The 57671-nt window shown below is 65.6% G+C and carries 51 protein-coding genes and 2 pseudogenes (1 of these 53 running past the window's edge); 35 read left to right on the top strand and 18 right to left on the bottom strand.

What is annotated here, in order from left to right:
* Positions 1–388, top strand: partial view of a glutamate 5-kinase gene (gene proB / locus V8683_RS22155; RefSeq protein WP_411188457.1) — the final stretch only. Its footprint begins 731 nt before the window's first position; the window shows 388 of its 1119 coding nt (coding positions 732–1119); its start codon lies beyond the left edge, outside the window; its stop codon occupies positions 386–388.
* 96 nt (positions 389–484) lie between these two features.
* Here the strand turns inward: proB and V8683_RS22150 are convergent, their stop codons facing one another.
* The gene (locus V8683_RS22150; protein ID WP_411188458.1) at positions 485–1048 is read right to left on the bottom strand and encodes a CNP1-like family protein; all 564 of its coding nucleotides are present in this window, start codon (positions 1046–1048) and stop codon (positions 485–487) included.
* A gap of 134 nt (positions 1049–1182) precedes the next feature.
* On the bottom strand, positions 1183–1821 hold the full coding sequence (locus V8683_RS22145) for an RNA pyrophosphohydrolase (protein WP_411188459.1): 639 nt from the start codon (positions 1819–1821) through the stop codon (positions 1183–1185).
* Positions 1822–2060: 239 nt separating this feature from the next.
* Between V8683_RS22145 and V8683_RS22140 the strand changes: the two genes are divergently transcribed.
* Positions 2061–3797 (top strand): proline--tRNA ligase, encoded by a 1737-nt coding sequence (locus V8683_RS22140; protein WP_411188460.1) that lies wholly within the window; start codon positions 2061–2063, stop codon positions 3795–3797.
* A 14-nt stretch (positions 3798–3811) separates the two neighbouring features.
* Positions 3812–4411 (top strand): MarC family protein, encoded by a 600-nt coding sequence (locus V8683_RS22135; protein WP_411188461.1) that lies wholly within the window; start codon positions 3812–3814, stop codon positions 4409–4411.
* A gap of 93 nt (positions 4412–4504) precedes the next feature.
* On the opposite strand, the gene V8683_RS22130 is transcribed toward V8683_RS22135, so the two are convergent.
* A complete protein-coding gene (locus V8683_RS22130) occupies positions 4505–5056 on the bottom strand; it encodes a hypoxanthine-guanine phosphoribosyltransferase (protein WP_411188462.1) in 552 nt (183 codons plus the stop codon).
* A 160-nt stretch (positions 5057–5216) separates the two neighbouring features.
* Positions 5217–6584 (bottom strand): signal recognition particle protein, encoded by a 1368-nt coding sequence (ffh, locus tag V8683_RS22125; RefSeq protein ID WP_411188463.1) that lies wholly within the window; start codon positions 6582–6584, stop codon positions 5217–5219.
* An 85-nt stretch (positions 6585–6669) separates the two neighbouring features.
* On the opposite strand from ffh, the gene V8683_RS22120 reads away from it, so the two are divergent.
* The 7 genes from V8683_RS22120 (at position 6670) to V8683_RS22090 (ending at position 14796) form a co-directional block, all read left to right on the top strand.
* Entirely contained in the window at positions 6670–7605 is a 936-nt protein-coding gene (locus V8683_RS22120; RefSeq protein ID WP_411188464.1) for a cytochrome C assembly family protein, read from the top strand.
* Positions 7606–7658: 53 nt separating this feature from the next.
* Positions 7659–7976 (top strand): PP0621 family protein, encoded by a 318-nt coding sequence (locus V8683_RS22115; RefSeq protein WP_411188465.1) that lies wholly within the window; start codon positions 7659–7661, stop codon positions 7974–7976.
* A complete protein-coding gene (gene ampD / locus V8683_RS22110; RefSeq protein ID WP_411188466.1) occupies positions 7973–8602 on the top strand; it encodes a 1,6-anhydro-N-acetylmuramyl-L-alanine amidase AmpD in 630 nt (209 codons plus the stop codon). The genes V8683_RS22115 and ampD overlap by 4 nt, the downstream gene beginning before the upstream one ends.
* Before the next feature lie 549 nt (positions 8603–9151).
* On the top strand, positions 9152–12166 hold the full coding sequence (locus tag V8683_RS22105) for a ribonucleoside-diphosphate reductase subunit alpha (RefSeq protein ID WP_411188467.1): 3015 nt from the start codon (positions 9152–9154) through the stop codon (positions 12164–12166).
* Between the two features lie 415 nt (positions 12167–12581).
* Entirely contained in the window at positions 12582–13805 is a 1224-nt protein-coding gene (locus V8683_RS22100; protein ID WP_411188468.1) for a ribonucleotide-diphosphate reductase subunit beta, read from the top strand.
* Positions 13806–13898: 93 nt separating this feature from the next.
* Positions 13899–14225, top strand: a complete 327-nt coding sequence (locus tag V8683_RS22095; RefSeq protein WP_411188469.1) for a hypothetical protein — start codon at positions 13899–13901, stop codon at positions 14223–14225.
* 28 nt (positions 14226–14253) lie between these two features.
* Positions 14254–14796: a histone H1-like DNA-binding protein gene (locus tag V8683_RS22090; RefSeq protein WP_411188470.1), complete on the top strand. Its 543-nt coding sequence runs from the start codon at positions 14254–14256 to the stop codon at positions 14794–14796.
* A 263-nt stretch (positions 14797–15059) separates the two neighbouring features.
* Here the strand turns inward: V8683_RS22090 and V8683_RS22085 are convergent, their stop codons facing one another.
* From V8683_RS22085 to V8683_RS22040, 10 genes are all read right to left on the bottom strand, one after another.
* A complete protein-coding gene (locus tag V8683_RS22085; protein ID WP_411188471.1) occupies positions 15060–15536 on the bottom strand; it encodes an outer membrane lipoprotein in 477 nt (158 codons plus the stop codon).
* Between the two features lie 37 nt (positions 15537–15573).
* The gene (locus tag V8683_RS22080) at positions 15574–16515 is read right to left on the bottom strand and encodes a carbohydrate kinase family protein (protein WP_411188472.1); all 942 of its coding nucleotides are present in this window, start codon (positions 16513–16515) and stop codon (positions 15574–15576) included.
* A gap of 95 nt (positions 16516–16610) precedes the next feature.
* Entirely contained in the window at positions 16611–17111 is a 501-nt protein-coding gene (gene tpx, locus V8683_RS22075; protein ID WP_027794365.1) for a thiol peroxidase, read from the bottom strand.
* Between the two features lie 105 nt (positions 17112–17216).
* A complete protein-coding gene (locus V8683_RS22070; RefSeq protein ID WP_411188473.1) occupies positions 17217–18362 on the bottom strand; it encodes a zinc-ribbon and DUF3426 domain-containing protein in 1146 nt (381 codons plus the stop codon).
* Positions 18363–18416: 54 nt separating this feature from the next.
* Entirely contained in the window at positions 18417–19313 is an 897-nt protein-coding gene (prmA, locus tag V8683_RS22065; protein ID WP_411188474.1) for a 50S ribosomal protein L11 methyltransferase, read from the bottom strand.
* Between the two features lie 3 nt (positions 19314–19316).
* Positions 19317–20684, bottom strand: coding sequence for an acetyl-CoA carboxylase biotin carboxylase subunit (accC, locus tag V8683_RS22060; RefSeq protein WP_411188475.1), 1368 nt, complete (start codon positions 20682–20684; stop codon positions 19317–19319).
* A gap of 21 nt (positions 20685–20705) precedes the next feature.
* The gene (gene accB / locus V8683_RS22055) at positions 20706–21170 is read right to left on the bottom strand and encodes an acetyl-CoA carboxylase biotin carboxyl carrier protein (protein WP_411188476.1); all 465 of its coding nucleotides are present in this window, start codon (positions 21168–21170) and stop codon (positions 20706–20708) included.
* A 113-nt stretch (positions 21171–21283) separates the two neighbouring features.
* On the bottom strand, positions 21284–21736 hold the full coding sequence (gene aroQ, locus V8683_RS22050; RefSeq protein WP_411188477.1) for a type II 3-dehydroquinate dehydratase: 453 nt from the start codon (positions 21734–21736) through the stop codon (positions 21284–21286).
* A 193-nt stretch (positions 21737–21929) separates the two neighbouring features.
* Positions 21930–22481: a TlpA family protein disulfide reductase gene (locus V8683_RS22045; RefSeq protein ID WP_411190491.1), complete on the bottom strand. Its 552-nt coding sequence runs from the start codon at positions 22479–22481 to the stop codon at positions 21930–21932.
* 51 nt (positions 22482–22532) lie between these two features.
* Complete coding sequence (locus V8683_RS22040; protein WP_411188478.1) at positions 22533–23180, bottom strand: UDP-N-acetylmuramate--alanine ligase; 648 nt, start codon at positions 23178–23180, stop codon at positions 22533–22535.
* 210 nt (positions 23181–23390) lie between these two features.
* Between V8683_RS22040 and mpl the strand changes: the two genes are divergently transcribed.
* The 5 genes from mpl (at position 23391) to mtgA (ending at position 29209) form a co-directional block, all read left to right on the top strand.
* Complete coding sequence (gene mpl / locus V8683_RS22035) at positions 23391–24782, top strand: UDP-N-acetylmuramate:L-alanyl-gamma-D-glutamyl-meso-diaminopimelate ligase (protein ID WP_411188479.1); 1392 nt, start codon at positions 23391–23393, stop codon at positions 24780–24782.
* Positions 24779–25363, top strand: a complete 585-nt coding sequence (locus V8683_RS22030; RefSeq protein WP_411188480.1) for a YqiA/YcfP family alpha/beta fold hydrolase — start codon at positions 24779–24781, stop codon at positions 25361–25363. Before mpl ends, V8683_RS22030 begins: the two co-directional genes overlap by 4 nt.
* A gap of 131 nt (positions 25364–25494) precedes the next feature.
* On the top strand, positions 25495–27603 hold the full coding sequence (locus V8683_RS22025) for a ribonuclease catalytic domain-containing protein (RefSeq protein ID WP_411188481.1): 2109 nt from the start codon (positions 25495–25497) through the stop codon (positions 27601–27603).
* Positions 27600–28460 carry a shikimate dehydrogenase gene (gene aroE, locus V8683_RS22020; protein ID WP_411188482.1) on the top strand — a complete coding sequence of 287 codons (861 nt, stop codon included), beginning with the start codon at positions 27600–27602 and terminating at the stop codon, positions 28458–28460. Before V8683_RS22025 ends, aroE begins: the two co-directional genes overlap by 4 nt.
* A gap of 35 nt (positions 28461–28495) precedes the next feature.
* Complete coding sequence (gene mtgA / locus V8683_RS22015; protein WP_411188483.1) at positions 28496–29209, top strand: monofunctional biosynthetic peptidoglycan transglycosylase; 714 nt, start codon at positions 28496–28498, stop codon at positions 29207–29209.
* 81 nt (positions 29210–29290) lie between these two features.
* On the opposite strand, the gene queF is transcribed toward mtgA, so the two are convergent.
* Genes queF through ilvA form a run of 3 tightly spaced genes read right to left on the bottom strand, consistent with a single transcriptional unit; the run spans position 29291 to position 32679 of the window.
* Positions 29291–30121 carry an NADPH-dependent 7-cyano-7-deazaguanine reductase QueF gene (gene queF, locus V8683_RS22010; RefSeq protein WP_411188484.1) on the bottom strand — a complete coding sequence of 277 codons (831 nt, stop codon included), beginning with the start codon at positions 30119–30121 and terminating at the stop codon, positions 29291–29293.
* Entirely contained in the window at positions 30118–31068 is a 951-nt protein-coding gene (locus tag V8683_RS22005) for a 5'-nucleotidase (protein WP_411188485.1), read from the bottom strand. The genes queF and V8683_RS22005 overlap by 4 nt, the downstream gene beginning before the upstream one ends.
* A 30-nt stretch (positions 31069–31098) precedes the next feature.
* A complete protein-coding gene (gene ilvA, locus V8683_RS22000) occupies positions 31099–32679 on the bottom strand; it encodes a threonine ammonia-lyase, biosynthetic (RefSeq protein ID WP_411190492.1) in 1581 nt (526 codons plus the stop codon).
* A 464-nt stretch (positions 32680–33143) separates the two neighbouring features.
* On the opposite strand from ilvA, the gene V8683_RS21995 reads away from it, so the two are divergent.
* The 18 genes and pseudogenes from V8683_RS21995 to V8683_RS21910 all read left to right on the top strand — a co-directional run bounded on the left by V8683_RS21995 (position 33144) and on the right by V8683_RS21910 (position 55527).
* Entirely contained in the window at positions 33144–37187 is a 4044-nt protein-coding gene (locus V8683_RS21995) for a DUF3683 domain-containing protein (protein ID WP_411188486.1), read from the top strand.
* Positions 37188–37241: 54 nt separating this feature from the next.
* Complete coding sequence (locus V8683_RS21990) at positions 37242–37673, top strand: HIT family protein (RefSeq protein WP_411190493.1); 432 nt, start codon at positions 37242–37244, stop codon at positions 37671–37673.
* Positions 37674–37721: 48 nt separating this feature from the next.
* A complete protein-coding gene (locus V8683_RS21985) occupies positions 37722–38135 on the top strand; it encodes a gamma-butyrobetaine hydroxylase family protein (protein ID WP_411188487.1) in 414 nt (137 codons plus the stop codon).
* A gap of 91 nt (positions 38136–38226) precedes the next feature.
* The gene (ubiE, locus tag V8683_RS21980) at positions 38227–38958 is read left to right on the top strand and encodes a bifunctional demethylmenaquinone methyltransferase/2-methoxy-6-polyprenyl-1,4-benzoquinol methylase UbiE (RefSeq protein WP_411188488.1); all 732 of its coding nucleotides are present in this window, start codon (positions 38227–38229) and stop codon (positions 38956–38958) included.
* Between the two features lie 36 nt (positions 38959–38994).
* A complete protein-coding gene (locus tag V8683_RS21975; RefSeq protein ID WP_411188489.1) occupies positions 38995–40023 on the top strand; it encodes a Tim44 domain-containing protein in 1029 nt (342 codons plus the stop codon).
* 105 nt (positions 40024–40128) lie between these two features.
* Positions 40129–40770 carry a ubiquinone biosynthesis accessory factor UbiJ gene (locus tag V8683_RS21970; protein WP_411188490.1) on the top strand — a complete coding sequence of 214 codons (642 nt, stop codon included), beginning with the start codon at positions 40129–40131 and terminating at the stop codon, positions 40768–40770.
* A gap of 3 nt (positions 40771–40773) precedes the next feature.
* Complete coding sequence (ubiB, locus tag V8683_RS21965; RefSeq protein ID WP_411188491.1) at positions 40774–42351, top strand: ubiquinone biosynthesis regulatory protein kinase UbiB; 1578 nt, start codon at positions 40774–40776, stop codon at positions 42349–42351.
* A 57-nt stretch (positions 42352–42408) separates the two neighbouring features.
* Positions 42409–43056, top strand: a complete 648-nt coding sequence (locus V8683_RS21960) for a class I SAM-dependent methyltransferase (RefSeq protein ID WP_411188492.1) — start codon at positions 42409–42411, stop codon at positions 43054–43056.
* A gap of 151 nt (positions 43057–43207) precedes the next feature.
* Positions 43208–43570 (top strand): FmdB family zinc ribbon protein, encoded by a 363-nt coding sequence (locus tag V8683_RS21955; RefSeq protein ID WP_411188493.1) that lies wholly within the window; start codon positions 43208–43210, stop codon positions 43568–43570.
* 76 nt (positions 43571–43646) lie between these two features.
* Complete coding sequence (locus V8683_RS21950) at positions 43647–44276, top strand: DUF502 domain-containing protein (protein WP_027794341.1); 630 nt, start codon at positions 43647–43649, stop codon at positions 44274–44276.
* A gap of 78 nt (positions 44277–44354) precedes the next feature.
* Positions 44355–46160 (top strand): aspartate--tRNA ligase, encoded by a 1806-nt coding sequence (aspS, locus tag V8683_RS21945; RefSeq protein ID WP_411188494.1) that lies wholly within the window; start codon positions 44355–44357, stop codon positions 46158–46160.
* A gap of 101 nt (positions 46161–46261) precedes the next feature.
* On the top strand, positions 46262–46738 hold the full coding sequence (nudB, locus tag V8683_RS21940) for a dihydroneopterin triphosphate diphosphatase (protein WP_411188495.1): 477 nt from the start codon (positions 46262–46264) through the stop codon (positions 46736–46738).
* Positions 46739–46800: 62 nt separating this feature from the next.
* Positions 46801–48117: pseudogene (locus V8683_RS21935) on the top strand (phospholipase D-like domain-containing protein); the annotation flags it as partial.
* Between the two features lie 218 nt (positions 48118–48335).
* Positions 48336–48935 (top strand): TetR/AcrR family transcriptional regulator, encoded by a 600-nt coding sequence (locus V8683_RS21930; RefSeq protein WP_411188496.1) that lies wholly within the window; start codon positions 48336–48338, stop codon positions 48933–48935.
* Positions 48936–49002: 67 nt separating this feature from the next.
* The gene (locus V8683_RS21925) at positions 49003–50790 is read left to right on the top strand and encodes an acyl-CoA dehydrogenase C-terminal domain-containing protein (protein WP_411188497.1); all 1788 of its coding nucleotides are present in this window, start codon (positions 49003–49005) and stop codon (positions 50788–50790) included.
* Positions 50791–50937: 147 nt separating this feature from the next.
* Complete coding sequence (locus tag V8683_RS21920; protein WP_411188498.1) at positions 50938–53379, top strand: 3-hydroxyacyl-CoA dehydrogenase/enoyl-CoA hydratase family protein; 2442 nt, start codon at positions 50938–50940, stop codon at positions 53377–53379.
* Positions 53380–53441: 62 nt separating this feature from the next.
* Entirely contained in the window at positions 53442–54641 is a 1200-nt protein-coding gene (locus V8683_RS21915) for an acetyl-CoA C-acyltransferase (RefSeq protein WP_411188499.1), read from the top strand.
* A gap of 115 nt (positions 54642–54756) precedes the next feature.
* A complete protein-coding gene (locus tag V8683_RS21910; RefSeq protein ID WP_411188500.1) occupies positions 54757–55527 on the top strand; it encodes an enoyl-CoA hydratase in 771 nt (256 codons plus the stop codon).
* A 45-nt stretch (positions 55528–55572) separates the two neighbouring features.
* On the opposite strand, the gene fdhD is transcribed toward V8683_RS21910, so the two are convergent.
* The gene (gene fdhD / locus V8683_RS21905) at positions 55573–56397 is read right to left on the bottom strand and encodes a formate dehydrogenase accessory sulfurtransferase FdhD (protein WP_411188501.1); all 825 of its coding nucleotides are present in this window, start codon (positions 56395–56397) and stop codon (positions 55573–55575) included.
* 111 nt (positions 56398–56508) lie between these two features.
* On the opposite strand from fdhD, the gene V8683_RS21900 reads away from it, so the two are divergent.
* Both V8683_RS21900 and V8683_RS21895 read left to right on the top strand, forming a co-directional pair.
* On the top strand, positions 56509–56991 hold the full coding sequence (locus V8683_RS21900) for a nitrate reductase associated protein (RefSeq protein ID WP_411188502.1): 483 nt from the start codon (positions 56509–56511) through the stop codon (positions 56989–56991).
* Between the two features lie 189 nt (positions 56992–57180).
* Positions 57181–57671 (top strand): annotated as a pseudogene (locus V8683_RS21895) (hypothetical protein); the annotation flags it as partial.

Here is a 57671-nt window from a genome sequence, read left to right as displayed (position 1 = left end):
CGTGCTCGTGCGCCTTGCCGCGGGCGAGGCGATCGGCACGCAGCTCATCGCCCGCACGGCCCGCATGGCGGCCCGCAAGCAATGGATGGCCGATCACCTGCAGGTGCGCGGCCATGTGCTGATCGACGACGGCGCCGTGCAAAAACTCACCGCGGACGGCAAGAGTCTGCTGCCGATCGGCGTGATCGGCGTGCAGGGTGCGTTCGCGCGCGGCGAAGTCATTGCGTGCCTGAACAGTGCGGGCGTGGAGGTGGCGCGCGGGCTCACGAACTACAGCAGCGCCGAAACGAAGCTGATCCAGCGTCATCCGAGCGGCGAGATCGAGGGCGTGCTCGGCTACATGCTGGAACCGGAGCTGATTCACCGCGACAATCTCGTGCTGGTTTGAACTGCGCCTCAAATCCCCAGGGGAAATACGGGCGACAAAAAAGCTGCGCCGGCATCGAGCCGGGGCAGCTTTTTTTATGCCGTTCCGGGCAGGGCGTCAGTGGATCAGCGACGCCTGCGTGCGGCCGTAGCGCAGGTTGTCGACGATGACCTGAGCCTTCGCCACCGGCATCTTGTTCGCGCAGAAATAGTCCTGATAGAGCGAGGCGTGATACGCGTTCAGCGAGCCGTTCTCGATACGCGACCAGTCGTTGGCGACGGTCTGGTCCCAGGCGTTGTGGTCGGCATCGAGGCTTGCGTAGAGGCGCCACTCGTACGTGTCGCAACGTATGCCCTCGTAGTTCACGTTGCGCGCACCGCTCGGGCTCGTGATGACGACCGTGTAGCGCACGACGCCGTCGGAGCCGACCGTCAGCGAGGCCGGATCGATCGCGAACTTGAGCGACGTGTCGTTCGAGACGTCGAACGGCAGCAGCTTCGCGCCGGCCTGCGGCATGGGCGGCAGCCCTTCGAGCGCGTTTTCCTTCCAGCTGCCCTGGCGGTCGAACAGGTAGACGAACGTGCTATCGTCCTTGTTGGTGGGGCCGGAACTGCTGCAGGCGGCCAGCAGGACACTACTTGCGGCCGCGGCGCATGCCACGGCGAGAGCCAATCGTTTCAAATTGATTTTCCTTCGAAGCAACGGCCCGGCCAAAAGCACAGCGCCGCAAATACGAACGGCGGCGCGAACCGTGGGGTCGCGTCGCCGGTTCTTGCCGCGGGTTCTCCCCCGGCGCGCCGTCCGTCGTGACAGGCTTAGTCGTGCTCGTCCGGCGCAGGCACGATCATACTCCCGCCGTCGTCCCCACAGTCGCTTTCCAGCGCCGGGGCGGCCTGCACGGCATCGGCATGTGCCGACGTGACGATGCGCGGATAGCGGACCTCGTGAGCGTGCATGCCGCGCTCCTGGCGCGGCGCGGTGGCGCGCCGCAGGAAGCGCGACAACTCGGTCAACGCGAGCTGATAGACGTCGCGCTTGAACTCGATGACCGCTTCGAGCGGTACCCAGTAATCGTTCCAGCGCCACGCATCGAACTCGGGATGCTCCGTTGCCCGCAGGCAGATATCGCAATCGCGCCCGACCATGCGCAGCAGAAACCAGATCTGTTTCTGACCGCGATAATGGCCGCGCACTTCGCGCTTGATGAACTTGTCCGGCACCTCATAACGCAACCAGTCGCGCGTGCGACCGACAATCTTGACGTGCTCAGGATGCAGCCCGGTTTCTTCGTGCAACTCCCGATACATTGCCTGCAAGGGGGTCTCACCATACTTGATGCCCCCTTGCGGAAACTGCCAGGAATGTTCGCGAACCCGCTTGCCCCAAAACACCTCGTTGTGCGCGTTCAAGAGGATGATGCCGACGTTCGGGCGAAAGCCTTCACGATCCAGCATACAACCACCTTCGAATCCTTTAAAATTGCTTTGATTATAAACAGATAACGGTCCTCACGCACCCGGCGGCCGGAAGATTGGCGCGATTTGCGGCGAGCGCGCAAGCAGCGTTCGCCGCAAGGCCGGCTGGCGTCATCGGTGCGGCGCATGGGGCGTTGTCATAATGTCGGGTCTGTGAACTCCATCGTTGGACTCTTTCGGGCGGTCTCTCACCGGGCCGCCGCCTTTGGATAATCTGAATGAAAGCCTCCCGTTTCTTTATCGGCACCCTGAAGGAAGCGCCGGCTGACGCCGAAATCGTCAGCCACAAGTTGATGGTCCGCGCGGGCATGATCCGCCGCGTCGCGGGCGGCATCTACAACTATCTGCCAATCGGCCTGCGCTCGATCCGCAAGGTCGAGCAGATCGTGCGCGAGGAAATGAACCGCGCGGGCGCGATCGAGCTCCTGATGCCGGCCGTGCAGCCGGCCGAGCTTTGGCAGGAATCGGGGCGCTGGGAAAAATACGGGCCGGAACTGCTGCGTTTCAAGGATCGCAAGCAGAGCGATTTCGTGATGGGCCCGACGCACGAGGAAGTCGTGACCGACATCGCGCGCAACCAGATCAAGAGCTACCGTCAACTGCCGGTGAACTTCTATCAGGTGCAGACGAAGTTCCGCGACGAAATCCGTCCCCGTTTCGGCGTGATGCGTGGCCGCGAGTTCATCATGAAGGACGCGTACTCGTTCGATAAGGACATCGAAGGCCTCAAGGGCTCGTACCAGAAGATGTACGACGCCTACGTGCGCATCTTCACGCGTCTCGGTCTGCAGTTCCGCGCGGTCGCGGCCGACAATGGCTCGATCGGCGGCAGCGGCTCGCACGAGTTTCACGTGATCGCCGAAACGGGCGAGGACGATATCGCCTACTGCCCGACCTCGGATTTCGCGGCGAACGTCGAAGCCGCCGATGCGCTGCCGCTCGTCGCCGCGCGCGGTCCGGCCACCGAGGCCCTCACGAAGACGTCGACGCCGGGTGCGGCGAAGTGCGAGGCCGTGGCGACGTTGCTCGGCATTCCGCTCGAGCGCACCATCAAGTCGATCATTCTGGCGACCGACAACGAAGGCGCCGAGCCCACGATCTGGCTGCTGATGCTGCGCGGCGACCACGACCTGAACGAGATCAAGGCGGCGAAGCTCGAAGGCCTCGCCAACTTTCGCTTCGCGACCGAGGCCGAGATCGTCGAATGGTTCGGCACGCCGCCGGGCTACCTCGGGCCGCTCAACACGAAGAAGCCCGTCAAGGTGATCGCGGACCGTACGGTCGCGAACATGAGCGACTTCGTGGTGGGCTCCAACGTTGCGGACTTCCACACGACGGGCGTGAACTGGGGCCGCGACCTGTCGGAGCCGGTCGTTGCCGACATCCGCAACGTGAAAAAGGGCGATCCCTCGCCGGACGGCAAGGGCGTGCTCGACATCTGCCGCGGCATCGAAGTGGGCCATGTGTTCCAGCTCGGCACCAAGTATTCCGATGCAATGGGCGCGACCTTCCTCGCCGAGAACGGCAAACCCGCGCCGATGCAGATGGGCTGCTACGGCATCGGCATCACGCGTATCCTGGGCGCGGCGATCGAGCAGAACTTCGACGAGAAGGGCATCATCTGGCCGGAATCGATCGCGCCGTTCGAGGTGGTGCTCTGCCCGATGGGCATGGACCGCAGCGAACTCGTGCGCGAGCACGCCGAACGCATCTACGACGAGCTCGTGAAGGCCGGCGTGGATGTGATCCTCGACGACCGCGGCGAGCGTCCGGGCGTGATGTTCGCCGACTGGGAGCTGATCGGCGTACCGCATCGTCTCGTGATCGGCGAGCGGGGCCTGAAGGAAGGCAAGATCGAGTATCAGGGCCGCCGCGACGCCGAGCCGACCCTGCTGCCGGCCGAAGAGGCCGCGCAGGCGGTGGCGCAGAAGGTCCGCGCGGCGCTCGCGCGCTAAGCGGCCAGGAAGCGATGGAATACAGCTTCCTTTCCGCGACTGTCCTGCTCCTCCTCATCACCGATCCGCTCGGCAACATTCCGCTCTTCATCGGGTGCCTGCACCATGTGGAGCGGTCGCGTCGGGCGATCGTGATCCTGCGGGAAGTGGCGATCGCGTTCGCGATCCTGCTCATCTTCATGGTGGCCGGCAACGGCTTTCTGCGGATGATGGGGCTCACGGACACGTCGCTGCGCATCGGCGGCGGCATCGTGCTGTTCCTGATCGCGCTGCGCATGATCTTCCCGCATCCGGGCGGCCCGTTCGGCGGCGGCGACAAGGGCGGCGAGCCGCTCATCGTGCCGCTCGCCATTCCGGCGCTGGCGGGGCCTTCCGCGCTTGCCACGGTCATGCTGCTCACCTCGCAGGCGCCCGGTAAGCTCTACGAATGGATCGGCGCGCTCACCGTGACGATGGTGGTCTGCGCGGGCGTGCTGGTGCTGTCCGAGCGCATCCAGCAATGGCTTGGCGAGCGCGTGGTGACGGCGTTCGAGCGGCTGATGGGGCTCGTGCTCGTGGCGATTTCGGTGGAGATGATCCTCGCGGGCATCAGCAATTTCGTGCATCACCTCTGAGTCCGGTGCTGCCGCGGCACAAACAGAAAAGCGGCCCGCGGGCCGCTTTCTTCATGGTGCGTCCGCTCCCGCGTGAGCACGGGGCGACGCGATTCAGGCGCCTTCGGTCAGCGCGCGGATAGTGGGCAGGTTGCGCCAGTAGCCCTTCGCATCCATGCCGCAGCCGAACACATAGCGATCCGGCACCGAGAACCCGCAGAAGTCGGGGTGGAGCGGCTTCGCCTTCGGAATGATCTTTTCGCACAGCACGGCCGAGAGGAAGCGCTTCGCGCCCATCGCGAGGATGCGGTCGCGGATCGCGGCCATGGTCTCGCCCTCGTCGAGGATGTCGTCGAGCACGATCACGACCCGGTCTTTCACCGATTCGCGCGGCGCGACGCGCCATTGCATCTCGGCGCTGCCCTTGATGGCGTTGCGATAGCGGGTGAGGTGGATGTAGTCGAACTCGAGCGGGAAATCGAGGTGCGGCAGCAGCATGCCGGTAAACACGGCGGCGCCGCCCATCACCGACAGCACGAGTGGGAAGTCCTCGCGGATTTCGCTACGGATGGCTTCGGCCATCCGGCCGATCGACGCATTGACCTCGCCCTCTGAAACGATTTCTTCGGAGTGGCGGAAAATGTGGAGGGCTTCTTCGCGATTCATGACTCTGGCGGGACCGTAGCTGTAGCTGTGAAGTGTGGAAAATAACGTCGGCGCGCGCTACAGCATAAACCCGCGCATTCCAGCTTGCGCGCCGCGTTACGGGTGAGCCCCGGGAGCCCGGTCGCGGCACGGGAGCTGCGCCGCGACCGGGTCCGGCAAATCAGCGCATGCCGGGCATCATGCCCTTCATGCCGCGCATCATCTTTTGCAGGTTGCCGCCCTTCAGTTTCTTCATCATCGTGCGCATCTGCTCGTACTGGTTGAGCATGCGGTTCACTTCCTGCACCTGCACGCCCGCGCCGGCCGCGATGCGGCGCTTGCGCGTAGCCTTGATGAGGTCGGGTTTGGCGCGCTCGGTGGGGGTCATCGAGTTGATGATGCCCTCCATGCGGCGCAACTGCTTTTCGGCGACGCCCATGTCGGCGCCGGCGGCGGCCTGCTGGAACTGCGCGGGCAGCTTGTCCATGAGCGTTGAGAGGCCGCCCATCTTCTTCATCTGCGAGAGCTGCGCGCGGAAGTCGTTGAGGTCGAAGTCGCCGCCTTTCTTGACCTTGTCGGCGAGCTTCTGGGCGGCCTGCACGTCCACGCCGCGCTGCGCTTCCTCGACGAGCGCGAGAATGTCGCCCATGCCGAGGATCCGGTTCGCCATGCGGTCCGGGTGGAAGACTTCGAGGCCGTCGAGCTTTTCGGCCACGCCGACGAACTTGATCGGCTTGCCCGTGATGTGGCGCACGGAGAGCGCGGCGCCGCCGCGCGAATCGCCGTCGAGCTTGGTGAGCACGACGCCGGTGAGCGGCAGGGCGTCGTTGAACGCCTTGGCGGTATTGACGGCGTCCTGGCCGAGCATCGCGTCGACGACGAAGAGCGTTTCGGCCGGCTTGAGCGCCGCGTGCAAGGCGGCGATTTCCTGCATCATCGCCTCGTCGATACCGAGGCGGCCGGCCGTGTCGACGAGCAGCACGTCGTGATAGTGGCGCTTCGCCCAGTCCACGGCCGCGTTGGCGATATCGACGGGCTTCTGGTCGGGCTGCGACGGGAAGAAGTCGGCACCGACCTGCTCGGTCACCGTCTTCAACTGCGCGATAGCGGCCGGACGATAGACGTCGCAGGAAACGGTGAGCACCTTCTTCTTGTACTTCTCGCGCAGCAGTTTGGCGAGCTTGCCGACCGTGGTGGTCTTGCCCGCGCCCTGCAGACCGGCCATCAGGATCACGGCGGGCGGGGTGACGGCGAGATCGAGCTCGGCGGCCTTGCCTTCGTAGTCGCCGCCGATCACCGCGGTCAGTTCGCGCTGCACCACGCCGACGAGCGCCTGGCCCGGCGAGAGGCTGGCGATCACTTCCTCGCCCAGCGCCTTTTCCTTGACCTTGGCGATGAACTCGCGCACGACGGGCAGCGCGACGTCCGCCTCGAGCAGGGCAAGTCGCACCTCGCGCAGCATTTCCTGCGTGTTGGCCTCGGTCAGCCGGGCTTCGCCGCGCAGCGTCTTGACGACGCGCGCCATCCGTTGAGTGAGATTGTCGAGCATGGGGAGCGGTGAGCAGTGCGGCCCGGACCTTACGCGCGCGGGGTCAATCCGGCGCGCGCCAAGGGGCCTATAGTAAACTTCGAACATGGATATTGTACTGTATGCCCTCACCGTGCTCCTGTACGGCGGACTGTGCGCCGCCGACTGGCGCGCGCTGCGTCACGCCGGCATGGAGCCGCTGCTCGGCGGCGTGCCCGCGGTGCCGGTGGCGATGTCGGGTGCCGCGGCCACCGGCACCGCCCGCACGCGCAGCTTCGGGCCGCTCTCGCGCACGCTGCTCTTCGTCGCGCTCGCCGCGCACGGCGTGCTGCTGCACATGACGATCTTCCCCGCCCACGAGATGATCTTCGGCTTCGCGTTTGCGTTGTCGGCGATGTTCTGGCTCGGCGCGGGCATCTACTGGATCGAGAGCTTTTTCTTCCAGCTCGACGGGCTGCGTCTGTTGCTGCTGCCGCTCGCGGCCCTGGCGTCGCTCTTGCCGCTCGCGTTCGGCGGCGTGCGCGTGCTGCCGTATGCCGCCGCGCCAATGTTCAAGCTGCATTTCGTCATCGCCAACGTTGCCTACGGGCTCTTCGCGATCGCCGCGCTGCACGCCGTGCTGATGCTTGCCGTCGAGCGCCGCCTGCATGCGCTGCGCGGCGGCGGCTTCCAGCGCAATGCCGGCACGCGCGGTGGCGGCTGGCTCTCGAACTGGATCGAGACGCTGCCGCCGCTCCTCACCATGGAGACGCTGCTGTTCCGCCTGATCGGCGCGGGCTTCGTGCTGCTTACGCTCACGCTCGTCTCCGGCATCGTATTTAGCGAGCAGTTGATCGACCGGCCGCTCTCGCTCGATCACAAGACCGTGTTCGCGATCCTTTCGTGGCTCATGTTCGGCGCGCTGCTCACCGCGCGGAAGGTCTCGGGCTGGCGCGGCCGTGCCGCGCTTCGCTGGGTGATCGCGTCGTTCGTTGCGCTGCTGCTGGCCTATGTCGGCAGCCGGTTCGTCTTCGAGGTGCTGCTGCACCGCCCGGTTGTCTGAGTGCGTGTCGATTCCCGCGTTGAACCTCTGCGTTGGACCTCCGTGTTGAACCTATGAGACAGATTTTTTTCCTTATCCTGCTCTTCGTCGTCGGCCAGTGGCTCGTCAAGGCGCTGCGCCGTGCGCAGCCGCAGTCGCGCCCCGGCCAGCAGAACGGGCAGGGCGCGTGGCGTGCGCCGAACGGCGCGGGCGCCGCGAACGAGAGCGGCCGCGGCGGCACGCTGCCTGAGTTGATGGTCCGCTGCGCCGAGTGTGGCGTGCATGCGCCGCAGAGCGATTCGGTGACGATGGGCTCGCAGTCGTTCTGCAGCCACGAGCACGCGCGCGCCTATGCCGCGCGTCACGCGGGCCAGGACCGCGCGGCGCGATGAGCGCGGCGTCGCCGTCGTTCGAGGTGGACGCGCGGGGGTGGGTTCCAGCCGCGCGCCATCTGCAGTCTCCGAACTTCGAAGCGCGGCCCGCGGGCGCCGTGCCGACCCTCGTCGTGGTGCACAACATCAGCCTGCCGCCGGACACGTTCGGCGGCCCCGAGATCGCCGATCTCTTCCTCAACCGTCTCGATTGCGACGCGCATCCGTACTTCGATCGGCATCTGCGCGGCGTGCGTGTCTCGGCGCACTTCGTGATCCATCGCGACGGCGCGCTCGAGCAGTTCGTCTCCTGCGACGAGCGCGCGTGGCATGCGGGCGTCTCCGACTTCTTCGGCCGCGAGCGGTGCAACGATTTTTCGATTGGCATCGAGCTCGAAGGCAGCGACACCGCCGCGTTCGAACCTGCGCAATATGCGACGCTCGCGGCGCTGGTGAAGGCGCTTGCCGCGCACTATCCGGTCGAGGCGCTCGCGGGCCACTCCGACATTGCACCGGGCCGCAAGACCGATCCCGGTCCGTATTTCGACTGGGCGCGGCTGCAGCGCGAGACGCAACTCGGCGATACGTACTTCCCCTATCGTCGTCCGGCGCAAAACGAGCCAAACAAGCAAAACGCGGCGTCGTGACGCGCAGCGAGCGTGTCCGGAACACGGCGTTTTGCCCACCATTTGAGCACGCCCCGCGCCTGCGGCGCGCGTGTTCCCGGGCCCGAAGCAGACCATTCGAACGTGTGTCCGGCGGCAACGCCCGCGCTGTCGGGGCTTACGCCTTGTCAAGATGGAACCAGTAAAAAAAGGCGTTTGACCACCCGGCAAGTTCCACTATACTTTGTACCTGAAACAGAGCTTTACACCATATGTTGTGTCGTACTGCGGCGCCCCGCTCGAAAAGCACGGCGCCGCGCGTGTTCCCGGCATAGGGAAAAGAACTTTGTGCGGTGCATCCGGCCAAGAGAACCGGCGCACCGGCTGTAATCGAGAAAGAAGGTACAGCCAATGATCGCGGCATCCACGATGAAGACCGGCGTCCCGTTTGTCCCATCAGCCTTGCCGCATCCGGCAGCCTCGCCAGGCTGGCTTTTTTTCTCCGCAATATCGTCCGCGCACACGGGGGCGCGGCGTCCGTTTTAATCCGCGAATACGCTTCGCACACTTCCAGGACCAGGAGCTTTGCACATGCAAACGACCGATAACGTCTCGACCCGGTATGAAGGCGCGCCTGCCGCGCACGCACTGGGCGGCCAGCCGCAAGCGGGCCAGACGAACGCGACGCAGTTCGCCGACTACAAGGTGATCCGCCGCAACGGCAGCGTGGTGTCGTTCGAGCCTTCGAAGATCGCGATCGCGCTGACGAAGGCGTTTCTGGCGGTCAACGGCGGGCAGGGCGCGGCGTCGGCACGCGTGCGCGAACTCGTCGAGCAGCTCACGCAGAGCGTCGTGCGCGCGCTCGTGCGCAGCCGGCCGAACGGCGGCACGTTCCATATCGAAGACATCCAGGATCACGTCGAGCTCGCGCTGATGCGCGGCGGCGAGCACAACGTGGCGCGCGCCTACGTGCTCTACCGCGAGAAGCGCAACCAGGAGCGCGGCGTCGCCCAGGAAGCCGCGGCGCCGGCCGCGCCGGGCCTGAACGTCACCGATAACGGCGTGACCCGTCCGCTCGACCTGAACGCGCTGCGCGCGCTGATCGTTTCGGCGTGCGACGGTCTTGGCGATGCCGTGATCCCCGATCCGATCGTGGCGGAAACGGTGAAGAACCTCTACGACGGCGTGCCGATGTCGCAGGTCTACGACTCGGCCATTCTTGCCGCGCGCACGATGATCGAAAAGGATCCGGCGTACAGCCAGGTCACGTCGCGTCTCCTGCTGCACACGATCCGTCGCGAAATTCTCGAAGAGGAAGTGACGCAGGCCGAAATGGCCCAGCGTTACGCCGAGTATTTCCCGCAGTTCATCAAGCGCGGCATCGAAGCCGGCCTGCTCGACGACAAGCTCCAGCAGTTCGACCTGAAGCGCCTCGGCAACGCGCTCGACGCGAACCGCGACCTGCAGTTCGGCTATCTCGGCCTGCAGACGCTCTACGACCGCTACTTCCTGCACGTGCACGGCACGCGTATCGAAATGCCGCAGGCATTCTTCATGCGCGTCGCGATGGGCCTCTCGCTCAACGAGATCGACCGTGAAGCGCGTGCGATCGAGTTCTACAACGTGCTCTCGACGTTCGACTTCATGTCGTCCACGCCCACGCTGTTCAACTCGGGCACGCATCGCTCGCAGCTCTCGTCGTGCTACCTGACGACGGTTGCCGACGACCTCGACGGCATCTACGAAGCGCTCAAGGACAACGCGCTGCTCTCGAAGTTTGCGGGCGGCCTCGGCAACGACTGGACGCGCGTGCGCGCGCTCGGCTCGCACATCAAGGGCACCAACGGCAAGTCGCAGGGCGTTGTGCCGTTCCTGAAGGTGGTGAACGACACGGCCGTGGCCGTGAACCAGGGCGGCAAGCGCAAGGGCGCGGTCTGCGCGTACCTCGAATCGTGGCACCTCGACATCGAAGAGTTCCTCGAACTGCGCAAGAACACCGGCGACGACCGCCGCCGCACCCACGACATGAACACGGCGAACTGGATTCCCGACCTGTTCATGAAACGCGTGATGGAAGGCGGGGACTGGACGCTCTTCTCGCCGTCCACCTGCCCGGACCTGCACGACAAGTTCGGCGCCGAGTTCGAGCAGGCTTACACGGCTTACGAAGACAAGGTCGCGCGCGGCGAGATCAAGCTCTTCAAGAAGATGCCGGCCGCCCAGCTGTGGCGCAAGATGCTCGGCATGCTGTTCGAGACGGGCCACCCCTGGATCACGTTCAAGGATCCGTGCAACGTGCGCTCGCCGCAGCAGCACGTGGGCGTCGTCCACTCGTCGAACCTGTGCACGGAAATCACGCTGAACACGAGCGACACCGAAATCGCCGTCTGCAACCTGGGCTCGGTGAACCTCGTCGCGCACATGGTCAAGCAGGCCGACGGCAGCTACGCGCTCGACCACGACAAGCTCAAGCGCACCGTCAGCGTGGCGATGCGCATGCTCGACAATGTCATCGACATCAACTACTACGCGGTGTCGAAGGCGCGTAACTCGAACCTGAAGCACCGTCCGGTGGGCATGGGCATCATGGCGTTCCAGGACTGCCTGCACCTCCTGCGCACGCCGTTTGCTTCCCAGGAAGCGGTGGAGTTCGCCGATCGCTCGATGGAAGCCGTCTGCTACTACGCGTACTGGGCGTCGACGGAGCTCGCGCAAGAGCGCGGCCGCTACTCGACCTACCGCGGCTCGCTGTGGGACCGCGGCATCCTCCCGCAGGACACGCTCAAGCTGCTGGCCGAACAGCGCGGCGGCTACGTCGAAGTCGATTCGAGCGAGTCGATGGACTGGACCTCGCTGCGCGAACGCATTGCCACGCACGGCATGCGCAACTCGAACTGCATCGCGATCGCGCCGACCGCGACCATCTCGAACATCATCGGCGTCTCGCCTTGCATCGAGCCGACGTTCCAGAACCTCTACGTGAAGTCGAACCTCTCGGGCGAATTCACGGTGGTGAACGACTACCTCGTGCGCGACCTGAAGGAACGCGGCCTGTGGGACGAAGTGATGGTCGCCGACCTGAAGTACTTCGACGGCATGCTCTCGCGCATCGACCGCATCCCGGCCGATCTGCGCGCGGTGTACGCGACGGCGTTCGAAGTCGACCCGACGTGGCTCGTCGAAGCGGCTTCGCGCCGCCAGAAGTGGATCGACCAGGCGCAGTCGCTGAATATCTTCATGGCGGGCGCATCGGGCAAGAAGCTCGACGAGATCTACAAGCTCGCCTGGATCCGCGGCCTGAAGACCACGTACTACCTGCGCACGATGGCGGCCACGCACGTCGAGAAGTCGACGGTCGCGCATGGCGCGCTGAATGCCGTGCCGACTAACGGCGATGGCGGCAGCGGTGCCGGTGGTGCCGGTGGTGCGTTCAGTGGCGGCGCGGGCTTCGGTGCGTCTGGCGGCAACGCGGGTTCGACGGTGCTGCAATCGGCACCGGCCACGGCGGCTGAAGCGGTGGCTGCCTCCGCACCGGAAGCCGAGGGGCCCGTGTGCATGATGCGTCCGGGCGACCCGGGCTTCGAAGAGTGCGAAGCCTGCCAGTGACGTGCGGCCGTAGTCGTCACTAGTAAACAGTAGTGCAGGGCGGCGCGTGCGATGCGCGTCGCCTGTTTCGAATCCCGTCTGTCGCATCGCGCGCGACGGATTCTCACCGACACGCAGGGCAGCCATGCCGCGATTCATACAAGAGGCTGGCGAGCAAGGCATCAGGAATCCCTGGCGTCTTCGCCGATGTACTCGGGACACGCAGCACGCAACGCAAATGCGGCTCACTCGAATCAAGTAACGACCTTCGAATGCGTCGTCATCGCATCGCTCATACGACGTGATCGACTCGCTGCAATCACAAAGTGTTGTATGCACGTCGCAACGCGATTCGAAAAAAGGAATTTTCGTGTGCGAACCCTTTTATCGCTCACGAAAAGATGGTACAAACCGATCTAAATTGATGGTGACATTTATGCTCAACTGGGATGACGAGAACACGGCCGTAACTCCGTCGAGCGGTGCGCAGCAAAACACGATGCGCAACCCCGCGGGATTCGCCGTCTCGAACGCCGACGTGCAGTTCGGTCAGCGTTTTGCTCCTCAGGTTTCCACGGCGGAGAACATCTTCTCCAGCGACTTCGCGGTTGCCCCGCCGCCGGCTGCGCCGGTGTCGTCCGAAGCGCGCGTGAATGTCGCCGACAAACGCATCATCAACGGCCAGACCGACGTCAATCAGCTGGTCCCGTTCAAGTACAAGTGGGCCTGGGAGAAATACCTGTCCGGTTGCGCGAACCACTGGATGCCGCAGGAAATCAACATGTCCCGCGACATCGCCCTGTGGAAGGATCCGAACGGCCTGACCGAGGACGAGCGCCGCATCGTCAAGCGCAACCTCGGCTTCTTCGTGACCGCCGACTCCCTCGCCGCGAACAACATCGTGCTGGGCACCTACCGCCACATCACGGCCCCCGAATGCCGCCAGTTCCTGCTGCGCCAGGCGTTCGAGGAGGCGATCCACACGCACGCCTACCAGTACATCGTCGAATCGCTGGGTCTGGACGAAAGCGAGATCTTCAACGCGTACCACGAGGTCAAGTCGATCCGCGACAAGGACGAGTTCCTGATCCCGTTCATCCAGACGCTGACCGATCCCGCCTTCAAGACAGGCACGACCGAAGCCGACCAGACGCTGCTCAGGTCGCTGATCGTGTTCGCCTGCATCATGGAAGGCCTGTTCTTCTATGTCGGCTTCACGCAGATTCTCGCGCTGGGCCGCCAGAACAAGATGACCGGCGCAGCGGAGCAATACCAGTACATCCTGCGCGACGAGTCCATGCACTGTAACTTCGGCATCGACCTCATCAACCAGATCAAGCTCGAGAACCCGCACCTGTGGACTCCCACATTCCGTGCGGAGATCGCTGATCTGTTCCGCAAGGCCGTGGACCTCGAATACCGTTACGCCGAAGACACCATGCCGCGCGGCGTGTTGGGTCTGAACGCGGCGATGTTCAAGAGCTATTTGCGCTTCATCTGCAACCGTCGTTGCCAGCAGATCGGACTCGATCCGCTGTTCCCGAACGAAGAGAACCCGTTCCCGTGGATGAGCGAGATGATCGACTTGAAGAAGGAGCGTAACTTCTTCGAGACGCGCGTAATCGAATATCAGACGGGCGGTGCGTTGTCCTGGGAGTGAGCCGGGCGCACTGCGGATCAAGTCTTTTGGGGTTGCCGGCCGCGCCACGCGATGCGCGAGTGCCGGCTGGATGATTAGGAGCAGGAACGCCTGATGCAAAGCCTGGCCGGAGCCTTGGCGGCTCATCGATATGACCGGCACTTTGCGAACCCTTCAGAGGGATGGGCAAACTTCCCCCCGGAAAAAGGCGCGGGCCCCACGCATCGTGGCCCCCGCGCCCTCAACGAACGTTGGCCGGTGTCGGTATCCGACGCCGGGTTGACCTGGCGCGCTGTGCCCGAAGGCACGGCGCGCCTTACCGCATTCATTAGCGTAAGCGCGCGGGATCAGCGTACGCCGATGAATAGCCCGCTTCGTAGCGTGCGCCCTGAGAAGCGTTTGCGGGAAGCGGGTTTTGACGAAGGGTGTTGTTTGAACTGACTCTCATCTGAACTTGAAGGAGAAGAAAATGGCACTTGCCAAGAAGAAACCGGCGGCGAAGAAGGCCGCAGTGAAGAAGGCTGCACCGGCCAAGAAGGCTGCTGCGAAGAAGGTTGCAGTCAAGAAGGTCGCAGCGAAGAAAGTCGCCGTGAAGAAGGTTGCTGCGAAGAAGGCAGCACCGGCGAAGAAGGCCGCAGCGAAGAAGGTTGCAGCCAAGAAGGTCGCGGTGAAGAAGGTTGCTGCGAAGAAGGCAGCACCGGCGAAGAAGGCCGCGGCGAAGAAGGTTGCAGCCCGCAAGGTCGCGGTGAAGAAGGTTGCCGCGAAGAAGGCCGCACCGGCGAAGAAGGCTGCCGCGAAGAAGGCCGCGCCTGCGAAGAAGGCTGCCGCGAAGAAGGCGCCTGCGAAGAAGGCTGCCGCGAAGAAGGCTGCCAAGAAAGCGCCTGCGAAGAAGGCTGCCGCTGCCGCGCCTGCTGCCCCCGCTGCTGCACAACCGGCCGCGCCGGCAGCAACGGTGAAGACGGCGCTGAACCCGGCTGCAGCATGGCCGTTCCCGACCGGCAGCCGTCCGTAATACGCAGTACCAGGCGAGGCGCGCGGCGTGCGTGCCTCGCAGTTCGGCCAGCCTCGAGGCAATTTCGAGGTCCGAACGTGATCCCGTCGGCGGGCTTGCCCGTGGCGGGATTTTTTTCGTCTTGCCCTTGGGGCCTGCCTCCGTCCTGTTTGCTCGCTGGTCAGGCGCGGCGCATGAAAAAAGGCGCATGCACAGGGGAGCGCATGCGCCTGAGGTTCCGCTTATGGCGCGAGGCGCCGCCGCGGTACAGGGGAAAACCGGCTTTAGTGGGTGACCCGGGTCACGCCACCGCTTGAGAGCAGGCGCACGCGGTCGCCTGCGTTGAAGACCTCGCCCGTGGCGCTTTGTGTGATCGCACGCAGGTCGCCGTTGTCGAGCTGCACCGTGATCTCGAGGCCATCGCGCATCGCGACGCCGTTCTCGATCGCGTTGCCGGCCACGGCGCCCGCAATGCCGCCGATGATGCCCGTCACGATCGAACCCGTTCCGCCGCCGATCTGGCTACCCGCCACGGCGCCCAGCGCGCCGCCGCCGATGGCGCCAAGTCCGCTAGGCTGCCCGTTGTTGGAACTGATCTTCACTGCGCGTACGCTCTCGACTGTGCCCATGCGGACCGTTTGCTCGCGCTGCGCCTGCGACGCCGTGTAGACGTCGGCGGAACTGCTGTTATATGCGCAGCCCGACATCGCGAGCGAACCCGCGATCGCGGCTGCCGCAATCAGACAACTTGTTATTTTCATTCCCGTAGCTCCCAAAGGCCCCCCGTCGGGCCTCGGCTCATTTCGGCAGCTCGTACCCGAACGCTGCCTTGAACCGTTCATTGATTTGCACCCGCGTGGGCGCGTAGTTCTGCGGACCCTGGTGTTCGATCTTGAGCGCGCCCATCAGGCTTGCGAGCCGCCCGGTGGTTGCCCAGTCGAGGCCGTTCTCGATGCCATAGAGCAGGCCGCCGCGGAACGCGTCGCCGCAACCGGTCGGATCCAGCACACGTTCGGCCTGCACCGCAGGAATTTCTTCGATGCTGCCGCTGTGATAGATCTGCGATCCGTGCTCGCCGCGCGTGACGATCAGCGCGTCGACCTTGCTGGCGATCTCGTCGAACGACCAGCCGGTGCGATGGCTGACAAGATTGGCTTCGTAGTCGTTGACCGCGACATAGGTCGCAAGTTCAATCGCACGGCGCAGCGAAGCGCCGTCGAAGAGCGGCAGGCCCTGGCCCGGATCGAAAACGAAGGGCGTGCCGGCGCTGGCGAACTGTTCGACGTGCTGGACCATGCCGTCGAAGCCGTCCGGTGCGACGATGCCGAGCTTGATGCCGGGCGCTTCGTCGGCGCGGTTCAGGTGCGACTGCATCATCGCGCCCGGGTGGAATGCCGTGATCTGGTTGTTTTCGAAGTCCGTCGTGATCATCGCCTGCGCCGACCAGGTGTCGGGCAGCACGCGCACGTGCGCCTTCGAGAGGCCTAGCGTGTCGAGGCGCTCGATATAGGGCTGGGCGTCGGCGCCGCCGAGCGTTGCCATGATGCGCGCGTCGCCGCCGAGCAGATGCAGTGCGTAGGCGATGTTGCCGGCGCAGCCGCCGAACTCGCGGCGCATCGTCGGCACGAGGAAGCTCACGTTCAGGATATGCACCTGCTCCGGCAGGATGTGCTCCCGAAAGCGACCCTCGAAGGTCATGATGTTGTCGTAGGCGAGCGAGCCGCAGATCAGCGTAGCCAAGGCTGGGTTCCTGTAATGCGTAAAGTAAGAAGCGGGAAAAAGCGGGAGAGAAGCAGGAAAGACAGGCGCGCGCCGCAGCGCGCGCGAACGCCGGATTACTTCAGGGCTGCGAGGGCAGCGTCGTAGTTCGGTTCGTTCTTGATTTCGCCCACGCGCTCGGCGTAGACGACATTGTCGTTCGCGTCGAGCACGACCACCGCGCGCGCGGTGAGGCCGGCGAGCGGGCCGCTCGTCACGTCCACGCCGTAGGCCTGGGCGAAGTCATGGCCGCGGAACGTCGAGGCCGTGACGACGTTTTCGATGCCTTCGGTCGAGCAGAAGCGCGAAGCGGCGAACGGCAGGTCGCCCGAGACGACCACGACGACCGTGTTGTCGAGCTTGCCGGCGCTTTCATTGAACTTGCGCGTCGAGGTGGCGCAGACCGGCGTGTCGAGGCTCGGGACGATGTTCAGCACCTTGCGCTTGCCGGCGAAGTCGGCGAGCGAGACGGGCTTCAGATCCTTGCCGACGAGCGAGAACGCCGGCGCCTTCTGGCCGACCGACGGAAACGTGCCTGCGACGTCGATCGGGTTACCACCCAGCGTAACTTGACTCATGATGTGCTCTCCGGGAATTCATAGTGTGGTGAGAGGCGCGTCCGGTCATCCGGACACAGGGAACGCGCGGGCCGCCCGCAGACGGCGCCGCAAACGAAACGGGCATCAAGGATAGAAGATCTCGATGCGGAAGTTCGACGCAACCACGCTGCCGGTATCGAGCCGCACGATCATCGTCTGCGTGGTGCGCGCGGGCAGGCCGGCGTCGACGCGCGTGCCGGGCGGGACATAGTCCTGCGGCCACAGCACGCGGCGCACGACCACGTTGTTCTGGCGGTCGAGCAGTGTGAGCTCGATGGCCGGGTACGCGAGCGCCACGCTGAAATGATTGCGTAGCGGCACCTTCAGTTCGAGATGGTGAGGATCGTCGACCTGGCGCAGATCGGACGGCTCTACCTGCAGGCCGTCGATGTCGCGCGGCGGCTGCACGCGGCAGCCGAGCTGCTCGCAGGCCTCTACGTAGAGCGGCTGCGAGCCGGGCCAGTAGACCATCACGGTTTCGCGCAGCCACCACGCGAGCTGGGCACCCAGCAAAGCCAGCAGCACGATCGCGAGCAAGCCCCCCAGGATGCGCCAGCCGGTGCGGCGCGGCGCTCGCGCGGGCGCTTCCCGCGTCACGGCGAAGGGCTCGGCGCCGTCGTTCGGCGAGAGCGCGCCAAACGCGGGCGCGGCTGCCGCTGCGGCAGGACTGCGCGAGAACACCGGTTCGGGATCGTTCACCGCAGCGGCCGAAGCTTCGTTCGCCGAAAGGGTGGGCTCGGTGAGGTCGGGTTCGACGCGGCGCCATTGAGCGGCTGGCTCGTCACGCGTGGAAGGTGCCGCGAGCGTGGGCTCGTCGTAGTGCCCGGCATCCGACTCGACGCCGGGCGTGACCGCGGGCGCTGCCCCGGCGCGCGGCAGGTGGTCGGCGTTGTATTGCAGGCCAGGGTCGATGCGACTGTCGGCACGCGGTGCCCACGGATCCCATGCGCTGGCCGAGAAATCGGGTGCGACCGGTGCTGCCGAGGCGTGTGAGGGAAAGTCGGGCGGAGCGGCAGAGGGCGCGGGTGCGAACAGGCCCGCTGCGATATCGGCGCCGACAGGCACGGCGCTTGCGAAATCGCCGCCCTCGGCCAGTTCGAACAGGCTGCCCGACGCGTCGAACGTTTCCCTGCAATGACCGCAGCGCACGAGGCCGCGGCGCGCGGCAAGCTGCGCGGGCTGAACACGGAAGACGGTTTCGCAGAAAGGGCAGCGCGTTGCCAGGAGCATGTGGGCCGGGACCGGGAGGTTGGCGATACCCGCCATTCTACTGGCAATCCGCGGCTAGCCGCGCCGCGTACCCGCGAGGCAGACCCAGCCTTCGTGCTCGCGCCATACCGCGATGTCGATCCAGCGTTCGTACACCCGGGCGACTTCCTCGGCCTGGCGCGCGAGGATGCCCGAGAGCGCCAGGCGCCCGCCCGGCTTCACGCGCGAAGAGAGCATCGAGGCCATCAGCTTGAGCGGATTCGAGAGGATGTTCGCGACGACGATGTCGAACTCGCCCGGAGGGCAGTCGTCCGGCAGGCCATAGGTGACATCGGCATGATTGCGCGCGCTGTTATGGCGTGCCGATTCGACGGCCTGCGGGTCGATGTCGATGCCGATCACGGGGGCGGCGCCGCACTTCTTCGCGAGGATCGCGAGGATGCCCGAGCCGCAGCCATAGTCGAGCAGAGAAAGACCCGGCTTCACGTGCTCTTCGAGCCATTCCATGCACAGGCGCGTGGTGGGGTGGCTGCCGGTGCCGAAGGCGAGACCGGGGTCGAGTTCGAGCACGAGCGCGTCGGGATCGGGCGCGTCGTGCCACGACGGCACGACCCAGATGCGTTTGCCGATCGGGATCGGCTCGAACTGGGATTGTGTGAGGCGCACCCAATCCTGTTCCTCGACTTCGCGCAGCGAGAACTTCGGCGTCTCGGCGAGGCCGAGTTCGTTCGAAGCGGCCGCGAGCAGCACGGCCGGATCCTGGTCGTCGCCGATCAGCGCAATCACGCGCGAATGCTGCCACGCGGTGCGCTCGGGCGTGAGCCCGGGCTCGCCGAAGAGCGGCTGCTCGTCGGGCGTGTCGGCGTCGGCGTCTTCCACCGACACCGACAGCGCGCCGAGCTCGATCAGCGCGTCGGAGAGTTCTTCCGCGCGGTCTCGTTCAAGCTCGACGATCAGTTCCCGATAGCTCATGAATTACGCTTCGTCCTTCTTTACAGCCTGACGTTCGGCCAGACGGCTTTCGAGGTAGTGAATGCTCGTGCCGCCTTCGACGAACTTCGCGTCGAGCATCAGCTCGCGGTGCAGCGGAATGTTGGTCGAAATGCCTTCCACCACCATTTCCGAGAGCGCGATGCGCATGCGCTGAATCGCCTGCTCGCGCGTCGCGCCGTAGGTGATCAGCTTGCCGATCATCGAATCGTAGTTCGGCGGCACGAAATAGCCGTTGTAGGCGTGCGAGTCGACGCGCACGCCAGGACCGCCCGGCATGTGCCACGACGTGAGGCGCCCCGGCGACGGCGTGAACTTGAACGGATCTTCGGCGTTGATACGGCACTCGATCGCGTGGCCCTTCAACTGGATATCGCGCTGGCGGAACGAGAGCTTCTCGCCGGCCGCAATGCGGATCTGTTCCTGCACGATGTCAATGCCGGTGATCAGCTCCGTGACCGGATGCTCGACCTGCACGCGCGTGTTCATCTCGATGAAGTAGAACTCGCCGTTCTCATACAGGAATTCGAACGTGCCCGCGCCGAGGTAGCCCATCTTCTTGCAGGCGTCGGCGCAGCGGTCGCCGATGCGGTCGAGCAGGCGGCGCGCGATGCCCGGCGCCGGCGCTTCTTCGATCACCTTCTGGTGGCGGCGCTGCATCGAGCAGTCGCGCTCGCCGAGCCACACGGCGTTCTTGAACGAGTCCGCGAGCACCTGAATCTCGATGTGGCGCGGGTTCTCGAGGTACTTCTCCATGTAGACCTGCGGGTTGCCGAAGGCGCGGCCCGCTTCTTCCCTGGTCATGTTGACCGCGTTCACGAGCGCCGCTTCCGTGTGCACCACGCGCATGCCGCGACCGCCGCCGCCGCCTGAAGCCTTGATGATGACGGGGTAGCCGATCGTGCGCGCGATCTTCACGATTTCTTTCGGATCGTCGGGCAGTGCGCCTTCCGAGCCCGGCACGCACGGCACGCCGGTCTTGATCATCGTCTGCTTCGCCGTGACCTTGTCGCCCATCATGCGGATCGTTTCCGGGCGCGGGCCGATGAACGTAAAGCCCGATTGCTCGACGCGCTCGGCGAAGTCCGCGTTTTCGGAGAGGAAGCCGTAGCCGGGGTGGATCGCCTCGGCGTCGGTGACCTCGGCCGCGCTGATGAGCGCCGGCATGTTGAGGTAGCTCAGGTTCGACGGAGCCGGGCCGATGCAGACCGCCTCGTCGGCGAGCTTCACGTACTTGGCTTCCTTGTCGGCTTCCGAATAGACGACGACCGTCTTGACGCCGAGCTCGCGGCAGGCGCGCTGGATACGGAGCGCGATTTCGCCGCGATTGGCAATGAGGATTTTTTCAAACATGGTGGGTATGCGCCCCCGGCCTTAGGCGATCACGTACAGCGGCTGACCGTATTCGACGGCCTGGCCGTTGTCGACGAGGATCTCCTTGACCACGCCGGCCACGTCCGACTCGATTTCGTTGAGCAGCTTCATCGCTTCGATGATGCACAGCGTCTGGCCTTCCTTGACCGTGTCGCCGACCTGGACGAACGGATCGGCGCCCGGCGACGGTGCGCGGTAGAACGTGCCGACCATCGGCGAGGTCACGACGTGGCCTTGCGGAACGGCCGGTGCGGCAGCGGCGGGGGCGGCCGCTTCGGGGGCGTGGCCGGACGCCGCGAGCGGAGCCATGGCCGGGGCGGCGTACTGGGCCGGCGCCGGCTGCACGTAAACCGGTGGCGCATTCTTGACGATACGCACCTTGCCTTCGCCCTCAGTGACTTCGAGTTCCGAGATACCCGATTCGGAGACGAGGTCGATCAGAGTCTTCAGCTTACGTAGATCCATGGTGCAGCCCCTTTGAATACGTGAGGTGCCGGGGCGCGAGCCCCGGCACGGGATTGGTGTTGTCTGTCTTGCTGTCCGAATGCGTCGGCTGGCTCACCCGCGCGATCCGCGAATCAGCCGCGCTTGCCGGCGGCGAGCCGGTCGAGCGCGTATTCGAGGGCGTACAGATAGCCCTTCCAGCCGAGGCCGCAGATGACGCCCTCGGCCTGGTCGGAGAAATACGAGTGATGCCGAAAGGTCTCGCGGCGATGCACGTTGGACAGGTGAATCTCGACGAACGGAATGCCGACGCCAGCCAGTGCGTCCCGGATCGCCACGCTGGTATGCGTGTATGCCGCCGGGTTGATCAGGATGAAGTCGGTTTGCTCGGCACGGGCGGCCTGGATGCGGTCGACGAGGGCGCCTTCGTGATTGCTCTGGAAGGTCGCCAGATCGACGCCTGCGTCCGCGGCGCGGTCGGCCAGCGCCTGATCGATCTGCGGGAGCGTCACGCGCCCATACACCTCGGGTTCCCGGGTGCCGAGAAGATTGAGGTTGGGGCCGTGCAGAACCAGCAGTCGCGTCATGGTCGCTTCATTTCCGTGGAGTTGCGCGAACTTTATCGCCGATTAGAGAAATTTGTCTAGTTTTCCGAGCGGGTGATATGACCCTGACTCTGCCCGAAACCCGGCGGAATCGTGGATCTTCCGTCAAAAGCTGTAAATTCTGCGACAAAAATAGCAATACGGGTGTTAAGTTCCGGTCAAATATTCCACGGCGTCAAAGTGCGTCAAGGGTTCGGCGAAGCTCGTCCGGCTTGATTTGGCCTAATTTTGTCGCGCGTACGTTGCCGTTCGCATCGATTACGACCGTGTAAGGCAGGCCGCCGGCCGTGTTGCCGAACGCGCGGGCAACGTCGGCGCCGCCGAAGCCGGCGACATAGACGGGGTAGTCCACGTGCACTTTCTGGAGGAAGGTCTTGATGTTCGCGCTCGAATCGACGCCAAGGCCGACGAACTGGATGCCCTTCTTCGCGTACTCGCGCTGCAGCGCCGAGAGTTCCGGCATCTCCTCGACGCACGGACCGCACCACGAAGCCCAGAAGTTCACCACGATCGGCCGGCCCTTGTAGAGCGCGAGCGACTGGGGCTTGCCGTCGGGCGTCGTGACGGCCGCCGTCCAGAGCTGGCCGACGGCGTCCTGCTTGCCCGAGACCGACGCCGCATCGGCCGTGCCGGTATCGCCGCCGTTGGCCCAATGTCCCGCCAGAATGCCGCCGCCGGCGGCCACCGCCGCTACTGCGAGGCCGGCCAGAATCCGCTTCGTGTTCATCGCTGCGCTTTTCAGTTGATCGTGCTGGTTGAATGAAGGGTGAAACATGGCTCAGGAAGCCGCACCGCCGCTTTCGTCGCTTTGGTCGATCAAGGCCCGCAGTGCCTGCGCATTCGCGCGTGCGAGGCGCCCGCGCGCGTCGGCACGCACGGCGCCGCGCAAGTCGTCGGTATCGTAGAGCGCGACGTGGATGCCTACCGGCTCCCCGTCACGCGAAGCCTTGTAGATGAAGCTCAATGTTTCCACGTAACCGCGCGCGGCGAAGTGGCGGGTCTCCGATACGTCGTACTGCACATTCGCATTCAGGAACCAGATGGCGACGTCTTTGGGGTTGTCGCAAAAGATCTGCAAATGGATGTCGGAGTGCTCGCCCGCCGTGCCGTTGAGCACCGCACCCGTCACGAACGGGTTGAAGGCTTCGAGCCGCTTCATCCAGTCGAGCGCGATCTCGCGCAGGTGCCGCAGCACCGCCGGCTGGCTTTCTCCCTGAAACAGGGCCTGATACTCGCGGATCTCTTCTTCGATCTGGTCGTTATCGGGCAGCCAGGTGCCTTCGATGCGCGTTTCCCCCACGACCTGCCGTGCTGCCTTGCGCTTGGCCGTTGCGTAGTCGAGGCCATCCTCGGCGATCATCCGTGCTGCCGCGATGGCGATTTCCTCGCGCACGCGTTGCGGATCGAAATGTGATCTGCGAACCATCCTCGAATCATACTAGAGAATGTCCCCGGGCCTTCGCGGTGCAAGGCGCCGGGCCCGGGCCCTTGCGCCGAAAACGCGCGGGGCGCCTCGGGTACAATATCGCTCTTTGCTTCGGCGGCGCACGCCGCCGTCTTCGCGCCTCCCGATTCCGGCAACCCCCCGGCAACCCCGATAACCCGTTTTCCGGCGCCCATGCGGCGCGCAAGGCTTATGCACATCCATATCCTCGGCATCTGCGGTACGTTCATGGGCGGTCTCGCCGTGCTCGCGCGCAGCGCGGGCCACACCGTGACCGGCTGCGACGCGGGGGTGTACCCGCCGATGAGCACCCAGCTCGAAGCGCAGGGCATCCGCCTGATCGAGGGCTACGACGCGAGCCAGGTCGAACTGAATCCCGATCTCTATGTGATCGGCAACGTCGTCTCGCGCGGCAATCCGCTGATGGAGGAGATCCTCGATCGCGGCCTGCCGTATACGTCCGGGCCGCAGTGGCTGGGCGAGCATGTGCTGCGCGACAAGTGGGTGCTCGCGGTGGCGGGCACGCACGGCAAGACCACCACGAGCTCGATGCTCACGTGGCTGCTGGAGGACGCCGGCCTGAATCCCGGTTTTCTGATCGGCGGGGTGCCGCTCAATTTCGGCGTGTCGGCGCGGCTCACCGATTCGAGCTTCTTCGTGATCGAAGCCGACGAGTACGACACGGCCTTCTTCGACAAACGCTCGAAGTTCGTCCACTACCGGCCGCGCACGGCCGTGCTGAACAACCTCGAATACGATCACGCCGATATCTTTCCCGATCTCGCCGCCATCGAGACGCAGTTCCATCACCTCGTGCGCACGATCCCCGGTGTCGGCCGCATCGTGACGAACGGGCGCTCGGACGCGCTCGAACGCGTGCTCACGCGCGGCGTATGGAGCGAAGTCGAGCGCTTTGGCGTGGCGGGCGGCTGGCAGGCGCTGCCGGCCGAGGACGGCGTGCCCGTCGACGAGCGTTTCGCGGTTTATCACAGCAGCGAGCGCGTGGGCGTGGTGGACTGGCAGATTCAGGGCGAGCACAACCGTCAGAACGCGCTCGCGGCGATTGCGGCCGCGCGCAGTGTCGGCGTGCCGCCTGCGCAGGCCGCCCAGTCGCTTTCGGGTTTTCGCAACGTGAAGCGCCGCATGGAAGTGCGCGGCAGCGTGGACGGCGTGACCGTCTACGACGATTTCGCGCATCATCCCACCGCGGTCGAGACGACGATCGCCGGCCTGCGTACGCGTGTAGGACGCGACAACACCCGCATCCTCGCCGTACTGGAGCCGCGCTCGAACACGATGAAGCTCGGCGTGATGAAGGCCCAGTTGCCCGCGAGTCTCGCCGACGCCGATCTCGTGTTCGGCTATGGTGCGCAGGCCGGCAAGGACGCGCTCGGCTGGGATCTCGCGGGCGCGCTGGCGCCGCTTGGCGAGAAGGCGCATGCGTTCCACGACCTCGACGCCTTGGTGAACGCGGTGGTGGCCGCCGCCCGCCCCGGCGACCAGGTGCTCGTCATGAGCAACGGCGGCTTCGGTGGCGTGCATCAGAAGTTGCTGGACGCGCTCTCGGCACGGAGTGCCGCGTGATCGTCTATCTGCACGGCTTTCGCTCGTCGCCGCAGTCGTTCAAGGCGCGGCTGCTCGCGGCGCGCCTCGACGTTCTGGGGCGTGCCGGCGAATGGCTCTGCCCGACGCTTCCGGTCTCGCCGCTTGCGGCGATCGCACTGGCCGAGCACGAAATCGGCGAGCGAGCCGGGCGTTTGCAGCCGGACGAGCGCGTCACGCTGATCGGCAGTTCGCTCGGCGGCTATTTCGCGACGCATCTCGCCGAAAAGCACGGCTGGCGCGCCGTGCTGCTCAATCCGGCCGTGGTGCCGGACCGCGATCTCTCGAAGTATCTGGGCGAGCAGCCGCTCTGGCATGGCGGCGGCAACATCGTCGTCGAACCGCGCCATCTGGACGAGTTGCGCACGCTGGCGGTCGCGCACGTGACGCGTCCCGAGCGCTACTGGCTGATAGCCGCCACCGGCGACGAGGTGCTCGACTATCGCGAAATGCTCGCGCACTACGCGGGCGTGCCCACGCGGCTGATCGAGGGCAGCGACCACGGCATCAGCGAATTCGCCGACTATGTCGACGACGTGATCGCATGGTGCGATACGCCCTGACGCAGGGGTTCATCTTCGGGCTGACCCGTTAGCAGGCATCGCGCCGCGCGCGCGAACGTCTATATGTATACAGCAGTACCGTCACGCCACACGGTTTTGGCGGTCGAAGCAAGTCTGAACGAGAGTATTGAGTGAACGTTTTCTTTGAGGAATCGGGCAGTTTCAAGGCCGGCAGCGTGCTGGCGCGCCAGGGTGATGCGTTTCAGGTCGAGTTGCCCGGCGGCCGCCGCGCGAAGGTGCGCGCGAAGGACGTGCTGATCGAGTTCGAGAAGCCCACCGCCGCAGATCTGATGGAACAGGCGGATGCGGCCGCGCAGGAGATCGACCTCGGTTTCCTGTGGGAATGCGCGCCTGCCGACGAATTTGCGTTTACGGCGCTCGCCGCCGAGTATTTCGGCGAGGCCTCGGGCCCCGTCGAACGGGCTTCGCTCGTGCTCTGCCTGCATGGCTCGCCCGTTTATTTCCGCCGCAAAGGGCGCGGCCAGTACCAGCGCGCTCCCGAAGAGCAGTTGAAGATGGCGCTCGCGTCGCTTGAACGCAAGCGCCAGCAGGCGCTCGTGCAGGCCGGCTACGAGGAAGAGCTGAAGGCGGGCAAGCTGCCGGAGGCGTTCCAGGGCAAGGCGCTGGGCCTCCTCACGAAGCCCGACAAGAATACGATCGAGTACAAGGCGCTCGAAGCCGCGGCGGCGGCGCGCGGCATTTCGATGCCGCGCCTGATGCTCGAATGCGGCGGCATTGCGTCGCCGCGCGCGCTGCACGAGGCTCGCTTTCTCGCCGAGTTCTTTCCGCACGGCACCGGTTTCCCGCCCGTGCAGGTGGGCTCGCTGCCCGACGATCTGCCCGAGGCGCACGTCGAGGCGTTCTCGATCGACGACGTCACGACCACCGAAATCGACGACGCGTTCTCGATCGAGCCTCTCGCCGACGGCCGCGTGCGCATTGGTATCCACATCGCCGCGCCGGCGCTCGGCATCCAGCGCGGCGACATGGCGGACACGATCGCGCGCACGCGTCTTTCGACGGTCTACATGCCCGGCGACAAGATCACGATGATGCCCGACGACTTCGTCGATGCGTTCACGCTCAAGGAAGGCGGACTGCGTCCGGCGCTCTCGCTCTACAGCATCGTGAACCGCGAGACGCAGGAGATCGTCGCGAGCGAAACGCGCGCCGAGCGCGTGTTCGTGAAGAACAACCTGCGCCACAACACGCTCGACGAACTCGTCACGGAAGAAACGCTTGCGGCCGGTACGGGCGAGTATCCGCACAAGGACGACATCGCCGTGCTGTGGCCGTTCGCGCAGGCGCTCTTCGAAAAGCGCCAGCAGGCGCGGGCCGGCTATGGCCTGCGCCGCGAGGTGCAGCGCAACACCGACTTCAACTTCTACGTGGACGGCGAGCATGTCACGATCACGCCGCGCCGCCGCGGCTCGCCGCTCGACATGATCGTGGCGGAGCTGGCGATTCTGGCGAACTCGACGTGGGGCGCGTTCCTGCACGACCACGGCGTGCCGGGCATCTATCGCTCGCAGCGCGCGTTCGGCGCGCCGAGCGGCCCGAAGCGCACGCGCATGCAGACCTCGGCCGCGCCGCACGAAGGGCTGGGCGTTTCGCAGTATGCGTGGAGCACTTCGCCGCTGCGTCGCTATGTCGACCTCGTGAACCAGTGGCAACTGCTCGCTTGCGTGGAGCATGGCGTGACGGCGAAGCTCGCCGCGCCGTTCAAGCCCAAGGACGCCGACCTGTTCGCCGTCGTGCAGGGCTTCGACGAGACCTACACCGCCTACGCCGATCATCAGCGCCGCATGGAGTACTTCTGGTGCCTGCGCTGGCTCCAGCAGGAAAACCGCCGCGAGTTCGCCGCAACCGTTATCAAGGACGACCTCGTGCGCTTCGAGGAAGTGCCGCTCATCATGCACGTGCCCGCGCTCGGCGTGCATGCGCGCGGCACGCGCGTGCTGCTCGAAGTGATGTCGATCGACGAGCTGACCATCGAGGCTTCGGTGCGCATGCTGCGCGTGCTCGATGCGCCGGTCGTGACGAGCGGCGCCGAAGCGGAGGAGAGCGAGGACGAAGAGGTGATCGAGTCCGCTGACCCGTCGGCGGAAAGCGAAGCCGAGGCGCTGGCCGAATCGGATGCGCCTGCCGCGGAGGGCGAGTCCGAAGCGAGCGGCGATCCGGACGGCGAAACGCCCCAGCAAGCGCCGGGCGTGCAGCATGCGGCGGAGACCGGCGAATGAGCACGGTTTCCGCTCAGGTCGATCGTTACGCGGTGGTCGGCAACCCGATCGCACATAGCAAGTCGCCGTTCATCCATGCGCAGTTCGCGCAGCAGACCGGCGAGCGTGTCGAATATGGGCGGCTGCTCGCGCCGCTCGATGGCTTCGTTGCCGAGGTGAGCGCGTTCAACGCGGCCGGTGGCCGGGGCCTCAACGTGACGGTGCCGTTCAAGCTCGAAGCGTACGCGCTCGCGCAGCGGCTCTCTCCGCGCGCGGCGGCGGCGGGTGCGGTGAACACGCTGCGCTTCGACGCCGACGGCATCTTCGGCGATAACACCGACGGCTTCGGCCTCGTGCGCGATATCGAGTCGAATCTCGGCGTCGCGCTGAAGGGCGCGCGCGTGCTGCTGCTCGGCGCGGGCGGGGCGGCGCGCGGCGTCGTGCTGCCGATGCTCGAACGCGGCCCGCGCGAGATCACCATCGTGAACCGCACGGCCGCGAAGGCGCATGAGCTGGTCGAGCAATTCGCGCCGGCTGCTGCCGAGGCGGGATGCGTCATCCAGGGCGGCGGCCCGCAGACGGTCGAACCGACGCCCTATGACGTGATCGTCAACGCGACGGCGGGCAGCCTCGACGCCTCGCTGCCCGAATGCGACGAGCGCGCGTTCGGCACGGGCACGCTCGCCTACGACATGATGTACGGCGCGCAGCCCACGGTGTTCATGCGTCACGCCCAGACGCTCGGCGCACGCGCGGCGGACGGGCTTGGCATGCTGGTCGAGCAGGCCGCGGAATCGTTCTACGTGTGGCGCGGCGTGCGCCCCGACAGCGCGCCGGTGCTGGCCGCGCTGCGCGCGCAGCTCGCGGCGCAGGCCTGACACCCATGGTGGCGCGCCGCGCGCGAGGACGCACGATGCCTGGCCGCGAAGCCGCAACGCGACCGGGCGCTTTGCGCTGGCTGGCCTACGCGGGCGCGGTCTTCGCGATCGCCTGGGTTGCGCTGCAGGCTTATTACTTCGTGCAGATCGCGCTCTGGAATATCGTCGATCCGCAATCGACGGCGTTCATGCGCACCGACGAAGGACGGCTCGGCGCCGAGTACCCGATCCAGCATCAGTGGGTGCCGTACGACCAGATCTCGCGCAATCTCAAACGCGCCATCATCGCGTCCGAGGACGCGAACTTCGTCAATAACAACGGCTACGAAACCGACGCCATCCTGCAGGCGTGGGAAAGGAACAAGCAGCGCGGCCACATCGTGCGCGGCGGGTCCACGATCTCGCAGCAACTCGCCCGCAACCTGTTTCTTTCTCGCGAGAAGAGCTATATCCGCAAGGGGCAGGAGCTCATCATCACGTGGATGCTGGAGACGCTGCTCGACAAGGAGCGCATCTTCGAGATCTATCTGAATTCGGTGGAGTGGGGCAATGGCGTCTACGGCGCCGAGGCCGCGGCGCATTACTACTACCGCACGTCGGCGTCGAAGCTCACGGCCTGGCAGGCGGCGCGGCTGGCGGTGATGCTGCCGCGTCCGAAGTACTTCGACGAGCATCGCAATTCGCCGTATCTCGCGCAGCGCGCGTCCGTGATCGCGCGGCGCATGGGCGCTGCCGAACTGCCGCACTGACCGGCGTAAAAAAAGCGCCGGGCCGGGTGGGCGATTCCCCAACGACTGCCGCGGCGCTTCCTTCCTGGATGGCTCTCGTCTTTACTGCCGCGCGAGCCGCGCGTTATCGGGCATGGGCACGTTGTAGTTGGTGCGGAACGGATTGATGTCGAGCCCGCCGCGGCGCGTGTAGCGCGCATAGATCGCGAGGCGGTCCGGCTTGCACGCGTTCAGGATGTCCACGAACATGCGCTCCGCGCATTGCTCATGGAAGCCCGTGTGATTGCGGTACGAGATGATGTAGCGCAACAGGCCCGCCTGGTCGATCTGCGGCCCCACGTAGTGGATCTGCACGCTGCCCCAGTCGGGCTGGCCCGTCACCGGGCAATTCGACTTCAGCAGGTTCGAGACCAGTGTTTCCTCGACCGGCGCTTCGTCGAACGCGGCGGTGAGGAGCGACGCGTCGGGATGATAGACCTCCGCATCCAGATCGAGGCGGTCGAGCGAGAGTCCGTCGAACTCCTCGAACGGGATCTTGCCGAACGCGCTCGGCTGTTCGAGCCGCACCGATACCGACGCGCCGCAGGCAGCCGTGACATCGCGCTTGAGCGTGTCGCGCACCGCCTCGACCGAATCGACCCGGGTCTGCGCGAACGAGCCCAGATAGAGCTTGAACGACTTCGATTCGACGATGTTCGGCGAATCGGCGGGGATGAAGAACGTCGCGATGGCGATCTGCGGCTTGCCGCGCGCGTTGAGCCACGAAAGCTCGTAGGCGTTCCAGATATCGGTGCCGAAGAAGGGCAGTTGCGCGCCGATGCCGATGCCGATCGCTTCGCGCGCACCGGCGCGCGGGATCGGGAACAGCAGCGAGGCGTCGTACTGTTCGGTGTAGGTGGCGGGTTTGCCGAGCGGAGAGTGTTCGGGAGTCATGATGTGCTGCTGGTTACGGTTGCTTCCGGCACGGTGGCCGGTGGTACGACATTCGCCACGCCGCTCGCGACATGTCCGGTCGCCGTGACCGAGCGGGCCGATTCGCAGTGGCGGATCTGGTCGTCGAAGAAAAAGTCGGGTTCGAACTCGCGCAGGAACGGGCCTTTGTCGAGTCCGCCGAGGAACATCGCTTCGTCGATTTCGATGTTCCAGGCCATGAGCGTACGGATCGCGCGCTCGTGCGCCGGCGCCGAACGCGCGGTGACGAGCGCCGTGCGGATGCGCATCTGCGCATTGGCGTCCGCGAGTTTCTGCAGGCGGTTCAACGCTTCGAGCAGTGGCTTGAGCGGGCCTTGTGCGAGCGGCAGGTCGCGGTTGTCGCGCTCGTGGCTCACGAAAGCCGTAAGACCCTCGTGCTGGAAGATCTGCTCGGCTTCGTCGGAAAACAGCACGGCATCGCCGTCGAACGCGATGCGAATCTCGTTCGCGTTGCGTCCCGCCATTGTCGCCGATTCAGGAAAAACGCGCGCGGCCGGGAAGCCGGCAGCGAGCGCGCCGCGCACGTCGTCCTGATTGGCGGAAAGAAAGAGCGACGCGTTCAGCGGCTTCAGGTAGGCCCACGGCGCACGGCCGCGCGTGAACACGCCGCGCTGGATCTCGTCGAGCCCATGCTCGCGGCACGAGCTGAAGGTGCGCAGGCCGCTGATCGGATCGCTGCGCGAGAGGATCACCACCTCGACGTGATGCGAGCCGTTGTTCAGCGCAAGCAGCTTGCGGATCAGCGCATAGGCGACGCCGGGCTGCGCGGGCACGGTGAGCCGCTCGCGCTGGAGGGCTTCGTAGGCGGCGAGATTGCCGTCCTCGAAGACGCGGTTTTCCTCTTCGAAATCGAAGAGCGCGCGCGAGGAGACCGCGACCACGAGTTTGTCGGAGAGCGAAACGCTCACTTGTGCTGACCTTTGATGTTTGGTTTGCGTTTAAGCCAGGAACAACCGGTACGCCGGATTCTGCGTCTCTTCCCAGTGCGGGTAGCCGAGCGTGGCGAGGAAGCGCCGGAACTCCGCGTCGTCCGCCGCCGGCACCTGGATGCCCACCAGGATCGAACTGTAGTCCGCCCCCTGGTTGCGGTAGTGGAACAGGCTGATGTTCCACTCCGGCGCCATCGACGACAGAAAGCGCATCAGCGCCCCCGGGCGCTCCGGAAACTCGAAGCGGAAGAGGCGCTCGTCGTGCGCCAGCGGCGAGCGTCCGCCCACCATGTAGCGGATGTGCTGCTTCGAGAGCTCGTCGCCCGTCAGGTCCACCGTCGGGAAGCCATGCGAGACGAACGCCTGCGCGATCTGCTCCGACTCGCCCCGGTTGCGGATCTGCACCCCCACGAAGATGTGCGCGCGCTCCGCGTCGTCGATGCGGTAGTTGAACTCCGTCACGCTGCGCGTGCCCACCAGCTCGCAGAAGCGTTTGAAGCTGCCGCGCTCCTCCGGAATCGTCACCGCGAACACCGCCTCGCGCGCCTCGCCCACCTCCGCGCGCTCGGCCACGAAACGCATGCGGTCGAAGTTCATGTTCGCGCCCGAGGTCACCGCCACCAGCGTCTGCCCCCGGATGCCCTCGCGTTCCACGTACTGCTTGGTTGCCGCCACGGCCAGCGCCCCCGCCGGCTCCAGCACGCTGCGCGTGTCCTGGAACACGTCCTTGATCGCCGCGCACAGCGCGTCGGTATCCACCGTGATTACCTCGTCCAGATACGCGCGACACAGCCGGAACGTCTCCTCGCCCACCAGCTTGACCGCCGTGCCGTCCGAGAACAGCCCCACTTCCGTCAGCTCCACGCGCCGGCCCGCCGCCATCGACTGCGCCATCGCGCACGAGTCGTCGGTCTGCACGCCGATCACGCGGATCTCCGGGCGCACCGCCTTCACGTACGCCGCCACCCCCGCCGCGAGCCCGCCGCCGCCAATCGGCACGAAGATCGCATGAATCGGGGCCTGATGCTGGCTCAGGATCTCCATCGCCACCGTGCCCTGGCCGGCGATTACGTCCGGGTCGTCGAACGGGTGCACGAAGGTCAGGCCGCGTTCCTCCTGCAGGCGCACGGCGTGGGCGTAGGCGTCGCTGTACGACTCGCCCGCCTGCACGACTTCCACGGTCGGCCCACCGTGCGCGCGCACGGCATCGACCTTCACCTGGGGCGTGGTGACCGGCACGCAGATCACGGCCTTCACGCCGAGCTTCGCCGCCGAGAGCGCCACGCCCTGGGCGTGGTTGCCGGCCGAGGCGGTGATCACGCCGCGCTCGAGCTGCGCGGGCGTGAGCTGCGCCATCTTGTTGTAGGCGCCGCGCAGCTTGAAGGAGAACACGGGCTGGTTGTCCTCGCGCTTGAGCCAGACCGTGTTGGACAGGCGCACCGAGAGGTTCGGCGCGCGTTCGAGTTCGGTCTCGCGGGCCACGTCGTAGACGCGCGCGGTGAGGATTTTCTTCAGGTAATCGTCGTGGGAGGCCATGCGGGCGGGCGCCTGAGCGCGAGAGTCAACGAAATATGACGGGAAAACGTCAATGATAGCGCCAACGATGAGGGCGCTGGCGGACGCTCCGTCCTCATTCCCCGACCTTCCGGACGGCGAATTATTCCGTGCCGCGGTCGCGGTTCATCATTGGCCTTATCCGTCTCCGGGCTTACCGGACAGCGTCAGCGCACGGGCGGATCATGCGTTAAAATCCGGTTTTGATAACCAGGATCGGAAGATGCACTGGCAACCTCGGACAGCCCATTTGATGCCCGCGCGGCGCGAGACCCGCCCCGCGGCGCAGCGGCACATCCGTCACGCACGATCGTGTCGCGGAGTCTGAGCGCCGGGGAACCGTCGGCGTGAGTGCTGCCGCCGCAAAGTTTCCCCACCCTAAAGTCCGCAACCAGCCACAGGCGGACACGATTTCAGAATAGCGCCCCATGCGCCCCGTCAGCATCGGCCGGGCGGCTTGCCAGCCGCCGTGCGATGCTGACCCAAAGAGTCGTCCAACCATGAACGCACCTCAAGTTTTCGATCCTCACGGCGCCGCCACCGCCGTGGCCGCCGACATCGAACCGCGCCTGCGCGAGATTCCGTACAACTACACGTCCTTTTCGGATCGCGAAATCGTCATCCGCCTGCTCGGCGAGGAAGCTTGGGCCGCGCTTGCCGAACTGCGGGCGGAGCGCCGCACGGGCCGCTCGGCGCGCATGCTGTACGAAGTGCTTGGCGATATCTGGGTCGTGCGCCGCAATCCTTACCTGCAAGACGACCTGCTCGACAATCCCAAGCGTCGCGCGCTCCTGATCGAGGCGCTGAATCACCGTCTCGCCGAAATCGAGAAGCGCCGCCGCGCCGACCTGAGCCAGCACGGCGACGAAGCCGGCATGGACCGTTCCGCGCGCGTCGAGACGCTGGTGGCCGCCGCGCGCCGCGCGATCGATTCGTTCGCGAGCGAGTTCGAGAAGATGGCCGAGCTGCGCCGCCGCGCGACGAAGACGCTTGGCCGCTGCACGCAGAAGGACAACATCCGCTTCGACGGCCTCGCGCGCGTCTCGCACGTCACCGACGCCACGGACTGGCGCGTCGAATATCCGTTCGTGGTCCTGACGCCCGACACGGAAGAGGAAATCGCCGGTCTCGTGAAAGCCTGCTTCGAGCTGGGCCTCACGGTGATTCCGCGCGGGGGCGGCACGGGCTACACGGGCGGCGCCGTACCGCTTACCCCGTTCTCGGCCGTTATCAACACCGAAAAGCTCGAACAGCTCGGTCCGGTCGAGATGACCGAACTGCCGGGCGTCGACCGCAAGGTGCCCACGATCTACTCGGGCGCCGGCGTCGTCACGCGCCGCGTGACCGAGGCGGCCGAAGCCGCGGGCTTCGTGTTCGCGGTCGACCCCACTTCGCTCGACGCTTCGTGCATCGGCGGCAACGTCGCGATGAACGCGGGCGGCAAAAAGGCGGTGCTGTGGGGCACGGCGCTCGACAATCTCGCCTGGTGGCGCATGGTCGATCCCGAGGGCAACTGGCTCGAAGTCACGCGCCTCGACCACAACATGGGCAAGATTCACGACGTGGCCGTGGCGCGCTTCGAACTGAAATGGTTCGACGGCGAGCACGCGCCGGGCGAGAAGCTGCTGCGCACGGAATGGCTCGACATCGAGGGCAAGCGCTTTCGCAAGGAAGGCCTCGGCAAGGACGTCACGGACAAGTTCCTGGCCGGCCTGCCCGGCGTGCAGAAGGAAGGCTGCGACGGCCTCATCACGTCGGCGCGCTGGGTGCTGCACAAGATGCCCGCGCATACGCGCACCGTGTGCCTCGAGTTCTTCGGCCAGGCGCGCGAGGCGATTCCGAGCATCGTCGAGATCAAGGACTATCTCTTCGAAACTTCGAAGCAGGGCGGCGCGATCCTCGCCGGTCTGGAGCACCTCGACGAACGCTATCTGCGCGCCGTGGGCTATGCGACCAAGAGCAAGCGCAACGCGTTCCCGAAGATGGTGCTGATCGGCGACATCGTCGGCGACGACGCCGATGCCGTCGCGACCGCCACGTCGGAAGTCATTCGCATGGCCAACGGCAAGAGCGGCGAAGGCTTCGTGGCCGTGAGCGCCGAGGCCCGCAAGCGCTTCTGGCTCGACCGCAGCCGCACTGCCGCCATCGCGAAGCACACCAACGCGTTCAAGATCAACGAAGACGTCGTGATCCCGCTCAACCGCATGGGCGAGTACACGGACGGCATCGAGCGCATCAACATCGAGCTGTCGATCAAGAACAAGCTGCAGTTGCTCGACGCGCTCGAAGCATTCTTCAAGGCCGGCAATCTGCCGCTTGGCCGCAGCGACGACGCGAGCGAGATTCCGTCCGCGGAACTGCTCGAAGACCGCGTGCAGCAGGCGCTCGATCTGCTCAAGCGCGTGCGCGAGCGCTGGACCTTCGTCGGCGAAATGCTCGACATGTCGTTGCGCGAGGCGCAGCACTATCTCGTGCAGCTCGGCTACGAGGCGCTGGCGGAGAAGTTCGCCGACCGCGTCGACGCACAGCCCGAGGCCACCGTGTTCCACGTCACGCAGGACCGCACGGTGCGCATTTCGTGGAAGCAGGAGATCCGCGCGGAACTGCGCCAGATCTTCAACGGCGGCGCGTTCAAGCCGATCCTCGACGAAGCCCAGGCGATTCACAAGAAGGTGCTGCGCGGCCGCGTGTTCGTGGCGCTCCACATGCATGCGGGCGACGGCAACGTTCACACGAACATCCCGGTCAACTCGGACAACTACGAGATGCTGCAGGACGCCCACGCGGCGGTCGCGCGCATCATGAAGCTGGCTCGCTCGCTGGATGGCGTGATTTCCGGCGAACACGGCATCGGCATCACGAAGCTCGAATTCCTCACGGACGACGAGATCGCCGAGTTCCGCGCCTACAAGCAGCGTATCGATCCGCAGGGCCGCTTCAACGCGGGCAAGCTGCTCGACGGCGCCGACCTGCGCAACGCCTATACGCCGTCGTTCGGCCTGATGGGCTACGAGTCGCTGATCATGCAGCAGTCCGATATCGGCGCGATCGCCGAGTCGGTGAAGGACTGCCTGCGCTGCGGCAAGTGCAAGCCCGTGTGCGCGACGCACGTGCCGCGCGCGAACCTGCTGTACAGCCCGCGCAACAAGATCCTCGCGACCTCGCTGCTGGTCGAGGCTTTTCTGTACGAAGAGCAGACGCGCCGCGGCGTGTCGATCAAGCACTGGGACGAGTTCAACGACGTGGCCGACCACTGCACGGTCTGCCACAAGTGCGTGACGCCGTGCCCGGTCAAGATCGACTTCGGCGACGTGACGATGAACATGCGCAACCTGCTGCGCAAGATGGGCAAGAAGAAGTTCAACGCGGGCAACGCGGCGGGCATGTTCTTCCTCAACGCCACGAACCCGCAGACCATCAACCTCGCGCGCAACGCGATGATGGGCGTGGGCTACAAGGCGCAGCGCCTCGGCAACGACATCCTCAAGAAGGTCATCAGGAAGCAGACGGTGCGTCCGCCTGCCACCACGGGCCGGCCGCCCGTCGTGGAGCAGGTGATCCACTTCGTCAACAAGAAGATGCCGGGCAACCTGCCGAAGAAGACGGCGCGCGCGCTGCTCGACATCGAAGACAACAAGATCGTGCCGATCATCCGCAATCCGAAGGCGACGAATGTCGATTCGGAGGCGGTGTTCTACTTCCCGGGCTGCGGCTCCGAGCGTTTGTTCTCGCAGGTGGGTCTCGCCACCCAGGCGATGCTCTGGGAAGCGGGCGTGCAGACCGTGCTGCCGCCGGGCTATCTGTGCTGCGGTTATCCGCAGCGCGGCTCGGGGCAGTTCGATAAGGCCGAGAAGATCGTCACGGACAACCGGGTGCTGTTCCACCGCGTCGCCAACACGCTCAACTACCTCGACATCAAGACCGTGGTGGTGTCGTGCGGGACCTGCTACGACCAGCTCGCCGGTTATGAATTCGACAAGATCTTCCCGGGCTGCCGCATCATCGACATTCACGAGTTCCTGCTCGAGAAGGGCATCAAGCTCGACGGTGTCACGGGCACGCGCTACATGTACCACGACCCGTGCCACACGCCGATCAAGACCGTTGACCCGGTCAAGCTCGTCAACGAACTGATGGGCTCTGAACATGACGGTTACAGAATCGAAAAGAACGAGCGCTGCTGCGGCGAGTCGGGCACGCTGGCCGTGACGCGTCCCGATATCTCCACCCAGGTGCGCTTCCGCAAGGAAGAGGAGATCCGCAAGGGTGCGGCGAAATTGCGCGGCATTCCGCTCGTGGGCAACGCCAACGGCGTGCAGCCGGTGACGCCGCAGGAAGCGGGCGGGCAGGGCACGGCACAGGACGTCAAGATCCTGACGAGCTGCCCGTCGTGCCTCCAGGGGCTTTCGCGCTACAACGAGGACGCTGGCATCGAAGCCGATTACATCGTGGTCGAAATCGCCCGGCACGTTCTGGGCGAAAACTGGATGGCAGACTATGTCCAGAAGGCGAACAATGGCGGAATCGAGCGCGTGCTGGTTTAATGTCGGCGCGTAATAATTCCGTATGATTTCGTGACGGCGGCTTCGGGGGCGATGATGGGATGCGTATTCTGCAGTGAGGATGGCGGCGACGTGCTGTGGCAGGACGAGCGGATGCGCGTCGTGTTGGCGACGTCGGAGACCGATTACCCGGGCTTCTGCCGGGTGATCTGGAACGGTCACGTTGCCGAGTTCTCCGATCTCGCCGCGCCTGACCGGGAACATCTGATGCGCGCCGTCTACGCCGTCGAACGCGCGCTGCGTCGCGTCATGCAGCCGTCGAAGGTGAACCTGGCGAGCCTCGGCAACCAGGTTCCGCATGTGCACTGGCACGTCATTCCGCGCTATACGAACGACGCGCATTTCCCGCTGCCCGTCTGGGCGCCGCGCCAGCGGACGGTTTCCGAGGCGATGCTGGGCCAGCGCCGCGCGCAGGCCACGCTGCTGCGCGACGCGGTGCGCCATGAGATGGACCAGGCGCTGGCCTGACGCATCTCGCGCGCGCCGCGCAGAACGGGCACGAGCCCGAGGACGATCATGAGTGGACTGAAATCCGATACGCCGGTGCCGACCGGCGTCGTGGTGCACGCCGTCTCGCGTGTGCTGGAGCTGCAGTACGCGAACGGCGAGAGCTATCGCATCCCGTTCGAGCTGATGCGCGTGTATTCGCCTTCGGCGGAGGTGCGCGGCCACGGGCCGGGGCAGGAGACGCTGCAAACCGGCAAGCGCGAGGTGACGATCACGGCGCTCGAAGGTGTCGGCCACTATGCGTTGCAGCCGACCTTCTCGGACGGCCACAACTCGGGCATCTATTCCTGGGACCAGCTCTACGAGCTGGCGACGCGCCAGGACGAACTCTGGGCAGAGTACTTCGCGAAATTGAAGGCGGCAGGCGCCGAGCGCGACGCGCCGATGGCGCCTCCGCCAGCGGCGCACGGCCACTGCCACTGACGCTTCCTGTTACGATCCTGCCCCGCTGTCGGCGCGTTCCGGCGCCGACGACTATCCTCAAGACCAGACCCCCCGCGAAAGGACGAGCGCGATGAGCAAAACCCACTTCGGCTATCAGACAGTCGACGAACAGGAAAAGGCGAAGAAGGTGGCCGGCGTGTTCCACTCGGTCGCCTCGAACTACGACCTGATGAACGATCTGATGTCGGGCGGGATGCACCGTGCCTGGAAGGCCTTCACGATCGCCCAGGCCAACGTGCGGCCGGGCGCGAAGGTGCTCGACATCGCGGGCGGCACCGGGGACCTTTCGATGGCGTTCGCGAAGAAGGCCGGTCCGAAGGGCGAGGTCTGGCATACCGACATCAACGAGTCGATGCTGCGCGTGGGCCGCGACCGGCTGATCGACCATGGGGTACTCACGCCCGCGCTGCTCTGCGACGCCGAGAAAATTCCGTTTCCGGACAACTATTTCGACGTGGTGACCGTGGCCTTCGGCTTGCGCAACATGACCCACAAAGACGCCGCGCTCGCCGAGATGCGCCGTGTGCTCAAGCCGGGCGGACGCCTGCTCGTGCTGGAATTCTCCAAGGTCTGGGAGCCGCTCAAAAAAGCCTACGACGTCTATTCGTTCAAGGTGCTGCCGTGGCTCGGCGCGCGCTTTGCGCAGGACGCCGACAGCTATCGCTACCTCGCGGAATCGATCCGCATGCACCCCGACCAGGAAACTTTGAAGACGATGATGGAACAAGTCGGCCTCGATGCCGTCAAATATTACAATTTGTCAGTTGGCGTGGTAGCCTTGCACGTCGGGACAAAGTATTAGCGTTCCCAAATCTCTGTCTCTAAAGGAAATTCTGTCATGTCTGAGCCCCGCGTCAATGCTTTCTCAAAGCTTTCATTGCAGTGGGCCAGACGGATCGGAGTGCTGGCTGTCACCGGCGTGATGATTGCCGGCAGCTTCGCCTCGTTCGACGCCGAAGCCCGCCGCATGGGCGGCAGCCGCAGCATCGGCAAACAATCGTCCGTCGCTTCGCAGCGCAGCACCACGCCGCCGCCTGCGCAGCCCAACTCGCCCACGTCCTCGCAGCAGCCTGGTCAGGCGCAACGCGCCCAGCCCGCCGCGCCCGCACCGGTGCCCGCCGCAGCCGCCGCGCCCGCGCGCAATCGCTGGCTCGGCCCCATCGCAGGCCTTGCGGCCGGCCTCGGCATCGCGGCGCTGCTTTCGCACTTCGGCCTTGGTGAGGCATTTGCGGGCGCGATGGCCAATGCCATCGTGATCGCGCTGATCGCGTTCGTCGCCATCTGGCTGATCCGCAAGCTCATGAGCCGCCGCCGTGCCGTTCCGGCGGCATATCAGACGGGCGGTGCCGGCTTGCCGCCGTCGGGCGGCCTGACCCAGATGCATGGCTATCCCCAGGAGCCGCGCTATAGCGCGCCGCCCACGGGCCAGTCCCTCGCGCCGGAAGCCAATCCGCTCACCACGCCGCAGATTGCCGCGGCGCCGTCGGTCCCGGCAGGCTTCGATACCGAGGCGTTTTTACGCAGCGCGAAGGTGCACTTCGTTCGCCTGCAGGCCGCCTGGGACGCGGGCAACATGGACGACATCCGCGAATTCACGACCCCCGAAATGTTTGCCGAGGTCCGTGTCGATCTCGCGGACCGGGGTTCGCAGCCCAACCAGACCGATGTCGTGCAGCTCAACGCCGATCTGCTCGACGTGGCGGAGCAGGGCAACGAGTCCGTCGCGAGCGTGCGCTTTTACGGCCTGATCCGCGAGACACAGGGCGCGGCAGCCGAGCCGTTCGTGGAGATCTGGAATCTTTCGAAGTCGCGTTTGACCGGCGAAGGCTGGCTGCTCGCAGGGATCCAGCAGATCGAGACCCACTGAGGGTGCACTGAGGCCGCACTGGGGCGCGATTGCAGTTCGCGAACGTTACAATAGGAGCCCGCGCGGGCTGTGTTGCCCGCGCGGGTTTTCTTGTTCCCCACGCCGATGACTCTCGCCGCCAAGCCCTTCGCTGCCTCCGTCAATCACCTGCTCGCCCGCGAAACGTGGGCCCGCGAACGCCTCGCTCCCTATGCGGGAAAGACGGCGCGACTCTCGTGTCCGCCGGTCGTCCTCACGCTGCTCGTCCAGCCCGACGGCTATCTTGCCGCCGTGGACGAACTCGAGGTGCAGCACGCGGACGTCGCGCTCTCGTTGCCGGCGGGCGCGCTGTCGTCGTTCGTGCAGGGCGGTCAGTCCGCGGTGATGAAGCACGTCAAGATCGAGGGCGACGCGGAGTTCGCGCAGGTCATCGGCAAGCTTGCCGAGCATCTGCGCTGGGAGCCCGAGGAAGATCTCGCGAAGCTGATCGGCGACGCGAGTGCCGCGCGCGTTGCTTCCTTCGCGCGCGCCGCGGGCGAGCAGGCGTTGCGCACCGGCCGCAACGTACTTGGCTCGGTCACGGAATACCTGCTCGACGAAAACCCGCAACTCGTGCGGCGCGCCGAGCTGGACGGCCTGTCCGCCGAACTCTCCCGCGCGCGCGACGCCCTCGCGCGCGTGGAAAAGCGCATCGAGCGCATCGAACAAAAAACGGCTGCCGGCGGCGCTACGTCGTCAAGTGGCCCGCGCCCGACAACAGGCCTCTAGAACATGCGTTTCCTGCGTTTTCTGAAGATTTTCTTCACGGTTATCCGCTTCGGCCTCGACGAAATGATGTTGAGCCGGATCAATGACCGCCGTGTGCGGTTGCTGCTTCGCATCACCACGATCGGTCGCAAGTTCGATCAGCCGCCTGGCGTGCGGTTGCGTCTCGCACTGGAGAGTCTCGGTCCCATCTTCGTGAAGTTCGGCCAGGTGCTGTCCACGCGCCGCGACCTGCTGCCGACCGACATCGCCAGCGAACTCGCTCGCCTGCAGGATCAGGTGCCGCCGTTCGACTCCCTTGTCGCGATCGGCATTATCGAGAAGTCGCTCGGCGCGCCGGTCGACGCGATCTTCGACGACTTCGAGCGCGTGCCGGTGGCGAGCGCCTCGATTGCCCAGGTGCACTTCGCGAGGCTGAAGTCCGGGCAGCACGCGGGCAAGGCGGTCGCCGTGAAGGTGCTGCGGCCGAACATGCGGCCCGTGATCGATTCCGATCTCGCGCTGCTGCGCGACATTGCCGTGTGGGCCGAGCGCCTGTGGGCCGACGGCAAGCGCCTGAAGCCGCGCGAGGTGGTGGCCGAGTTCGACAAGTACCTGCACGACGAACTCGACCTCATGCGCGAGGCCGCCAACGGCAGTCAGTTGCGCCGCAACTTCGCGGGTCTCGATCTGCTGCTCGTGCCGGAAATGTTCTGGGAGTTCAGCACGAGCAACGTGCTCGTCATGGAACGCATGGTCGGGGTGCCGATCAGCCAGGTGGACAAGCTGCGCGCGGCCGGCGTGGACATTCCCAAGCTGGCGCGCGAGGGCGTCGAGATCTTCTTCACGCAAGTGTTTCGCGATGGCTTCTTTCATGCCGACATGCACCCCGGCAACATTCAGGTGAGCCTCGATCCGGCGCACTTCGGGCGCTATATCGCGCTCGACTTCGGTATCGTCGGCGCGCTCTCGGACTTCGACAAGAACTACCTCGCGCAGAACTTTCTCGCCTTCTTCAAGCGCGACTATCATCGCGTCGCCACGCTGCACATCGAGTCGGGCTGGGTGCCGCCCCACACGCGCGTCGAGGAGCTGGAGAGCGCGATCCGCGCCGTCTGCGAGCCGTATTTCGACCGCGCGCTCAAGGACATTTCGCTCGGCCAGGTCCTGCTGCGCCTCTTCCAGACTTCGCGACGCTTCAACGTCGAAATCCAGCCACAGCTCGTGCTGCTGCAAAAGACCATGCTCAACGTCGAGGGCCTTGGGCGCTCGCTCGATCCGGAGCTCGATCTCTGGAAAACGGCCAAGCCGTATCTCGAACGCTGGATGACCGAGCAGATCGGCCTGCGCGGCTGGTACGAACGCTTGAAAATAGAGGCGCCGCAGTGGAGCAAAACGCTGCCGCAACTGCCGCGTCTCGTGCATCAGGTGCTGCTGCATCGGCAGGATTCGGGGCATGCAGTCGGCGACGAGACGATCCGCGCGTTGCTCCTCGAACAGCGGCGCACGAACCGGCTCCTGCAGGGGCTGCTGGTGTTCGGTATCGCGGTGGGGATCGGCGTGGTGGCGGCGCGCGCGTGGATCGTGTTTGCCGTGGGTGGCTGAAGCGGCTAACGTGATTGAGGCAGCGCACTTTGTGCTGCGCGGACAAGGACACACGGCATGAACGAATCGACCCCTCCTCCGGCGCCCACCGCTCCGGAGTTTGCCACGCGCGATCCGGCGCAACCGTCGTTCTGGGACGAGCGTTTCGAGCGCGGCTTCACGCCCTGGGACCAGGCGGGCGTCCAGCCGCAGTTCGAGGCGTTCGCGAATGCCCATCCTGATGCCGCCGCGCTGATACCCGGCTGCGGCAACGCCTGGGAGGCCGGCTGGCTTGCCGGGCGCGGGCGCAAGGTGAGAGCCATCGACTTCGCGAGCGCGGCGGTTGCGAGTGCGCGCGCGGCGCTCGGCAAGCACGCGGCCGTGGTGGAGGAGGCCGACTTCTACACGTACGAACCGCCGTTTGTGCCGCAGTGGGTGTTCGAGCGCGCGTTCCTGTGCGCGCTGCCCCCCGCTCAGCGCGAGAACTATGCGCTGCGCATGGCGGCGCTGCTCCAGCCGGGCGCGTTGCTTGCCGGCTACTTTTTCATCGGCGAGGCGCAGAAGGGGCCGCCGTTCCCGATCGTGCGCACGGAACTCGATGCGCTCCTGTCACCGTACTTCACGCTGCTCGACGATCAGCCGGCCACGGCTTCGCTGCCGGTGTTCGAGGGGCGCGAGCGCTGGATGACATGGCGGCGCAACGATCTGCCTGCGCGGGCTTCCTGACCGTCCCTTGATGTCGCCGGCCGTCGCCCCAAACTAACGGGACATTGGCCACAACCGCCGCTCGCCCGGCCATTGCCGGGGCGGGGGAGCATTTGCGGCTATAATTCAAGGCTTTGCAGGCAATTACCAGAATTTCATCAGGATAGAGATCATGCCGATCTACGCTTATCGCTGCGAGTCGTGCGGCTTTCAGAAAGACGTGCTGCAGAAGATCAGCGATGCGCCCCTGTCGCAGTGCCCAAGCTGCGGCGCGGACGCGTTCCGCAAGCAGGTTACCGCGGCCGGCTTCCAGTTGAAGGGCTCGGGCTGGTACGTCACCGATTTCCGCGGCGGCAATAACGGCGGCGGCAGTGGCGCGAGCGGCGCGGCGTCCGGCGAGAAGGTGGCGACCGAGGATGCCGCCTCGTCGCCGGAAAGCAGCAAGCCGGCGGGAGAGAGCACGGCGGCGCCGGCAGCTTCGAGCGCCCCGGCGGCGAGTACGGGCTCGACGGCGAGCACGACAGGAGCCACCTGAGAAACCGCGGTCCGGTTTTCGCGAACCGGGCCGCACGAGAGCCGCGCGCTACGCCGCGGCCCCAATGGCGGTGCACATGACGACGAAGAAAGCGACGCTCAAGACGATATTCCTGACCGGCTTGCTGGTGCTGGTGCCGCTCGGCATTACGTTGTGGGTGTTGAGCCTGATTATCGGCACGATGGATCAGACTTTGCTGCTCCTGCCCGAAGCGTGGCAGCCGCGCCAGCACCTGCCGGGGCTCGGCGCCGTGCTCACGCTCGCGTTCATCTTCGTGGTCGGGCTCTTCACCCAGAATTTCATCGGGCAGAAGCTGGTGTCGTGGTGGAACGCACTGGTGCGGCGCATCCCGCTCGTGGGACCGCTGTACAGCAGCGTCCAGCAGGTTTCCGATACACTGCTTTCGAGCAACGGCAACGCATTCCGCAAGGCGCTCCTGATCGAATACCCGCGCAAGGGGTCGTGGACGATTGCCTTCCTCACCGGCATTCCGGGCGGCGACGTGGCGAACCACCTGCAGGAAGACCACGTGAGCGTCTATGTGCCGACCACGCCGAATCCTACGTCGGGCTTCTTCCTGATGGTGCCGAAACGCGAGGCGATCGAGCTCGACATGACCGTCGACGCCGCGCTCAAGTATATTGTCTCGATGGGCGTCGTCGCCCCGGCTGCGCCTGCGCGCCGTCCCATCGATCCTCCGATGTAATACCGGGCGCCGCGCCGGCTGCCCGTATGCCGTGTGCGCCCCGCCCGTTCAATTCATGCATAACGAAAGACGAACATCATGTCGATGAGATCTGAATACTGCGGTCTGGTGACCGAACAGCTGCTGGGCCAAACTGTTTCGCTGTGCGGATGGGTGCATCGCCGCCGCGATCACGGCGGCGTCATCTTCATCGACCTGCGCGATCGCGAGGGCCTCGTTCAGGTGGTCTGCGACCCGGATCGCGCCGAGATGTTCAAGGTTGCCGAAGGCGTGCGCAACGAGTTCTGCGTGCAGATCAAAGGGGTGGTGCGCAACCGTCCGGAAGGCACGGTCAACGCGAACCTCACGAGCGGCAAGATCGAGGTGCTGTGCCACGAGTTGACCGTGCTCAACGCATCGGTCACGCCGCCGTTCCAGCTCGACGACGACAACCTCTCGGAAACCACGCGCCTCACGCACCGCGTGCTCGATCTGCGCCGTCCGCAGATGCAGCACAACCTGCGCCTGCGCTACCGCGTGACGATGGCCGTGCGCAAGTATCTCGACGCGCTCGGCTTTATCGACATCGAAACGCCGATGCTCACGAAGAGCACGCCGGAAGGCGCGCGCGACTACCTCGTGCCGTCGCGCGTGAACGCGGGCCAGTTCTTCGCGCTGCCGCAGTCGCCGCAGCTCTTCAAGCAGCTCCTGATGGTGGCGAACTTCGATCGCTACTACCAGATCGTCAAGTGCTTCCGCGACGAAGACCTGCGCGCCGACCGTCAGCCCGAATTCACGCAGATCGACTGCGAAACGTCGTTCCTCGGCGAGCAGGAAATCCGCGATCTGTTCGAGGACATGGCGCGTCACGTGTTCAAGGAAACGATCGGCGTCGAGCTCGACGCGAAGTTCCCGGTGATGCAGTACTCGGAAGCCATGAGCCGCTTCGGTTCGGACAAGCCGGACCTGCGCGTGAAGCTCGAATTCACCGAGCTGACCGACGCCATGAAGGACGTCGATTTCAAGGTGTTCAGCGCACCGGCCAACACGAAGGACGGCCGCGTCGCGGCGCTGCGCGTGCCGAAGGGCGGCGAGCTCTCGCGCGGCGACATCGACGGCTACACGGAATTCGTGCGCATCTACGGCGCCAAGGGTCTCGCGTGGATCAAGGTCAACGAGGCCGCGAAGGGCCGTGACGGTCTGCAAAGCCCGATCGTCAAGAACCTGCACGACGCGGCGATCGCGGCGATCCTCGAGCGCACCGGCGCGCAGGACGGCGACATCGTCTTCTTCGCGGCCGACCGCGCGAAGGTTGTGAACGACAGCCTGGGCGCGCTGCGCCTGAAGATCGGCCATTCGGAGTTCGGCAAGGCCAACGGTCTGGTCGAGAAGGGCTGGAAGCCGCTGTGGGTGATCGACTTCCCGATGTTCGAGTACGACGAGGAAGAAAACCGCTACGTGGCCGCGCACCACCCGTTCACGAGCCCGAAGGACGAGCACCTGGAATACCTCGAAACGGATCCGGGCCGCTGTCTTGCGAAGGCGTACGACATGGTGCTGAACGGCTGGGAAATCGGCGGCGGCTCGGTGCGTATCTATCAGGAAGACGTGCAGAGCAAGGTGTTCCGCGCGCTCAAGATCAATGCGGAAGAAGCGCGCGCGAAGTTCGGCTTCCTGCTGGATGCGCTCCAGTACGGCGCGCCGCCGCACGGTGGTATCGCATTCGGTCTGGACCGCATCGTCACGATGATGGCCGGCGCCGACTCGATCCGCGACGTGATCGCGTTCCCGAAGACGCAACGCGCCCAGTGTCTGCTCACGCAGGCGCCGAGCCCCGTCGACGAGCGGCAGTTGCGCGAGCTGCATATCCGTCTGCGTCAGCCCGAGCAGAAGGCCGCGCAGTAAGCGCGCCGCGCGACTCGACGCAATGCAGAAAAGGCGCATCGTGCGCCTTTTTTGCTTTTTGCGTTACATTTCCTCCAGCGGTCCACCCACGCTCCGTCACCATGCAGAAGCCGCCGAAGATTCCGGAATCCGTACTCGTCGTCATTCACACACCGCAGCTTGACGTGCTCATCATCGAGCGTGCCGACCGCCCGGGGTTCTGGCAGTCGGTGACGGGTTCGAAGGACCGTCCCGACGAACCTTTTGCCGAGACGGCCGTGCGTGAAGTGGCCGAGGAAACCGGCATCGTCGTGGGCTCGGCGGGCGTGAGCGCAGAGGCGCTGTTCGACTGGCGCCACGAGATCGAATACGAGATCTATTCCGTCTGGCGCCATCGCTACGCGCCCGGCATCACGCGCAACACCGAGCACTGGTTCAGCCTCCAGGTGCCGCCCGGCACGCCCATTACGCTCTCGCCGCGCGAGCATCTCGCGTATCTGTGGCTGCCGTACCAGGAAGCGGCCGCGCGGTGCTTCTCGTCGTCCAACCGCGAAGCGATCCTGCAATTGCCCGACCGTCTTCGCGGAGCGCGCGCGTGAGCGATATCGACCCACGCCGTGCCGTCCGTTTGCGCGACCTGCTGCTGGGGCAGCGCTACCGCTCGCGCTATCGTTTCACGAGCGGTAACGAGGTGCGGCTGCTGGCTTCGGGCGCGGCGCTTTTCGGCGCCATGATCGAGGGCATCGACGCCGCCACGAACGACGTCGCGCTCGAAACCTACATCTTCTGCGACGACAGCATCGGCCGCGCCCTGTCCGACGCGCTCGTACGCGCCGCCGCGCGCGGCGTGCGCGTGCGCGTGATCACCGACGGCATCGGCAGTCCGCATATCGCGCTCTTCGACGCGTGGCCCGCGGCCGGCGTCGAGCATCGCGTCTACAACGCGCGCATCTTCGGCCAGTTCGGCTTCTCGCGCACGCACCGCAAGCTTGCCGTGATCGACGACCGGTACGCTTATTGCGGCGGCATCAACGTCGTCGACGATCTTTGGCAGGACGGTCACGAACTGCCGTTCCCGCGCTGGGACTTCGGCGTCGGGTTGAGCGGTCCCGTGGTCGTGGACGTGCGCGAGGCCATTGAACTGCAGTGGCGCCGCATCCGGCTCGGCCACCGGCCGCCGTTGCCGCAGCCTTCGGCGGTGCCGCGCTTTCCCGGCGTGCCCGCGAGCGCGGGCTTCATGGCGCCGCATCCCACCGGCCATGGTGCTGGCCGCCCCACCGAGGCGCTCGACGAGATGTTGCGCGAGCTTGCGCCCGTCGTGCCCCCGGGCCGTGCCGCGGGCGTCATCGAGCGCCTGCGTGCGCGTTTGCGCGCGAGCGTGCCCGACCCGCGCAACGCCCGCGTGCCGTGCGTGGCGTTCGTCGCGCGCGACAACGTCGTCAACCGGCGGGCGATCGAGAAGGCCTATCTCGATGCCATTGGCGAAGCCCGCGAGGAGGTGCTGCTCGCCAATCCGTATTTCATGCCGGGACGGCGGCTGCGCCGCGCACTCGTCGAGGCGGCGGGGCGCGGTGTTTCGGTGCGGCTATTGATAGGACGAAAAGAGTTCAAGGTCCTCGACTACGGCGTGCCCTTCCTGTATCACGCGCTGCTCACGGCGGGCGTGCAGATTGCCGAGTACGAAAAGACCATGCTGCACGGCAAGGTGGCCGTCGTCGATTCGCGTTGGGGTACCGTGGGCTCCTCGAATCTCGACGCGCTGAGCCTCGTGCTCAACAACGAGGCGAACGTGCTGATGGTGCTGCATCCGCAGATCCAGCAACTGCGCGACGCGATCCTCGAGGCGTTCGGCGACGCCACGCAGATCGACCGCGCGCGTTACGAGGCGCGCCCGGTGTTCGAGCGGGCCATGAACTGGCTGGCCTATGCGGGCTACCGCGCGGTGATGAAGCTGCTCACGGTGGGCGGCTACGACTAGGCGCACCTGCCATATGAATTAACCAGGGAGCAATCGGGGAAAAGTCCGGAGGAAAGTTCGCTTGTGCGCACCTTCCGATGCCCCAGAATTAGAGAACCGGTTAGAAATCGGTTTCTAATAAATTCCTTGTCTCACGGACGGCTGTCGCCAACAATAGTACGGCCGTTCGATTTTTACTTCAGGCCCGAACGGGTCACATCGTTACGGTAAAAAAAGCTATGCGAAAAGGCGAACAGACACGAGCCGCGATTCTGGATGCAGCACTCGACCTGGCGGGCCGGGACGGACTGGAAGGCCTGACCATCGGCCTGCTGGCGGAGCGCATGCAGATGAGCAAGAGCGGGGTCTTCGCGCATTTCGGGTCGCGCGAGGATCTGCAGGCCGAGGTGGTGCGCGAGTATCACCGCCGATTCGAGGAAGAAGTCTTCTTTCCGAGCTTGCGCGAACCGCGTGGGTTGCCTCGTCTGCGTGCGATGCTGTCGCGGTGGTTCGAAAAGCGCATTCACGAAGTCACGACCGGCTGCATCTACATCAGCGGCGCGGTCGAGTACGACGATCGTGCCGACAGCCAGGTGCGCGAGCGTCTGGTCGAAAGCGTCACGATGTGGCGCGCCGCGCTGTTGCGGGCGATTTCGCAGGCGATCGAAGAAGGGCATCTGCGCCGCGATACCGATCCGCAGTTGATGTTGTTCGAACTCTATAGCGTAACGCTCGGTCTGCATCATGATGGCCGCTTCCTGCATCTGCCGGACGCCGTCGATTATGCGTGGGCCGCGCTCGAAAAACTGATTGTTTCGTATCAGAGCCAAAGCCAGTAGCGGCTGACGGCGGCGGTTGCGTCGCGGCGGCAACAAACTGGCAACGCTCAATCTTGGGAGAGTAGAGATGGGACAGTACACCGCGCCGCTGCGCGACATGCAGTTCGTGCTGCACGAGTTGCTGAACGTGGAAGGCGAAGTGAAGCAGATGCCGAAGCACGCCGACCTCGACGCCGACACGATCAACCAGGTGCTCGAGGAGGCCGGCAAGTTCTGCTCCGAGGTGCTGTTTCCGCTGAACCAGGTCGGCGACCGCGAAGGCTGCACGTATGCCGGCGACGGCGTCGTCACCACGCCGGCGGGTTTCAAGGAAGCGTACAAGCAGTATGTCGAAGCAGGCTGGCCGGCGCTCGGCTGCGATCCCGAGTACGGCGGGCAGGGCCTGCCCGCGTTCGTGAACAACGCGCTCTACGAAATGCTCAACTCGGCGAACCAGGCGTGGACCATGTATCCCGGTCTCTCGCACGGCGCCTATGAGTGTCTGCACGCGCACGGCACGCCCGAGCTGCAGCAGACCTATCTGCCGAAGCTCGTGGAAGGCACCTGGACCGGCACGATGTGCCTGACCGAGCCGCACTGCGGCACCGACCTGGGCATCCTGCGTACCAAAGCCGAGCCGAACGCCGACGGCTCGTATGCGATCACCGGCACGAAGATCTTCATTTCGAGCGGTGAGCACGACATGTCGGAGAACATCGTCCACCTCGTGCTTGCGCGTCTGCCGGACGCGCCCCCGGGCACCAAGGGCATCTCGCTCTTCGTCGTGCCGAAGCTCATTCCGACCGTCGCGGGCGAACCTGGCGAGCGCAATGGCATCAAATGCGGCTCGATCGAGCACAAGATGGGCATCCACGGCAATGCGACCTGCGTGATGAACCTCGACGGCGCGAAGGGCTGGCTCGTCGGCGAACCGAACAAGGGCTTGAACGCCATGTTCGTGATGATGAACGCGGCGCGCCTCGGCGTTGGCATGCAGGGTCTCGGCCTTACCGAAGTCGCGTACCAGAACTCGCTCGCCTACGCGAAGGACCGTCTGCAGATGCGCTCGCTGACCGGCCCGAAGGCGCCGGACAAGCCCGCCGATCCGATCATCGTGCACCCGGACGTGCGCCGCATGCTGCTCACGCAGAAGGCCTGGGCCGAAGGCGCCCGTGCGTTCACGTACTGGTCGGCGCTGCAGATCGACAAGGAGCTTTCGCACGCCGACGAAGCCGAGCGCAAGGAAGCGGCGGATCTCGTGGCGCTGCTCACGCCGATCATCAAGGCGTTCCTGACCGACAACGCGTTCGATAGCACGAACCTCGGCATGCAGGTGTTCGGCGGCCACGGCTTCATCTCCGAGTGGGGCATGGAGCAATACGTGCGCGACGCGCGCATCAACCAGATCTACGAAGGCACGAACACGATCCAGTCGCTCGACCTGCTGGGCCGCAAGGTGCTGGGCGACATGGGCGCCAAGCTCAAGAAGTTCGGCAAGCTCGTGACCGAATTCGTCGAAGCCGAAGGCATCAAGCCGGAGATGCAGGAGTTCGTGAACCCGCTCGCCGATATCGGCGACAAGGTGCAGAAGCTCACGATGGAAATCGGCATGAAGGCCATGCAGAACCCCGACGAAGTGGGCGCGGCCGCGGTGCCGTACCTGCGCACTGCGGGCCACCTCGTGTTCGCGTACTTCTGGGCGCGCATGGCGCGCATTGCGCTCGACAAGGAAGCTTCGGGCGATCCGTTCTACAAGTCGAAGCTGGCTACCGCGCGCTTCTACTTCGCGAAGCTGCTGCCGGAAACGGCGACCTCGATCCGCCAGGCTCGCGCGGGCTCGAAGACGCTGATGGAAGTGGACGAAGCGCTGTTCTAAAAGCCTACGGGGCGCCTGCGCGGTACGCGCGGCGCTCCGCTTCTCCGATGTCCGAACGCGGCGCCGCACCGACGTGCTGCTGGCGCCGCCCTCACCCCCATTTACGCAATATCGCGCTCAACATTGCATATCCGCTGGAGGAACAACGTGAGCAATCTCAATATTCGCAAGGTGGCCGTGCTCGGCGCCGGCGTGATGGGCGCGCAGATCGCCGCGCACCTGATCAACGCCCGCGTGCCCGTGCTCCTCTTTGATCTGCCTGCGAAAGAAGGCCCGAAGAACGCCATCGCGCTCAAGGCGATCGAGAACCTGAAGAAGCTCTCGCCCGCGCCGTTCGGCGTGAAGGACGACGCGCAGTACATCACGCCCGCGAACTACGAAGACGACATCGCGAAGCTCGCCGAGTGCGACGTCGTGATCGAGGCAATCGCCGAGCGCATGGACTGGAAGCACGACCTGTACAAGAAGGTTGCGCCGCACCTCGGTCCAAACGCGATCTTCGCGAGCAACACTTCGGGCCTGTCGATCACGGCGCTCTCCGACGGTTTCGACGAGGCGCTCAAGGCACGCTTTTGCGGCGTGCACTTCTTCAATCCTCCGCGCTACATGCATCTGGTCGAGCTGATTCCGACCGCGCACACGAAGCCGGAAATCCTCGACCAGCTCGAAACCTTCCTCACGAGCGTGGTAGGCAAGGGCGTCGTGCGCGCGAAGGACACGCCGAACTTCATTGCGAACCGCGTCGGCATCTTCTCGATCCTCGCGGTGATTGCCGAGGCGAAGAAGTTCGGTCTGCGCTTCGACGAAGTGGATGACCTGACGGGCAGCCGCCTTGGCCGCGCGAAGTCGGCGACATTCCGCACGGCGGATGTCGTGGGCCTCGACACGATGGCCCACGTCATCAAGACGATGCAGGACAACCTGAAGGACGATCCGTTCTTCCCGGTCTACGAGACGCCGGCCGTGCTGGCCGCGCTCGTCGCCAAGGGCGCGCTCGGTCAAAAGACCGGCGGCGGCTTCTATCGCAAGGAAGGCAAGGCGATCAAGGTGCTCGACGCCGAGAAGGGCGAGTACGTCGACGCGGGCGGCAAGGCCGACGAAATCGTCGGCCGCATCCTCAAGCGTCCGCCCGCCGAACGCCTGAAGCTGCTGCGCGAGACCCAGCATCCGCAAGCCCAGTTCCTCTGGTCGATCTTCCGCGACGTGTTCCATTACATCGGCGTGCATCTGCAGTCGATCGCTGACAACGCGCGCGACGTCGACCTCGCGATCCGCTGGGGCTTCGGCTGGAACGAAGGTCCGTTCGAAGGCTGGCAAGCCGCCGGCTGGAAGCAGGTGGCCGAGTGGGTCAAGGAAGACATCGACGCCGGCAAGACGCTCTCGAACGCGCCGCTGCCCGCATGGGTGTTCGAAGGTGCGGTGGCGGCAAACGGTGGCGTGCATGGCGCCGAAGGCTCGTGGTCGCCGGCTGCGCAACGCTTCGTGCCGCGCTCGAACCTGCCGGTGTACGAGCGCCAGGTGTTCCGCGCGGCGCTGTTCGGCGAATCGAACGCGCGCGATCCGAAGACCTGGGGCAAGACGCTGTTCGAGAATGAGCATCTGCGCGCGTGGGTGGACGACCGCGCGGGCGAGGACGACGTCGTCATCGTCTCGTACAAGAGCAAGATGAACACGATGGGCCCGGGCGTGCTCGACAGCCTCGTGAAGGCCATCGAGATCGCCGAGGAAGGCTACAAGGGCGTCGTGATCTGGCAACCGACGTCGCTGAAGCTCGGCGCGCCGGGCGGCCCGTTCTCGGCCGGTGCGAACCTCGAAGAAGCCATGCCCGCCTTCATGATGGGCGGCGCCAAGGGCATCGAGCCGTTCGTGAAGAAGTTCCAGGACAGCATGATGCGCGTTAAGTACGCGAACGTGCCGGTCGTGGCGGCCGTGTCGGGCATCGCGCTCGGCGGCGGTTGCGAGCTGATGCTGCATAGCGCGAAGCGCGTCGTGCACATCGAGAGCTATGTCGGTCTTGTCGAAGTGGGCGTGGGCCTCGTGCCCGCAGGCGGCGGCCTGAAGGAAGCCGCGTTGCGCGCCGCCGATGCGGCCGCTGCCGTGGGCGCCGCACCGAGCGATCTGCTGCGCTTCCTGCAGAAGTCGTTCGAGAACGCCGCGATGGCCAAGGTGTCGACGTCGGGCCTCGACGCACGCGAGATGGGCTACGTGAAGCCGACCGACAAGATCGTCTTCAACGTGTTCGAACTGCTCGACACCGCGAAGAAGGAAGCGCGTGCCCTGAGCGCGTCGGGCTACCGCGCGCCGCTGCGCCCGAAGCAGATTCCCGTGGCGGGCCGCTCGGCCATCGCGACGATCAAGGCATCGCTCGTCGGCATGCGCGACGGCCGCTTCATCAGCGACCACGACTTCCTGATCGCGAGCCGCATCGCCGAAGCGGTCTGCGGCGGCGACGTGGAGGCGGGCAGCCTCGTCGACGAAGAATGGCTGCTCGCGCTCGAGCGCCGCGCTTTCGTCGACCTGCTCGGCACGCAGAAGACGCAGGAACGCATCATGGGCATGTTGCAGACCGGCAAGCCGGTGCGTAACTAAGCGGCACCGCTTCAGGCACAAACCAGGCACAAACGGTACGCACAACAGGACTGGAGTATCAGATGAGCAAACAGTTGCAGGACGCCTACATCGTCGCCGCGAGCCGCACGCCCATCGGCAAGGCGCCGCGCGGCGCGTTCAAGAACACCCGCCCGGACGAGCTGCTCGTCCACGCCATCAAGTCGGCGGTGGCGCAGGTGCCGGGTCTCGACACCCGTGTGATCGAAGACGCCATCATCGGCTGCGCGATTCCCGAAGCGGAGCAGGGCCTGAACGTGGCACGCATCGGCGCGTTGCTCGCGGGCCTGCCGAACACGGTGGGCGGCGTGACCGTCAACCGCTTCTGCGCCTCGGGCCTCACCGCGCTTGCGATGGCGGCGGACCGCATCCGCGTCGGCGAATCCGACGCGATGATCGCGGGCGGCTGCGAGTCGATGAGCATGGTGCCGATGATGGGCAACAAGCCCTCGATGTCGCCGCATATCTTCGACTCGAACGAGAACATCGGCATTGCCTACGGCATGGGTCTCACGGCCGAGAAGGTCGCGGAACGCTGGAAGGTGAGCCGCGAGGCGCAGGACGCGTTCGCCGTGGAATCGCACCGCCGCGCGCTCGCCGCGCAGCAGGCCGGCGAGTTCAACGACGAGATCGCGCCGTACACGATCGTCGAACGCTTCCCGGACCTCGCCTCGGGCGAAGTGAAGGTGAAGGAGCGCCTGATGGCGCTCGACGAAGGTCCGCGTGCGGACACCTCGCTCGAAGGCCTCGGCAAGCTGCGCCCCGTATTCGCGAACAAGGGTTCGGTGACGGCGGGCAACAGCTCGCAGACCTCGGACGGCGCAGGTGCGCTGATCGTTGTTTCCGAGAAGATGCTCAAGCAGTTCAACCTCACGCCGCTCGCGCGCTTCGTGAGCTTCGCGGTGCGCGGCGTGCCGCCGGAGATCATGGGCATCGGCCCAAAGGAAGCGATTCCGGCCGCGCTGAAGGCCGCGGGCCTGAAGCAGGACGACCTCGACTGGATCGAGCTGAACGAGGCATTTGCCGCGCAGTCGCTGGCGGTGATTCAGGATCTCGGCCTCGATCCTTCGAAGATCAACCCGCTGGGCGGTGCGATCGCGTTGGGCCACCCGCTTGGCGCGACGGGTGCGATCCGCGCTTCGACGGTCGTGCACGGTTTGCGCCGCCGCAACCTGAAATACGGCATGGTGACGATGTGCGTCGGCACCGGCATGGGTGCCGCGGGCATCATCGAGCGGCTGTAAGCAGTCCGGGCGCCCCGATGACAGGCGCATCAACGACACGGTTCGCAGGCCTCGCGGTCTGCGGGCCGTTTTTCGTATCGACGAAAGGTTAGTCGGACAGATTGGAGACAAGACAATGAGCAACGAAATCCTGATCGCCCGCGACAACGGCGTGCTGACGATCACCATCAACCGGCCCGAGCGCAAGAACGCGCTCACGCCGCCGATGTACCAGGCCATGTTCGACGCGCTCAAGGACGCGCACGCCGACACCGCCGTGCGCGCGGTGCTGCTCCGCGGACATGCAGAGGTCTTCACCGCCGGCAACGACATCGAAGACTTCCTGAAGACGCCGCCCACCGGCGGCGAATCGCCCGTCATGCGCTTCCTCGACGCCATTTCGAGCGCGACGAAGCCGCTCGTCGCGGCCGTGGCCGGTCCCGCGATCGGCGTGGGCACGACGCTCCTGCTGCATTGCGACATGGTCTATGCCGCCGATAACGCGCGCTTCGCCGTGCCGTTCGCGCAGCTCGGGCTGTGCCCTGAAGCGGCTTCGTCGCTGCTCCTGCCGCGCATTGCCGGCTACCAGGCCGCGGCGGAGAAGCTGCTGCTCGGCGAGGCCTTCGACGCCGCGGAGGCCCACCGCATGGGCATCGTGAACCGCGTGCTGCCGGCCGCCGAGCTCGACGCGTTCGTGGCGGGGCAGATGGCGAAGCTCGCGGCGCTGCCGGCCGCGTCGCTGCGTGTGACGAAGGCGCTCATGAAACAGACGAGCGAGCACGAGATCAAGACGCGTATGAGCGAGGAGGGCGTGCACTTCGGCAAGATGCTGCTCGCGCCCGAGGCGCGCGAGGCGTTCACGGCGTTCCTGCAGAAGCGCAAGCCCGATTTCCGCCAGTTCGACTGACATGCGAGGCCTCGCCGGGCCTGTTTCGGCGGGGCCGTTGCCTTCTCAGGCCGTTTCGTAGTCCACGTAACCCGACTCGCGGCAGAAGCTCACGAGCCGCAGTCCGGCGCGCTTCGCAATGGCAATCGCGAGCGAGGACGGCGCGGAGATCGTCGCGACCATCGGAATCCCCACGCGCGCCGCCTTGCGCACGAGCTCGTAGCTCGCGCGACTCGACAGGAACACGAAGCCCTGCTGCGTATCGGCGCGCTCGAGCACAAGCTGGCCGATCAGCTTGTCTAGCGCGTTGTGGCGGCCGACGTCCTCGAACGCATGGAGGATAGCCCCCTCGGCATCGCACCACGCGGCCGCGTGCAGGCCGCCGGTGAGCTTCGTGAGCGCCTGATGCTGCGGCAGCTCGCGCGCGGCGCGCGCAATCGCTTCGGGAGCGAGGCGGCTCATGAAACCCGTATCCGGAACTTGTTCGGGCTCGAGGTCGAGCAGGTCGATGCTCTCGATCCCGCACACGCCACAGCCGGTGCGCCCGGCGAGCGCGCGGCGCTTCTCCTTGAGGCCGGCGAACGCCTGCTGGACGACTGTGAGATGGACTTCGGCGTGGGGCAGGTCCGAGTCCTCGCGCAGGTAGACCTCGATGTCCTGAATGTCGGCGTTGCGGCCGACGATCCCTTCCGAAATCGCAAAACCCACCGCAAACGCTTCCAGATCGCACGGCGTGCACATCATCACCGCGTGCGAGATGCCGTTGAACACGAGCGCGACGGGCCATTCCTGGCCGACGCGGTCCACGGTCGTTTCGACCGTGCCGCCGCGGTGCCGGTGTACGCGCAGTTCGACGGCGCCGGGCTGGCCTTCGGTTTCCAGTGGGTTCAAGAGTGATGCTCCATGCAGCCTTGTGCGGCGCGGCTCGCGCGCCGCGCGGAAGGTTCTAAAATACCTCAGGCGGGCGTCTCCCGCTCGCGCCCGCCAAGCGAGGATACTGCCATGTCTTTGAACGAAGCTCCGCTCCTCTTCGGGTTCGAGGTCGAATCGTCGGAAAACCTCACCTTCATTCCCATGTGCGTGCGCTTCAATCTGGATCGTTTCGGGCTGCGCATCTCGCTCTCCCAATGGCAACTGCTGCCGTGGGAAGACCGGCGCCTTCTCGCGCGCTTTCCGGTGGACGAGGACGTCGAAATCGAGCCGAACTTCGACCACGCGCTCTTCGAGATGCTGCGCACGCATGCCAATGTCGAGCCCGAATGGTTCGAGCCCGACGCGGCGCCGGCCTGGCGCGACGCGAGTGCGATACCGGACGGCATAGGGCACCAGGCAGCGCTGGCGGGTCTCGCGGTGCCGGACCTCGACGCCTGGTCGCGGCTTGCGCCGTTCCAGCGGTACGTGCTCGCCAAGCTCGCGCGCAAGCCCGAGAGCAACCACGACTTCGTGCCGGCCATGCATGAGTTCGGACTGGCGGCGCCGCTTTAGGCGCTTCCCGCCTTGGGTTCTTCCCCTTGGGTTCTCCTCTAATCGTCGGTTTTTTCCCCTTTTTTCCTCAAGCCTTGCCGATGTGTGCCGTTATCCGGTTTGGCGCAGCAGACGCCAGCCATTCGCACGCAGGTCGTTTTCCTTCGTTCCGCGCGTATCGAGCGGGGGACGAACGACGTTCGGCACACAATGAACCTTCTCTTTCCAAGACGCCAGCTCATTAATCTGGCGGTCGTTGCGGCAGCCGTCGGGGCCAATGCGTTCGTCGCCTGGACGCAGATCGGCGCGCAACGCGAGATCGACGCCCGGGCTGCCCAGGCGGCGCGCGTGAGGCACGATCTCGATCGTTTTCGCGGGGCGCTGGGCGGCGGTCTTGCCGCGTTCGGCCGCTACGAATCGACGGGCGAGACCGAGCCGGCGGACACGCGTGCGCGGCGCGCCGCGACGCTCGAGCAGGCAGCGCGTTCCGTGAGCGCCGAGCTGGCCGGCACCCCCGCACTGGGCGGCCGGTTCGACACCGTGGCGCTCGATGCGCTGGAGCTGGCGCGCGATGTCGACGGCACCTTTGCGCGCGTCGAGCAGCGGGTCGCCGACGCGCGAGCGCAGGCCAACGTCACTGGAGCGGTGGGGGGCGCCGGCCGCGCCCCCCCCCCCCCCCCCCCCCCGCGCGCCCCCCCCCC

The organism is Paraburkholderia sp. AV2, from assembly GCF_054968425.1.
This window is presented reverse-complemented; position numbering and strand designations above follow the sequence as displayed.

What these genes read in the sequence shown, in the direction of transcription:
- V8683_RS21915 (WP_411188499.1), top strand. Translation starts at nt 53,442, where the DNA reads ATGAGCAAACAGTTGCAGGACGCCTACATCGTCGCCGCGAGCCGCACG.
- V8683_RS22120 (WP_411188464.1), top strand. Translation starts at nt 6,670, where the DNA reads ATGGATATTGTACTGTATGCCCTCACCGTGCTCCTGTACGGCGGACTG.
- V8683_RS22085 (WP_411188471.1), bottom strand. Translation starts at nt 15,536, where the DNA reads ATGAAAATAACAAGTTGTCTGATTGCGGCAGCCGCGATCGCGGGTTCG.
- V8683_RS22140 (WP_411188460.1), top strand. Translation starts at nt 2,061, where the DNA reads ATGAAAGCCTCCCGTTTCTTTATCGGCACCCTGAAGGAAGCGCCGGCT.
- V8683_RS22095 (WP_411188469.1), top strand. Translation starts at nt 13,899, where the DNA reads ATGCAAAGCCTGGCCGGAGCCTTGGCGGCTCATCGATATGACCGGCAC.
- V8683_RS22070 (WP_411188473.1), bottom strand. Translation starts at nt 18,362, where the DNA reads ATGCTCCTGGCAACGCGCTGCCCTTTCTGCGAAACCGTCTTCCGTGTT.
- V8683_RS22135 (WP_411188461.1), top strand. Translation starts at nt 3,812, where the DNA reads ATGGAATACAGCTTCCTTTCCGCGACTGTCCTGCTCCTCCTCATCACC.
- mtgA (WP_411188483.1), top strand. Translation starts at nt 28,496, where the DNA reads ATGCCTGGCCGCGAAGCCGCAACGCGACCGGGCGCTTTGCGCTGGCTG.
- aroQ (WP_411188477.1), bottom strand. Translation starts at nt 21,736, where the DNA reads ATGACGCGACTGCTGGTTCTGCACGGCCCCAACCTCAATCTTCTCGGC.
- V8683_RS22040 (WP_411188478.1), bottom strand. Translation starts at nt 23,180, where the DNA reads ATGGTTCGCAGATCACATTTCGATCCGCAACGCGTGCGCGAGGAAATC.
- V8683_RS22115 (WP_411188465.1), top strand. Translation starts at nt 7,659, where the DNA reads ATGAGACAGATTTTTTTCCTTATCCTGCTCTTCGTCGTCGGCCAGTGG.
- V8683_RS21975 (WP_411188489.1), top strand. Translation starts at nt 38,995, where the DNA reads ATGTCTGAGCCCCGCGTCAATGCTTTCTCAAAGCTTTCATTGCAGTGG.
- accC (WP_411188475.1), bottom strand. Translation starts at nt 20,684, where the DNA reads ATGTTTGAAAAAATCCTCATTGCCAATCGCGGCGAAATCGCGCTCCGT.
- V8683_RS21960 (WP_411188492.1), top strand. Translation starts at nt 42,409, where the DNA reads ATGAACGAATCGACCCCTCCTCCGGCGCCCACCGCTCCGGAGTTTGCC.
- queF (WP_411188484.1), bottom strand. Translation starts at nt 30,121, where the DNA reads ATGACTCCCGAACACTCTCCGCTCGGCAAACCCGCCACCTACACCGAA.
- ubiE (WP_411188488.1), top strand. Translation starts at nt 38,227, where the DNA reads ATGAGCAAAACCCACTTCGGCTATCAGACAGTCGACGAACAGGAAAAG.
- V8683_RS21955 (WP_411188493.1), top strand. Translation starts at nt 43,208, where the DNA reads ATGCCGATCTACGCTTATCGCTGCGAGTCGTGCGGCTTTCAGAAAGAC.
- V8683_RS21990 (WP_411190493.1), top strand. Translation starts at nt 37,242, where the DNA reads ATGGGATGCGTATTCTGCAGTGAGGATGGCGGCGACGTGCTGTGGCAG.
- nudB (WP_411188495.1), top strand. Translation starts at nt 46,262, where the DNA reads ATGCAGAAGCCGCCGAAGATTCCGGAATCCGTACTCGTCGTCATTCAC.
- prmA (WP_411188474.1), bottom strand. Translation starts at nt 19,313, where the DNA reads ATGAGCTATCGGGAACTGATCGTCGAGCTTGAACGAGACCGCGCGGAA.
- accB (WP_411188476.1), bottom strand. Translation starts at nt 21,170, where the DNA reads ATGGATCTACGTAAGCTGAAGACTCTGATCGACCTCGTCTCCGAATCG.
- tpx (WP_027794365.1), bottom strand. Translation starts at nt 17,111, where the DNA reads ATGAGTCAAGTTACGCTGGGTGGTAACCCGATCGACGTCGCAGGCACG.
- V8683_RS21900 (WP_411188502.1), top strand. Translation starts at nt 56,509, where the DNA reads ATGTCTTTGAACGAAGCTCCGCTCCTCTTCGGGTTCGAGGTCGAATCG.
- aspS (WP_411188494.1), top strand. Translation starts at nt 44,355, where the DNA reads ATGTCGATGAGATCTGAATACTGCGGTCTGGTGACCGAACAGCTGCTG.
- V8683_RS22090 (WP_411188470.1), top strand. Translation starts at nt 14,254, where the DNA reads ATGGCACTTGCCAAGAAGAAACCGGCGGCGAAGAAGGCCGCAGTGAAG.
- V8683_RS22130 (WP_411188462.1), bottom strand. Translation starts at nt 5,056, where the DNA reads ATGAATCGCGAAGAAGCCCTCCACATTTTCCGCCACTCCGAAGAAATC.
- ubiB (WP_411188491.1), top strand. Translation starts at nt 40,774, where the DNA reads ATGCGTTTCCTGCGTTTTCTGAAGATTTTCTTCACGGTTATCCGCTTC.
- V8683_RS21950 (WP_027794341.1), top strand. Translation starts at nt 43,647, where the DNA reads ATGACGACGAAGAAAGCGACGCTCAAGACGATATTCCTGACCGGCTTG.
- ampD (WP_411188466.1), top strand. Translation starts at nt 7,973, where the DNA reads ATGAGCGCGGCGTCGCCGTCGTTCGAGGTGGACGCGCGGGGGTGGGTT.
- V8683_RS22105 (WP_411188467.1), top strand. Translation starts at nt 9,152, where the DNA reads ATGCAAACGACCGATAACGTCTCGACCCGGTATGAAGGCGCGCCTGCC.
- V8683_RS22145 (WP_411188459.1), bottom strand. Translation starts at nt 1,821, where the DNA reads ATGCTGGATCGTGAAGGCTTTCGCCCGAACGTCGGCATCATCCTCTTG.
- V8683_RS22100 (WP_411188468.1), top strand. Translation starts at nt 12,582, where the DNA reads ATGCTCAACTGGGATGACGAGAACACGGCCGTAACTCCGTCGAGCGGT.
- V8683_RS21910 (WP_411188500.1), top strand. Translation starts at nt 54,757, where the DNA reads ATGAGCAACGAAATCCTGATCGCCCGCGACAACGGCGTGCTGACGATC.
- V8683_RS22045 (WP_411190491.1), bottom strand. Translation starts at nt 22,481, where the DNA reads ATGAACACGAAGCGGATTCTGGCCGGCCTCGCAGTAGCGGCGGTGGCC.
- V8683_RS21970 (WP_411188490.1), top strand. Translation starts at nt 40,129, where the DNA reads ATGACTCTCGCCGCCAAGCCCTTCGCTGCCTCCGTCAATCACCTGCTC.
- aroE (WP_411188482.1), top strand. Translation starts at nt 27,600, where the DNA reads ATGAGCACGGTTTCCGCTCAGGTCGATCGTTACGCGGTGGTCGGCAAC.
- V8683_RS21925 (WP_411188497.1), top strand. Translation starts at nt 49,003, where the DNA reads ATGGGACAGTACACCGCGCCGCTGCGCGACATGCAGTTCGTGCTGCAC.
- V8683_RS21995 (WP_411188486.1), top strand. Translation starts at nt 33,144, where the DNA reads ATGAACGCACCTCAAGTTTTCGATCCTCACGGCGCCGCCACCGCCGTG.
- V8683_RS21930 (WP_411188496.1), top strand. Translation starts at nt 48,336, where the DNA reads ATGCGAAAAGGCGAACAGACACGAGCCGCGATTCTGGATGCAGCACTC.
- ffh (WP_411188463.1), bottom strand. Translation starts at nt 6,584, where the DNA reads ATGCTCGACAATCTCACTCAACGGATGGCGCGCGTCGTCAAGACGCTG.
- V8683_RS21985 (WP_411188487.1), top strand. Translation starts at nt 37,722, where the DNA reads ATGAGTGGACTGAAATCCGATACGCCGGTGCCGACCGGCGTCGTGGTG.
- mpl (WP_411188479.1), top strand. Translation starts at nt 23,391, where the DNA reads ATGCACATCCATATCCTCGGCATCTGCGGTACGTTCATGGGCGGTCTC.